Here is a 57,671-nt window from a genome sequence, read left to right as displayed (position 1 = left end):
GCGATTAAGGACAAGACGGGGTTGCGCTGGTCGTATGATCCTGACGGGTGTTGCGATCTGCGGAAAGTCGAACCTTTGCGGCGGGCGTTGGCGCCGTTCGATGCATGGATTTCGGGACGGAAGGGGTTTCAGTCGGGGACCCGTACTGCCTTGCCGCGGTTCGAGGAGGATGAGGGGCGGTTGAAGATCAACCCGCTTGCGGATTGGGACAAGGCCAAGCTCGACGCGTATTTCGCGGAGCATGAGTTGCCGCGGCATCCGTTGGAGGCTCAGGGGTATCTGTCGATCGGCTGCGCGCCGTGCACGACCAAAGTCGCCCCCGGCGAAGACCCACGCGCAGGCCGCTGGCGGAGTTTCGACAAGGTCGAATGCGGCATCCACGCCCCCACCGACTACGACCCGATGATCTGACCACTTTCCCTCGCCCCTCCGGGGAGAGGGAGGGAGGAGCCACTTGGCGACGGAAGGGAGAGGGGCGTTGGGATCCAGGTCCCGAGCCACACTCCCCTCTCCCTTCCCACCGCAAGCGCGGCGGGCCCCTTCCCTCTCCCCGGAGGGGAGAGGGACACGATGGCTTCAATACTCCGCGAGATCCGAGAACTTCGTGATCGTCGGATCGAACTTCATCCGGACCTTGCCGGTCGCACCGTGGCGCTGTTTGGCGATGATCAGCTCCGCTAGGCCGTAGACCCGCTCCATCTCCGCCGCCCACGACGCATGATCCTCGAAGATCTTCGAACTATCCCCTTCCGCCGGCCGCTTGGGCTCCTTCGACGCGACGTAGTAATCCTCGCGGTACACGAACCAGACCATGTCCGCGTCCTGCTCGATCGACCCCGACTCGCGAAGATCCGACAGCATCGGCGTCTTGTCCTCACGCGATTCCACCGCACGCGACAGCTGCGACAGCGCCAGCACCGGCACGTTCAGGTCCTTCGCCAGCGTCTTCAGCCCGCGCGAAATCTCGGAAATTTCCTGGACGCGGTTGCCGTCCTTGCTCTTGCCCGAGCCCGACAGCAGCTGGAGGTAATCGACCACCACCAGCCCGATCTCGTTATTGTGCCGACGCTGCAACCGGCGCACACGCGTATGCAGCGCGCCGATCGAGAGGCCGCCGGTATCATCGATGAACAGCGGCAAATTCTCCAGCTCGGCAGCGGCAGCAGCGAGCTGCGCGAATTCGGTGCGGCTGATCTTGCCCATGCGGAGCGATTCGGAACTGATCTGCGACTGCTCGGCAAGAATACGCGTGGCCAGCTGATCCGCGGACATCTCCAGCGAGAAGAACGCGACCTTGGCGCCGACCGAGTCCTTCGGCGCGATTCCGTCGGCCATGTCGCGCATCCAGCGCCGCGCCGCGTTGAACGCGATGTTGGTGGCGAGCGAGGTCTTGCCCATGCCCGGACGACCGGCGAGGATCATCAGATCGCTGTGATGCATGCCGCCGATCTTCGCGTTGATCGAATCGATGCCGGTGGTGACGCCCGACAGATTGCCGCCCGAATTCAGCGCGCGCTCGGCCATCTTGACCGCGGCGGTGGTCGCCTGTGCGAACGACTTCACCGTGTTCTCGGAGCCGCCATCCGCCGCGACCTTGAACAGCTCCTCCTCGGCGAGTTCGATCTGCGCGCGCGGATTGACCTCCTCGGAGGTGTCCATCGCGCGATCGACCAGCGTGCGGCCGACCGACACGAGCGCACGCAACATCGCGAGGTCATAGATCTGCTGCGCGAACTGGCGTGCGCCGATCAGGCCTGCACCGCTGCCCGTCAGCCCAGCCAGATACGCCGGCCCGCCCAGCTCGCGCATACCCTCGTCCGCATCGAACATCGGCCGCAGCGTCACCGGCGTCACCAGCATGTCGTTGCCGCGCAGCGTCTTGATCGCCGCAAAGATCCGCCCGTGGACGGGCTCGAAGAAATGCCCAGGTTCGAGCTTGTCGACCAGATCGTCCGCGAGGCGGTTGTCGATCATCATCGCGCCGAGCATCGCCGCCTCGGCTTCGACGTTGCGGGGAAGCTGCTGCGGCTCGGCCACGGCGGGAACGGGGAATGCGAGAGTTGCCATCCCCTGCACCTACGCGATGGACGCGCGCACGTCCAAGTAACGTGCGGTGGAATGATGGGGATAAGTCGTTCGCATAACTCCCCTCTGCTTCCCCCCTCCCTGGAAGGGAGGGGTCGGGGGTGGGTCGGTCTCCGGATCGTCGAACGGTTGCGGCCAGAGCTGGCCTACCCACCCCCAGCCCCTCCCTTTCAGGGATGGGAGCGCGTTGTGCTGTTGGCTTCGGTCGCGTTCGGATAAGTGACAGGGCGAATGTCCCCCGCTATCGAACCGGTATGGCCGACCCGCGGATCATCGACGTGCAACTCGACGAGACCAGTCTCGGCTGGCGCTCGCCCGACGTCGAGCAGGAACGCCGGATCGCGATCTTCGACCTGATCGAGGGCAATCACTTCGCCCCGCAGCGAGCCTATGCCGACGGCTATGCGGGGCCGTACAAGATCAAACTCCAGTCGGAGGAAGGACGCCTCGGCATCCATATCCACCGCGAAGACGACACGCATCTTGAGACTTTGGTGCTCGCGCTGGGTCGCTTCCGCCGGCCGATCCGTGATTATTTCGCGATCTGCGACAGCTATTACCAGGCGATCCGGCAATCCTCCCCCGCGCAGATCGAGACGGTCGACATGGCGCGCCGGGGCGTCCACAACGAAGCCGCCGAGCTGCTCAAGGAGCGTCTCGACGGCAAGATCAAGGTCGATTTCGACACCGCGCGACGCCTCTTCACGCTGATCTGCGTCCTCCACATCCGCAACTAGAAGACCCATGGCTCACGCACTTCTGAATTTCGCGGCCGCGCTCGCCGCAACCGGCTTCGTCGGCATCTGCGGCTGGACCGCCGCGACCGGCTGGCACCCCGACGTCAAACACTACCCGTTGCAGGGCATCGACCTCGCCGAAAATCCCGGTCCGGTCGAATGGGGCACGGTGCGCGCGAGCGGTGCCGACTTCGCCTACATCGTCGCGACGTCGGGGACCGACCGCCGCGATCCGGCGTTCGAGGCGAACTGGGCCGCTCTGCCCGACGCCGGCCTGCGACGCGGCGCGGTGCACGTCTATTCGTTGTGCCAGCGTGCGGACGAGCAGGCGAACGCGTTCAACACCTTCGTACCGCGGACGTCGGACGCGTTGCCGACGGCGGTCGACATCGCGTTCCACGACGACTGCACCGCGCGGCCCGACCGCGCGAGGCTGATCGCCGACATCGCGCAGTTCGTGACGATGGTCGAGACGCACACCCGCCAGCCGGTGATGCTGCGGATTAGCAAGGCGGTGGATTCGAAATACACGCTGTCGGACGCCGTGCCGCGGCCGCTCTGGGCGGTGGAGAATATCCTCAAGCCCGACTACACCGCGCGGCCGTGGCGGATGTGGCGCGCAAGCGATTTCCGCCGCATCGACGGGATCGAGGGACCGGTGAACTGGGACGTGGTGGCATCATGAACGAACAAGCAACGCAACTCGTCGCCGCGGCACGTGACGCCTCGCGCAATGCGCACGCGCCCTATTCGCGGTTCGCGGTGGGGGCTGCGGTGCTGCTCGACGACGGGACGGTGATCACCGGCGCAAACTTCGAGAACGCCAGCTACGGCCTGTCGCTGTGTGCGGAGACCGTCGCGATCGCCACCGCGAGCGCCGCAGGTCGGCTCCGCGATATCGTCGCGATCGGCGTGATCGGCGGGGCGATGGATGCGGAGGGCCGCGCGACGGGCACCTCCCCCGTCAGCCCCTGCGGCCGCTGTCGCCAGGTCATCAACGAAGCGGCGCAGATGGGCGGCCGCGACCTGCCGGTGCATTGCGGTGCAGCCGAGGGCGACGCGATCCGCACCTATACCGTCTCGGAACTGCTGCCCGACGCGTTCGGTCCGGCGGATCTCGGAATAGGCTGAGCGATCAGCGTCGTGTGATTGGGCCGGCCAGTGCGCGGCGGCGGATCGCGTGATGCTCGACACGACGGAGCAGTTCGTCGAGGTCTTCCCGACCGACGTCGAGCGTCTCCCCCAGGTCGGTCAGCGCAAGATCAAGATCCGCAGCGGTCAGCATCGTCGCTTCGGGCACGCGCACGGGCTCGCTAGTCGGCACCGGCCGGTGCGGATAGCGCTGCCCGGTGATCCGATGAAACGCGATACCCAGTCCGACCAACGCGACCGAGTTGACGGCGATCGGCACCAGCGCGAACGCGAACCCCGCGTCCCACACCGCCGGCCCGCCGAGCACCGCTGTCAGCGCCACCGCACCCGCCGGAGGATGCAACGACCGCGTCAGCGACATTGCGAGGATCGCGCCGCCCACCGCAAGTCCGGCGGCAACGACCGTGATCGGCACCAACTTCAGAGCAGCGACGCCGACCAGCGCCGAGATCACGTTGCCGCCGATCACCGACCAGGGTTGCGAGAGCGGGCTGGCGGGCACGACGAACACCAGCACCGCCGCGGCGCCCATCGGCGCGACCAGGAGCAGCAACGATCCGTGCGGGTGGATGATGGTCGCGCTGATGGCGCTGGTCAGCGCTATGCCGAGGCACGCACCCAGACATGCGAGCAGCCGACTGCGTAAAGTGACACCGGCGAGTATCGGAACGAACGCGCGCATCTTGACCCCTGCGATTGATCCGCGTGCGTAGGGCCTCGCGGACGGCAAGTCATCCGCGCGACGCGAGTCCCCGTGAGTTTGCGATCCTGCATGACGTCGCGAGCGTGCCCCCTTGCCGTGACGCCGCATCCGGGCGAAAGCGCACCCCGAAGAGGAGCTACCATGTCCGTGATGTCCGACCGCTGGATCCGCGAGCGCGCGCTCGGCGACGCGATGATCGAACCGTTCCATGAGGCGCAGCGCCGCGATGGCTGCATCTCGTACGGTCTGTCCTCCTATGGCTATGACGCGCGCGTTGCCGACGAGTTCAAGATCTTCACCAACGTCGACAGCGCGATCGTCGACCCGAAGGACTTCGCGGCCAACAGCTTCGTCGACCGCAAAACCGACGTGTGCATCATTCCGCCGAACAGCTTCGCACTGGCGCGGACCGTCGAGTATTTTCGCGTGCCGCGCGACGTACTGGTGATCTGCCTCGGCAAGTCGACCTATGCGCGGTGCGGGATCATCGTCAACGTGACCCCGCTCGAGCCTGAATGGGAGGGTCATGTGACGCTGGAGTTCTCGAACACCACCCCGCTACCCGCCAAGATCTACGCCAACGAGGGCGCATGCCAGTTCCTGTTCCTGAAGGGGAACGAGCCTTGCGAAGTCAGCTACGCAGACCGCGCGGGGAAATACATGCGCCAGCGCGGAGTGACGTTGCCGCGGCTCTAGGGTTTAGGGCAAACCGAGTCGGGCGACTGTGGATGGTTTAGGACCCTATCCACCTTTGCTCAGGGTCTGCGGATTGGCCGCTTCTGCCGCAGATTCATTGCCCGCGGCACGCCATCACGTGGTGACAGCGGTTGAACTGTAGCTCCCCGCGCTTTCCCGGCGAAGGCCGTCGATGTGGCAAGATCCTGGTGACGAAACTCACCAAGCGGTCGGCCAGATCGGACACGTATCGTCCCAACTCTAGGGATGCCGCCCAATCGCGGACGATCCCCCTGCTAGGCTACGCGTTCGAGCACCGTAATGCTCATCTGTTCCGCGGCAGGTCCATATCCTCTCAACCGCCGTCCAGCTTGTTTCCCCGCGAAGGCGGGGACCCAGACTGGGCTCCCGCCTTCGCGGGAGAACAAGGTTGGCGCAGCCCTTTACAGGGCGCTGCCCCCGCCATCGGGGCCGCGCCGAGGCCACTCACGCTCTCGTACTAAGAGCCTGCCATCACGACCGCGAGGTCCCGCTTAGCGAGTCGCGATCTGCTGCGTCTGGCGGGCGAGCGCCCGGCTCGCGAGATCGTGCGACGATGCCACTGCGCCCGAGGGCAGGTCCATCGCGACCGCCGGGCGCTCCAGCACCGCCGCATACAGCGCGCGGGCTTCCGAGTCGCGACCGGTCCGATGATACACCGACGCCAGATTGATCATCAGCTCGGGACGCTGCGGGAAGATCTTCCGCTCGGCGACGATGCGCTGTTCCGCCGTCGAAAGGTCGCCCGCCGCGATCGCCGTATAGCCGGTACGATCCACGGTTGCGGACGATCCCGCCAGCGCCGGCGTTGCCGTGCCAAGGATTGCGAGAGCGAACAGAACGGTCTTGCGCATCATCCATCTCCACTGACCTCCGCCGATCCGAAGGTTTCATTTTTGTGACAACGGTGTGTCACTTTGAAGACTGTCGTACAAGTACATCGATCAACTTCTCATGAGGTCCCCCGCGCGCCTGCCCTGTGGCAGACGACAAAAAAAAGGGCGGTCCCGGAGGACCGCCCTTTGGACGTTCGATGCTGTACGCTGACTTAGAAGTCGTTGCGGTACTGCTCGTTGCCGATGAAGCCGAGCTTCGTAATCGCGGACCGCTTGATCACAGCAAGCGTGCGATCGACCACTTCATACTTCGCCTGCGGATCAGGCTGGAAGTGGAGTTCGGGCTCCGGCGTCATGCCAGCGCTCTGATCCAGATACTGGCGCAGCGTGACCTCATCGACCGGCGCCCCGTTCCACGCCACGACACCCGCCGGATCGATCGAGATCTTGTTCTTCTCGGGATTGACCGGGTTCTGCGGCTGGTTAGGGCTGTTGACCGGAAGGTCGACCTTGACCGCATGCGTCTGGATCGGGATCGTGATGATGAACATGATGAGGAGAACGAGCAGGACGTCGATCAACGGCGTCATGTTCATTTCCATCATCGGCGCGCCGTCTTCTTTGCCGCCGCTCATTGCCATTTTATACTACTCCTAAATACGTCCGAGCCACCGTCAGCGGTCGGCATCGGCGTTCCGCATCAACGTTCGGTGGTGACGCCGGGAGGCGGTTCGGAGATGAAGCCGACACGGGCGAACCCGGCCTGCTGCATCGTGTAGATCGTGGCGCCGATGCAGCGATACGGTGCGTTCACGTCGCCGCGGATATGCGCCTCGGGCAATTCGAGGCCAGCGGCATTGGCACCGCCCTGACGCGCGATCTCCGCCTTCAGCTTGTCGACGCCCCGCTGCAGCAACTCTTCGTGAGTCACCGGGGAAAGACCCCAATAGACCTGGCACTGTCCGTTGGCCGACGTCACCGAGAGCGAGACGTTCTCGGGCTTGGTCATCGTCGGATCGAAGCGAACATCCGGCAGCTTCAGCTGCACCGCCTGGACCGCGACCGTGGTCGTCACCAGGAAGATGATCAGGAGCACGAGCATGACGTCGACCAGCGGCGTCGTATTGATGTCCGATATCGAACTCTCGGTGGAATCGCCACCAACACTCATCGCCATGTGCGAACTATCCTATCCATTTGATCGCCACCGGAACTGCCGGCGGCAATGAAGCGGAGCCGCTGCGGACAGCAGCCCCGCCTTTTGCGCATCTTGATTAGCGCGGTACGCCACCGGTCTGGCCGGCAGTCGTGGTCGTCGTGGCAGGCTTCGTGACCGGCTTAGCAGGACCGGCGATCGCCGGGCGAACCGCACCGTTCGAAGCCAGGAAGCCGAGCACGTCGTTCGAGAAGGCCGACAGGTCCTCTGCGATCGACTTGTTGCGGCGCTGCAGCCAGTTGTACGACAGAACGGCAGGAACCGCGACGACCAGACCGAGGGCGGTCATGATCAGTGCTTCACCGACCGGCCCTGCGACCTTGTCGATCGATGCCTGACCCGATGCGCCGATCTTAACCAGTGCGCGGTAGATGCCGATAACCGTACCGAACAGACCGATGAACGGCGAAACCGAACCGACCGTTGCGAGGAAGGCGAGACCGCCACCCAGCTTCGAGTTGATCGCGGCTTCCGAACGCGCCAGCGAGCCGTGCAGCCAGTCATGCGCCTCGACCGGATCGGTCAGCTTCGAATGCTGCTCCTGAGCGGCCAGACCGTCGTCGACGATCTGCTTGTAGGCCGAGTTCTTCTCGAGCTTGGCCGAACCCTCGCGGAGGCTGTTGGACGACCAGAAAGCCTGACGGACGCGCTTGCCCTGGCCGATGATCTTCTGCTGCTCGAACAGCTTCGAGAACAGGATGTAGAACGACACGACCGACATCAGCACGAGGATGCCGAACACGGTCTGCGAAATCAGGCCGCCCTCGCGGAGTGCGGCTTGCAGGCCGTACGGGTTGGCGTCGGCTGCGGCGGGCGCTGCCGCTGCAAGAATGGTGGTGATCATGTTCGGTTAGTCCTCTGACTATAGTCTATGTCTGAAACGAAAGGTGCAGCGTAAACTGACCAGAGTATCAGGCCCAAATCATCAGGCCCGATAATCCCTGGCCCAAATCACTGAGGCGGGATCTTCCACGTCACGCGACGCGAAGAGCTCGACCGGATCGGATTGCCCGCCGTGTCCACTGCCGGCGAATACCGACCACGCCGTGTGATCGCGGCGCAAGCGGCCCGATCCAGCGCGGACGATCCGCTCGACGAGGTGACGCGGCAGTTCTCGACGCGACCCTGGGTGTTGATGTCCCAAGCGATCCCGACGGTGCCTTCTTCCTCGGCACGCAGCGAACTCGGCGGATAATCATCCGTCGAAACCCACTGCGCAGGATCACCCTTCGCACCGGCCGCCTTGCTGACCACCGGAGCGGGCGGCGCTGGTGCCACCGCCGGCGACGGCGGAGCCGGCGGAGCCGTCGGCTGGAACTTCGGGATGATGCTCGACGTCGTCAGCGCGGGCGCTGGCTGCGGCGTTACAACGACCGGCGGCGGCGTCACGACCGTGGTCGGTGGCGGCGGCAGGTTGGGCTGGTCAGGCGGCGGCGGCGGGGGCTCGTCGGGCGGAGGCGGCGGCGGTGGCGGCTCCACGTCGAACGTCGTCATCTTTTCTTGGGCCTTTTTCACGTACTGATACGCGAGGCCCGTGACGAAAGCGTAGCCCAAGGCCGCATGAATCAGCGCGACGATCACGATCGCGACGATTTTGCCTCCGGACATCTTCTGGTCAGTATAGGCCATTCAGAAACGACACTCCCTTAATCTGCCTGCTCCGTACGCACGTGTTCGCACCAAGTGCGCGACGCATACGTCTGCCGTTGGCCGGAATAACCACGGGGCAGTACCCGAGTCCTATCGCCACGTTCCGCGACACGCAAACGCTTTGTCGGACGCAACAAACGTACAACCTCGGGATGGCAGAATTATTTCTGTATCGTTCAGCTCCGATGGCGTAGCGCAAAGCGATGAAAATCTTCTTTCACGTTACGGCTTGCGTCGGCATCATCGCTTTGGCGGCGGGACCGATTTCTGCGACCCAGACCGCCGTTTCCCCCGGTTATCCGACAAATGCGCCATCATCCGGCCCGTCGTCCGCGGCATCGTCCTTCCAATATTCGGACCTTGCCGATCTCGTCCTGTCGGCGCCCGTGATCGCCGACGCGACCGTCCGATCGACCGCCCGGATCAAGCCGTCGGAGGCACCTGGTCTCACTTCGGGACAGGTTAGACTTTATGTCGAGGTCGATGTCGGGACGCTGATCCGGGGCGCAAACGGCCTGCCGCCCCGAATCGGCTACCTGCTCGATGTTGCTCCCGATGCGCGCGGCCGGATCCCCAAATTCAAGAAGGCGCGGGTGTTGCTGTTCGCGCGGCCGGTCGCCGGCTCGGTCAACCAGGTCCAGCTTATTGCGCCGGACGCGCAGATCGACTGGACACCCGCCGCGCAGGCCACCGTCCGCCAGATCGCCGAAGCGGCCCTTGCAGCCGATGCGCCGCCGGTCATCACCGGTGTGGGCAACGCCTTCCACGTAGCCGGCGCGCTGCCCGGCGAGGGCGAAACGCAGATCTTCCTGACGACCGCCGATCAGCGCCCCGTGTCGCTGTCGATCCTGCGTCGCCCCGGCGAGCAGCCGCGCTGGGCGGTGGCGCTGAGCGAGATCGTCGACGAGTCGGCCGCACCGCCGAAACCCGAGACATTGCTGTGGTATCGCCTGACGTGCGCGCTGCCGTCGACACTGCCGGACCACAGCACCACGTCGCTCGAAGCCGCCGACGCGGTCGTCGCGCGCGAGGACTATGCCTTCGTGCTGAAGGCGCTCGGCCCCTGCGGTCGAACGCGCAAACTCTAGCCGAGCGCAGGCGGGCGGACGTCGATGATCTGACCGGTGGTCGATCGGGCGCGATCGAGGAAGTCCGCAGCGGCATCGACGTCAGCGTCGCGCGCGCCCTCCTCGGCGAATACCGCGTTGACCCGGCAGCCCGGTGCGCGCTCGATCGCCAGCGGTGGAATCGCAGCGCGCGCCAACGCCGTCCACAGCGCGTTCGCAGACGGCCGCACGACGACGACGATCGACTCAGCCTCGGCACTCCGGATCAACGAAACGATGTCGCCCTCCGACTCGAGTATCAGCCGCACCATTGGGCTCCGCGGATCAGCGGCGATGGCGGACGAGAGTCACGCCGATCGCTTCGTCCGCCTCGGCGATCGCCAGTTTCACGATCTTGACCTGCACGCGCAGCACCCGCGCATCCTGAAGGAACAGCGTCTCGCAGATATGGTCCGCGACGCCTTCGATCAGCGTGAAATGCACGCCGGGCGGCAGCGCGGTGGTCGCCGCGTTCTTCAGGTCGAGGTAGTTCTTCGACGCGGACAGCGGCGTATCCGGCGCGAAGTGCTTCGGGCAGACCATGTCGACGGTCAGCGAGATCCGCAGCGGCTGCGGCAGGTGCGTCTCCTCCGAATAGATGCCGGTCAGGACCTGCACTTCGAGATCGTGGACTTCGAGTTGAAGACTGTCTTCCATCGCCGCGCCTCTAGCAGACGCACGCCGAGATGAAAGTCGGCTCTTCGACGGGGCGATGCGGTGCGGATCCCCTACGCGAGTCTCACCCCCGGTTATTCTTGCGTTCAGGCTCGCCAAGGCTAAAGCGCGCTGCCCTCGCCGTTCATGCTCGGACGCCTTCGGGGCAGGAGATGCCGGTGATTACGCTCGTCCCCCTCGACACGATCAATCCGACCGCGGTCGAGATGCTGCTCGATGCCGCCTTCGGTCCCGATCGGTTCACGCGCACCGCCTACAAGATCCGGGGCCCCGGCAGGCCGATTGCCGCGCTGAGCTTCGCAGCAGTCGAGGACGGCGCGCTGGTCGGCTCGATCCAGTGCTGGCCGATCGCGCTGATCGACGACCACCGCGAGAGCCCGCTGGTGATGGTCGGTCCGGTCGCCGTCGCCCCCACCCGGCAGGGCGACGGCATCGGCCGCAGCCTCGTCGCGCAGGTCCTCGATGCCGCCACTGCGAACAACCTCGGCGATGCACTTATGCTGATCGGCGATCCCGACTATTACGGCCGCTTCTTCGGCTTCACCGCAGACCGCACCGCCCGTTGGAACGCGCCCGGCCCGGTCGAGCGCCACCGCCTGCTCGCACGCGGCGAAGCGGTCCCGGACGGCACGGGAATGCTGGGTCCACGGATGCCAGTCACCGCATCCGCATAAGCCGCCGCTTTACCTAGCCCCCCTGCCCGCCTAGTCCGCCGCCATGCCCATGGATCCCATTCCCGATATCGCCTCGCTCAGTCTCGCCGAGATCGCCAAGCTCGTCGAGGAGGCCAAGTTGCCCCCCGTCGAGAAATGGAATCCGACGCATTGCGGCGACAGCGAGATGCGGATCGCGCGCGACGGCACCTGGTATCATCAGGGCTCGCCGATCGGCCGCCCGGCGATGGTCCGGCTGTTCTCGACGATCCTCCGGCGCGAACCCGACGGTACGCACGTCCTCGTCACCCCCGTCGAGAAACTCGATATCGAGGTCGAGGACGCGGCCTTTATCGCGGTCGAGATGAAGGCCGAAGGTAGCGGTCGCGATGCGAAACTCGCCTTCCGGCTGAACACCGGCGACCTCGTCACCGCAGGCCCGGAGCATCCGCTGCGCTTCGTCGAGGATACGGACGGCCCGCGCCCCTACCTCGCCGTGCGCGGCGGGATGGAGGCGCTGGTCGTGCGCTCGGTCTATTACGAACTCGCCGAGCGTGCGATCGCCGACGACGTGACGCCCGCCGGGCTGTGGAGCGACGGCGCGTTCTTCCCGCTGGAGCCCGCTGCATGAGCCTCACGGAACGGATGACCGCGGCGCTGGCGAAGGGCGCCGGGTCGCACATGATCCTGCTCACCGGCGACCAGCATGACGGCGATCTCACCGCCGCCGACACGTTGCTTCCCGCCGCGGTGCTGATCGCGGTGACCGACCGCGCCGATCCGGGCGTGATCCTGACGCAGCGCACCGACACGATGAGCCGCCACCCCGGCCAGATCGCGTTCCCCGGCGGTCGGATCGATCCCGGCGAGGACGTCGTAACCGCGGCCCTGCGCGAGGCCGAGGAGGAGATCGCCCTCCCCCGCGACCAGGTCCGCGTGATCGGCGAGGCCGACAGCTACCGCACCGTCACCGGGTTCCAGGTGACGCCGGTGATCGGGATCATCCCGCCCGACCTGATCTTCACGCCGAGCGAAGCGGAAGTCGCCAGCGTCTTCGAAGTCCCGCTCGCGTTCCTGCTCGACGAGGCGAACCATGTCGAGGCGACGCTCGAATGGCAGGGCCACGACCGGCATTATTACGAGATCATGTGGAACGAGCGCCGCATCTGGGGTGCGACCGCGGCGATGATCGTCAACCTCGCGCGCCGCCTGAGGTGGTCTTGATACTCCCGGCTGCGGCGTGGCGCGACCGTGACGGCCTCGAAGCACTGACCAAGGTTCTCGGCGCGGTGGAGGGCAAGTCGCGCTTCGTCGGTGGCGCGGTGCGCGATACGCTGCTCGGGATCGACGTCGCCGATGTCGACATCGCCACCCGCCTGCCCCCGCAGGAGGTGATCGAGCGGCTTCAGGATGCGCGGATCAAGGCGGTCCCGACCGGGCTCGCACACGGCACGATCACCGCGGTCACGCCTGCGGGCCCGGTCGAGGTGACGACGCTCCGCCGCGACGTCTCGACCGACGGCCGTCACGCGATCATCGCCTATACCGACGACTGGCGCGAGGACGCGGCGCGCCGCGACTTCACAATGAACGCGCTCTACGCCGATCCCGCGACCGGCGAGATCTTCGACTATTTCGGGGGGCTGGACGACCTCGCGGCACGGCGCGTGCGCTTCATCGGCGACCCGTTGCAGCGGATCGCCGAAGATCACCTTCGCATCCTCCGCTTCTTCCGCTTCCACGCGCGCTTCGGCACCACGATCGACGAAGCCGGGCTCGACGCCTGTACCGCACGCGCCAACGACCTGATGGCGCTCTCGCGCGAACGGGTCGCGAGCGAAGTGCTGAAACTGCTGGTCGCGGCCAATGCCGTGCCGGTGGTCGCGTTGATGGTCGAACGCGGCATTTTCCGCGCGGTGTTGCCGGAGATCGATGCGGCCGGTGCCGAGCGCCTCGCCCTCCTCTCCGACCGCGAGACGGCGGCAGGCATTGCCCCCGACCCGATCCGCCGGCTCGCGATGACGATCGCGCCCGCCGCGGCCGAAGCCGTCGGCGCGCGTCTGAAGCTCTCCAACACCGACCGCAAACGCCTGATCGCCGCCACCGCCGGGCCGGGCACCGAAGGCCCGCAGGCACTCGCCTACCGCGCCGGCATGACGGTCGCGATCGACCGCCTCCTGATCGCAGGCGAAGACGTCTCGGCCATCAAGGACTGGACGCCGCCCGCCTTCCCGTTCTCCGGCGGGGCGCTCGTGGAACGTGGGCTGCGCAGGGGGCCGGAGGTCGCCGCGATGCTTCGCCAGGTCGAGACGCGCTGGATCGCAGAGGGCTTTCCCGATGCAGCGAGGGTCGCGGTCATCGCCGACGAGATGGTCGCAGCAGCGGTACTTTAGGCGCCGCTTCCCCCGCCCCGGCTCCAGCCTTCACCGAGCCGAGGCTGAGGAGACGACGATGCGTTCGCCTGCTCTAGCCGGCCTCGGCAGGAACGATCATCGCATACGCCGCGTCCGCTTCGAGCGGTCGCGCGTAAAAATATCCCTGCCCATAGGTGCAGCCGAGCGCGGTCAGCGTCTGCGCCAGGTCGAACGTCTCGACGCCTTCCGCGGTCGTCTTCATACCCAGCGCCTGCGCCAGGCTCAGGATCGCGCGGACGATCGAGACCTTGTCGCGGTCCGCGAGCATGCCGGTGACGAAGCTGCGGTCGATCTTGAGCACGTCGATCGGGAGCTTCTGGAGGTAGGCGAGGTTCGAATAGCCGGTCCCGAAATCGTCCATCGCGAGCGTCGTGCCGAGCGCCTTCAGCGCGTGCATCGTCTTCGCGATACGATCCGGATCGGTGACGATCGCGCTCTCGGTCAATTCGAGCGTGAACCGGTCGCCCGCGAGCCCGGTCGACGCGAGCGCGGCCTCCACCACCGGTGCGATCGCGTCGCGCTGGAGCTGGATCGCCGACAGGTTCACCGCCAGCCGGACGCCGCAATCGCCGCCAAACCGCGCATCCCAGGCCGCCAGCGTTCGGGCCGCCTCGTCGATCGCCCAGCGCCCCAGCGGCACGATCAAGCCGGATTCCTCGGCCACCGGGATGAAGGTGGTCGGGCAATGGCGCTGACCGCTCGCGTCGGTCCACCGCGCCAGCGCCTCGAACGAGACGATCCGACCGCTGGAAAGATCGCAGATCGGCTGATACGCAAGCCGCAGCTCGCGGTTCTCGATCGCCCGGCGCAGCGCGGTTTCCATGCTGAACTGCGCGCGCGCGATCGCGAAATCCTGCGGCAGATAACTCTCGGCGAGGCCGCTCGCCTTGGCGCGCTTCACCGCGAACTGGGCGTGACGGATCAGCTCGGCGACATCGCTCGCGTCGTCACCACCATAGGCGATACCCACCGAACACTCGACGCTGATCTCGTAGTCGGTCAGCCGGAACGGCGTGGTCAGCGTCCGCTGGATCCGTTCGGCGAGCGCGTGGGCTTCCTCCCGATCGTCGTCGATGGTCATCAGGATCCCGAACTGATCGCCGCCGATCCGCGCCAGCATGTCGCGTCCGCGCAAAGCACCCTTGATCCGCCGCGCCACGGTGATCAGCAGCTCGTCGCCCGCCAGCGATCCCAAGCACGAGTTCAGCCGACCGAAGCGATCGATATCGACCGCGAGCACCGCGCTGATGCTACGGTCGGGCACGGTCTCGATCAGTTCCTCGAATCCCTCGCGATTCGGCAACCCCGTCAGGCTGTCGGTCGTCATTTCGCGTCGGAGGCTGCGCTCGGTCTGGATCTGCGACGTCTGATCGATGAAGCTCACCGTGCACCGATCGTGCATCCAGGCGAACGTCCGCGCCATCGTCACGCGGTAATAGCGGCAATCGACCGCATCCCCCAGCGTCCAGTCGGTATCGATCCGCAACTGCTGGCTTTCGAGAAACGCCCGAATACGCGGCCCGAGGTCGACGATCATCGGCGATCTCTCGGCAACCACGCCCAGTCCCGCGAGACGGTAGGCCCGGTTCATCGCAAAGAGCTCGAAAGCCCCATCATTGAGATGGATATGCACGGCCGGAATCGGAATGAGTTCCAGCGCGCGCGAAACCAGATCGGTCGCGGTCGTCAGGTGCGTCGTCGCATCCGGGGCTATCGATGCCATACCGATTGCATACACGTCCTTCGTTAAGACGAACTGAAGGAACCGCATCGGTTCATTTCGTCATATCGCGTTAAGTCGTTGGTTTACGGTACGCTAGCCAAAGCGATTATCACGCGGGAACCCGGTCGGTGGCATTCTTCCGGCCGCGCCGCGCGCAGCCCGCCAGGGTCCAAGGTCCGATTCGGTTCTGGTCCGACCGGTACCGCCGCCCATCGCCCAGCTCAGGCCCTCGGCGAACGTGAACGTGATCGCATCCGCCAGCCCTCCGTCGCGATAGCGTTGCAGCTGGAGCCCCTGCCCGCGCGTCATCTCGACCAGTTCAGCGAGAGGGAACACGAGCATCTTCCGGTTGTCGCCGATCGCCGCGACATAGTCGTCATTGGGCCCGATCGGTCGGACGATCTTGAGCTGCGCACCCGGCCGCGGGGTCATCACCGTCTTGCCCTTGCGCGTCTCGGCAACGACTTCCGCCGAACTCACCGAGAACCCACGCCCATCGGTAGCGACTACCAGCAGTTTGGGATGCTTGCTCGCCGGCAGCAACGCGACGATGCCGATGCTGCCATCGAGGTCGATCATTGCGCGCACCGGCTCGCCGAACCCGCGCCCACCCGGCAGCTTGTCAGCCGCCAGCGTGTAGAACCGCCCGTTCTCGGCGGCGAGCAACAGCTTGTCGGTGGTCTGCGCGTGGAACGCATAGGCCGGGCCGTCACCCTCCTTGAACTTAAGCGCCTCCGGGCTCGCCAGATCATTGTGCCCCTTCATCGCCCGGATCCAGCCGCGCTGCGACAGGATCACGGTGATCGGCTCACGCTCGATCATCGCCTCGAGCGGGATGTCGCGTGTCGGCGCGTGCTCCTCGATCGTCGTGCGGCGCTTCCCGAGCGGAGTCTCCAGCCCATAGCGATCGCGGATCTTCGCCATGTCGCGCTTCATCCGCGCGCGCTGCTTCTTCGGATCGGCGAGCAGCGCGGCGAGCGTCGCCTGCTCCTTGTCGAGCTTGTCGCGCTCGGTCTTGATCTCGAACTCTTCGAGCCGCCGCAAGCTGCGCAGCCGCATGTTGAGGATCGCCTCGGCCTGGCGATCGGTCAGCGCGAACTCGGCGATCATCACCTTTTTCGGCTCGTCTTCGGTGCGGATGATCTCGATCACGCGGTCGAGATTGAGATACGCGATCAGATAGCCGTCGAGCAGCTCGACCCGGTCGGCGATCTTGCTCAACCGGTGCTCGGTACGCCTGCGCAGCACGACGAACTGGTGATCGACCCACGCCGCCAGCGCCTCGCGCAAACTCATCACGCGCGGCGTGCGATCCTTGTCGAGCACGTTGAGGTTGAGGCTGATCCGCGTCTCGAGATCGGTCAGCCGGAACAGCCCGTCCATCAGGATCTGCGGATCGACCGTGCGGCTGCGTGGCTCGAGCACGATGCGGATCTCGGTGTCCGATTCGTCGCGCACGTCGGCGAGGATCGGCAGGCGCTTGGCGTTGATCAGATCGGCGATCTGCTCGATCAGCTTGCCTTTCTGCACACCGTACGGAATCTCGGTGACGATCAGCTGCCAGCCGCCGCCCTTCTCGCGCTCGGTCTCCCAGCGCGCGCGGACGCGGAACCCGCCCCGCCCGGTCGCATAGGATTCGCGGATAACCGCGGGCGGGTCGACGACGAGACCGCCGGTCGGGAAGTCTGGGCCCTTCACATGCTCCAGGATCGCCGCATCATCCGCGTCGGGCGTGTCGATCAGGACGATCGCCGCCTCCAGCAGTTCGGCGGCGTTGTGCGGCGGGATGCTCGTCGCCATGCCGACCGCGATCCCGCTTGCGCCGTTCGCCAGCAGGTTCGGGAACAGTCCGGGGAACAGCTCGGGCTCGTGATCCTCGCCGTTGTAGGTCGGGCGATACGCGACCGCGTCCTCGTCGAGCCCATCCATCAGGTCGATCGCGACCTGCGTCAGCCGCGCTTCCGTGTAGCGGTAGGCGGCGGCGTTATCGCCGTCGATGTTGCCGAAATTACCCTGCCCGTCGACCAGCGGATAGCGCATCGCGAACGACTGCGCCAAGCGGACCATCGCGTCATAGACCGACTGGTCGCCGTGCGGATGGTATTTGCCGATGACGTCGCCGACGACACGCGCGCATTTCTTGTACCCCTGGGCCGGATCGAGCTTGAGCAGCCGCATCGCCCATAGCAGCCGCCGATGCACCGGCTTCATCCCGTCGCGCACGTCGGGTAGCGACCGCGCGGTGATCGTCGACAAGGCGTAGACGAGGTACCGCTCGGACAGCGCGCTGTCGAAGGGGGCGTCGACGATGGAGTCGAACGGATCTTTGAAATCGGTGGCCATTGCGCGCAGCGATAGCAGCCGGGAACGAAACGATCAAAGCATGAACGCAACGAACCCTGCGGCATGCCGCGACGCGACGACATGCCCGCATGACGCGGTCGATCGAGCCCGCTACACCTACCCGATGATCCGCCTTGCCTTTCTCGCGCTTGCCGCGATGTCCACGCCCGTCATGGCGCAGACGCCCGCTCCCCCAGCGCCCAAGCTGCTGACGTGGCCCGACCTGACCAAGCGGCACAAACCGATGCCCGATGCTACCGTCGACTATGGCACCGACCAGATGCAGAAGGTCGACGTCTGGCTCCCCAAGGGCAAGACCAGGGGACGATTCCCGGTTGTCGTGATGATCCATGGCGGCTGCTGGACGACGAGCATCGCCGATCGCAGCCTGATGAACTGGATCGCCGACGACCTCCGCAACACCGGCGTCGCGGTCTGGAACATCGACTATCGCGGCGTGGATCGCGCTGGCGGCGGCTATCCCGGCACGTTCGCGGACGCTGCGAAAGCCGCGGACCAACTCACGGTAAATGCAAAGAGGTTTAACCTGGACACGCGCCGCATCCTATCGATCGGACACTCCGCGGGTGGCCACCTTGCACTGTGGCTCGCTGCCCGTCCGAAGCTTCCAACGTCGAGCCCGCTCTACACCGCGCACCCGCTCCGTATCCACCACGTCGTCAGCCTTGGCGGCCTGCCCGATCTCGAAGCGACCGCGATCAACGCCAACAATGGCTGCGGCACCGAAGTCGTCGCGAAACTGGTCGGCGCGCCTACCCCGCAGCACCCCGACGTCTACGCCGACACCTCGGTCCCTCGCCTCCTGCCGCTCGGCGTGAAGCAGGACTTGGTCAACGGCCGCGAGGACCGGATCATCCCCTTCGTCATGGCGACCGCCTACGTCGCCAAGGCAACCGCAGCCGGTGACACCGCCACGCTCCACGCGATGCCCGCGACAGGCCATGTCGAACTGATCGCGCCCGAAACGCCCGCATGGGCCGAAGCCAAACGCCTGATCCTGTCCTATTTCGGAAAGACCCAGTGACTCTCGAACCCGTGACCCTCGAAGACGCCCGCGCACTCGACGCGACCGATCCGCTCGCGGCGTACCGCGACAAGTTCGCGCTGCCGGAAGGCGTGATCTACCTCGACGGCAACTCGCTCGGCGCATTACCAAAGACCACGCCAGCCGGGCTTGCCGACGTCGCAACGCGCCAATGGGGCAACCGCCTCATCCGCAGCTGGAACGAAGGCTGGATCGAGGCCCCCCAGCGGATCGGTGCGAAAATTGCTCCCCTGATCGGCGCTGCACCGGACGAGGTGATCATCGGCGACACCACCTCGACGCACCTCTTTAAGGCCTTGGTCGCAGGTCTTCGCAGCAACCTCGACCGCCACACCGTCATCAGCGAGGCCGGCAACTTCCCCACCGATCTCCACATCGCGGAAGGCGCTGTCGCCTGCGTCCCCGGCGCACGCCTGAAGGTCGTCGCCCGCGAAGATCTTGCCGCCGCGCTCGACGAAGATACCGCGGTCCTCCTCCTCACACACGTGCACTACAAGACCAGCGACCGCTTCGACATGGCCGCCTGGACCGCTCGCGCGCACGACGCCGGGGCGCTCATGCTCTGGGACTTGAGCCACAGCGTCGGCGCGGTCCTGATCGACCTCAACGGCGCGAACGCCGACCTCGCCGTCGGTTGCACCTATAAGTACCTCAATGGCGGCCCCGGCGCGCCCGCGTTCCTCTACGTCGCCAAGCGCTGGCAGGAAGCCCTCGCCAGCCCGCTGTCCGGCTGGATGGGCCACGCCGCGCCCTTCGCGTTCGAGGACGCCTACCGCCCCGCCCCCGGCATGAAGCGCTGGCTGGCCGGCACCCCCGCGATGCTCTCGACCGCAGCCCTCGAAACCGCACTCGATCTCTGGGCTGACATCGACCAGCACGCCATCGCCACCAAAAGCGCGCAACTGTTCGATATTCTCGCTGCTGCTGGCGATGTGCTAAGCCTCGACTGCGTCAGCCCCCGAGAACCCGCCAAACGCGGCAGCCACATCAGCTTCCGCCACCCGCAGGCCTATGAACTCACGCAAGCGCTCGTCGCCCGCGGTGTCATCGGCGACTTCCGGGACCCCGACATCCTGCGCCTTGGGCTCACACCCTTGTACCTCAGCCATGAAGACGTCTGGCGCGCGGGCGAGATATTGCGGGATACGGTGGAGACCGAAAGCTGGCGCGATCCGGCATATTCGCAACGGCTCGTCGTGACCTGAGCACGCTTGACGGCATATCCCAGTTAATTGATAGTGTTTGGATAGATCACGGGAGACTGTCCATGAAGTGGGTCGTTAGTAGCGCTATCGCGTTGTCCCTGGCCGGGTGCAGCAAGGCTCCCGAAAGTAGCGCCGGAGAACCCGATATTGCCGGTAATTCGGTTGCCGGGGTGGCATTCGACTACAGCTATGACCTGACGCTTCCCTCGTCCCGGATCTCGGATCTTCAGGAGGAGCATGCGCGTGCGTGCGAACGGCTTGGCGCAACACGCTGCCGTATAACGGGATTGCGCTACACGGTTGGGCAGCAAGGCGACGTGAGCGCAAGCCTTTCGGTCAAGATCGCGGCCCCCCTTGCGCGTGCCTTTGGTCGGGCTGGGGTGAAGCAGGCGGAGAGCGTCGGCGCGACGTTGACGGGGGCCGATATCAGCGGCACCGATGTCGCCACCGCCGCCGCGGCGACCGCCACCGAACGGACCGACGTCGCGGCCGAACGCGCTCGGATCGACCGCGAACTGGCCCGCGTCAATCTATCCCCGCGCGAACGTGCCGAACTCCGCCAGCAACAGGCGGTCGCGCAGGGCCAAGCCACGGCAGCCGCGGCGACGGCATCCGAGCAGCGCGAAAATCTCGCCAATACGCCAATGTCGTTCGACTATACGACCGGCCGAGGGACCGGCCTGGTCGATCGCCTGCAGGATGCGGGCGACACGGCGCTGGGCTCGATCGGATTGACCGTGACGGCGCTGCTCTGGGTGCTGGCAGCGCTTGGTCCGCCACTGGTAGTGCTCTTGCTCGCCGTGCTGGTTTGGCGGCGTTGGATCCAGCGTTGGTGGACGGAATTGTCAGCACGCGTCGATCGCCGACTCACCGGACCACGCCCGACTGCCCACGACATGCCGTCCCCGCCCCTGCGATGACGTCGGGCAGTTTTCCAAGGGCAGTCATGCGCCGCGATTGCACCCCCCGCACCCTTCGCCTATAGGCGCGGCCTATTCCGGCCTCGGCTTCGCGAACGATCTCGCGTAGGCTGGGGCCGCTCGATTTTCACCGCTCGATTTCCAGGGGACCGCGCATGGCTCGCCGCCGCCAGATCTACGAAGGCAAGGCCAAGATCCTCTACGAGGGTCCCGAGCCAGGCACGCTGATCCAGTATTTCAAGGACGACGCGACCGCGTTCAATGCCCAGAAAAAGGGCACGATCAACGGCAAGGGCGTGCTCAACAATCGGATTTCCGAGCACATCTTCACGCTGCTCGATCATATCGGCGTGCCGACGCACTTCATCCGCCGGCTCAACATGCGCGAGCAGCTGATCCGCCAGGTCGAGATCGTTCCGATCGAAGTCGTCGTGCGCAACGTCGCCGCAGGTTCGATCTCGACGCGCCTCGGGATCGAGGAGGGCACCAAGCTGCCCCGCACGATCATCGAATATTACTACAAGGACGATGCGCTCGGCGATCCGATGATCTCCGACGAACACATCGCCGCGTTCGGCTGGGCAAGCCAGGAGGAGATGCACGACATCGCCGACCTCGCGATCCGCGTGAACGATTTCCTGTGCGGGCTGTTCGCCGGCGTCGGCATCCGCCTGGTCGACTTCAAGCTCGAATTCGGCCGCATCTTCGACAACGACTTCGGTCGCATCATCCTCGCCGACGAGATCAGTCCCGATGGCTGCCGCCTGTGGGACATGGAAACCAACGAGAAGATGGACAAGGATCGCTTCCGTCGCGATCTCGGCGGTGAAGTCGAAGCGTATCAAGAGGTTGCACGCCGTCTCGGCCTGCTGCCCGAGGGTGCGGACAACGCCGTCCTCGACCTCGAAAAGCATCGCAAGAACCGGGGCAAGTAAATGAAACTCAAGGTTTTCGTGACATTGAAGCCCGGCGTGCTCGATCCGCAGGGCCGGGCGATCCATCACGCACTCGGCAGCCTCGGCTTCGACGGCGTGCAGGACGTCCGCCAGGGCAAGCTGATCGAGCTGGAGGTCGCCGACGATACCGACGACGCGACCATCGACGGCATGTGTCGTAAGCTCCTCGCCAACACGGTGATCGAGAATTACCGGGTCGAGCGCGCATGAAAACTGCGGTCATCGTCTTTCCGGGCTCCAACTGCGACCGCGACATCGCCGTCGCGCTGGAGGCGGTGACCGGTGTCAAGCCGCTCATGGTCTGGCACGGTGATGCGGACTTGCCGGCGGATGTCGGCCTGGTCGCGGTCCCCGGTGGCTTCTCGTACGGCGACTACCTCCGCTCGGGCGCGATCGCGGCACGGTCGCCGATCATGCGCGCGGTGGTCGAGCAGGCGGGCAAGGGCCTGCCCGTGCTCGGCATCTGCAACGGCTTCCAGGTACTGACCGAAGCGGGGCTCCTGCCCGGCGCGTTGATGCGCAACGAGGGGCTGAACTTCGTCTGTCGCGATGTCGCGCTGACGGTCGAGACGGCAAGCTCGACGTTCACGTCGGGCTATTCCGCCGGCGAACGCGTGTCCTTCCCGGTCGCGCATCACGACGGCAATTACTTCGCCGACGCCGAAACGCTCGACCGCCTCGAAGGCGAAGGCCGTGTGGCGTTCCGGTATGCGGAGAGCGTCAACGGTTCCGCGCGCAACATCGCGGGGCTGCTGAACGACAAGGGCAACGTGCTTGGCATGATGCCGCATCCGGAGCGTCGTATCGAAGCGGCGCACGGCGGCACGGATGGTCGGCGTTTGTTTGAGGGCCTGCTCGAAGCCGTCAGCGCCTAACCCTTGCTCCCCCGCGAAAGCGGGGGCCCAGGATACCACCGACATCGACCGTGATCCTGGACTCCCGCGTGCGCGGGAGAACAGTCAAGGTCGAGGCGTCAAACCCGGGTCCGGAACGGCGAGAAGTCCGTCCCCCGGTCATACACATCGACCCCTTCGCGCCGCTTCAACCAACCCACCGCCAAATAGGTCAGCGGGGTCAGCAACACCTCCCACGACACCTTCAGCAAGAATTGGCTGAACATCACCATCAGCATCGCCTCCACCGGCCAGTCCGGCGCGCCGTAGAAGGCGAGCGGGTAGAAGATCAGGCTGTCGAACGCCTGCCCGACCACCGTACTTCCGATCGTCCGCGTCCACAGCATCCGCCCTTGCGTCCAGATCTTCATGCGTGCGAGCACGAAGCTGTTGGCGAACTCACCCACCCAGAACGCGCAGATCGACGCGAACACGATCCGCGGCACCTGTCCGAACACCGATTCGTACGCCGCCTGCCCGGTCCAGCCCTTGTCGGGCGGCAGGGCGACGACGACCGCCGACATGAACACCATGAACAGCATCGCGCCGAAGCCCGCCCAGATGCAGCGCCGTGCTCGCGCGTAGCCGTAGACCTCGGTGAGGACGTCGCCGATCACATAGCTGACCGGAAAGAACAGGATTCCCGCGCCGAACGGCCATGCGCCGATGAACGGCAGGTCGATCACCGCGCGCTTGCCTGCGCCGATGACGTTCGACAGCAACAGGATCGTTACGAACGCGGCCATGACGAAGTCGTAATAGCGGAACTGCCCGCCCGACACGTCGCTCGCGGCGACTCCGATGGCGTCCGCCGCGACGCCCCTGCCCTGATCGATATCCATGCGGCGCGTTATGATGACGGTTCCAAGCGCGCGCAATCCACGCTAATCGGTCCTCAGCGCGCGCCCGTAGCTCAGTTGGATAGAGCAAGGAGCTTCTACCTCCTCGGTCGGGGGTTCGACTCCCTCCGGGCGCGCCAATTTCTGTCGCCGGTCCCGTATCTCGCACGGATGATATCGTTACCGTGCGATGTGCGGTCGCGCTCTGAGGCGACTGATCTTACACCTAGCTGGTACGATATATCTCGGAGGTATGCGCAGCGGACGATCCATTGCCCCCCCTGCTATGGCCGTTCAAACATCGGTCACAATCCCGGTCTACGGCAAAGATCGTATAATCGCGGTTGCGTGGGATGGCCCGGAGATAGCATAGCATCCGCAACGGCCAACCGGGACTTGACGACTCCGCCAAGCAGCATACGGTAACGCTAACAACTTCGGAGAGGATGACATCGTGGACATCGCATTCGCATCGGCGCGGGCGTTGCCTGCCGATTGGGAACAGGCTGCCTTGCTCGGTCGGATCGACCTGGGCGACGGACCGACTCCGGTCATCGTCCGCGAGGGACGCGTGTACGACATGTCGTATGTCGCGCCGACCGTCGCGGCGCTGATCGAGGCTGGTAGTTTCGATACGGCGGGCGGCACCGATCTCGGCCATCTCGACGATCTGGCACTCTCGGTCGATGCGGGTGCGACGCCGCGCCTGCTGAGCCCGATCGACCTGCACTGCGTCAAGGCGTCCGGCGTGACGTTCGCGGTCTCGGCGCTCGAACGCGTCATCGAGGAACGCGCCCGCGGCGATGCCTCGGCGGCGGCGGCGGTCCGCACCCGTCTCGAAGAACGCGTCGGTGGCAGCATCCGCTCGGTCGTACCCGGATCGCCCGAAGCGGCGGCGCTGAAAGCGGCGCTGATCGAGGACGGGATGTGGTCGCAATATCTCGAGGTCGCGATCGGCCCGGATGCAGAGATCTTCACCAAGAGCCCGACCTTGTCGACGATCGGCTGGGGCGGCGAGGTCGGTATCCGCTCCGACTCGACCTGGAACAACCCCGAGCCCGAGGTCGTGCTGGTCGTCGACCGCAATGGCAAGACGATCGGTGCGACGCTCGGCAACGACGTCAATCTGCGCGATTTCGAAGGCCGCAGCGCACTGCTGCTCGGCAAGGCGAAGGACAATAACGCGTCCTGCTCGCTCGGGCCGTTCATCCGCCTGTTCGACGACGGCTTCGGGATGGACGACGTCCGCGCATCGGAGATCGCGCTGACGATCGACGGTGCCGACGGCTACCGCCTCGAAGGCAGCAGCTCGATGGACCAGATCAGCCGCGATCCCGAGGACCTCGTCCGCCAGGCGATGAGCGAGCACCAGTATCCCGACGGCTTCGTGCTGTTTCTCGGCACGCTGTTCGCGCCGACGCAGGATCGCGACGAGCCCGGTCGCGGCTTCACGCATGCGGTCGGCGACGTCGTCACGATCTCGAACCCGAAGCTCGGCGCGCTGGTCAATCCGGTGACGACATCGAAGGACGCCGCCCCGTGGAACTACGGGATCGGCGATCTCATGCGCAATCTGGCGGGCCGTGGCCTGCTGGCGCAAACCAAAAACCAGGGAGCGTAACCCCGTGCTGCAGAAGACCCAAGCCGCCGACCAGACGGCGATCTATCCCAGCCTCAAGGGCAAACGCGTCCTGATCACCGGCGGTGCGTCGGGGATCGGTGCCGGGCTGGTCGAGGCATTCGCGCGGCAGGGCGCGCACGTCGCGTTCGTTGACATGGCCGAGGATGCCGCACACGATTTGATCGCGACGCTCACGCCCGACGTCGCGACCGCGCCGGTCTTCCTGCCGCTCGACCTGCGCGATATCGATGCGCTGAAGACCACGGTCGCGACGATCGAAAGCCGGCTGGGCGGGATCGACATCCTGATCAACAACGCCGCCAACGACGATCGCCATACGATCGAGGAAATCACGCCGGAATATTGGGACGAGCGGATGGCGACCAATTTGCGCCATCTGTTCTTCGCAGGCCAGGCGGTGGTGCCGTCGATGAAGCGCGCAGGCGGCGGCGTGATCCTGAACTTCGGCTCGATCTCGTGGCATCTCGCGCTGCCCGAACTGATGCTCTATCAGACCGCCAAGGCCGGTATCGAGGGCATGACGCGAGCGATGGCGCGCGATCTGGGCGGTGACGGTATCCGTGTGAACACGATCGTCCCCGGCAATGTCGAGACGCCGCGCCAGCTGAAATGGTACACCCCCGAGGGCGAGGCCGAGATCATCGCCGCGCAGTGCCTGAAGACCCGCGTCCAGCCCGCCGACGTCGCTGCGCTGGTGCTGTTCCTCGCCTCCGACGATGCGCGCATGTGCACCGGTCACGACTATTTCGTCGATGCGGGGTGGCGCTGAGATGCCGAACGACACGGTCGTAGCGACCAGCATCTGCGACGTCGCGGCAACGCTCGGCGAAGGCCCAATCTGGGTCGCTCGCGACAGCGCGCTCTGGTTCGTCGATATCAAGGCGCCCTGCGTCTACCGCTTCGATCCCGAGACATCATCGCTGAACTCGTGGGAGGCGCCCGATCAGGTCGGCTGGGTGATCCCGGAAACCGGTGGCGGTTTTCTCGCCGGTGTCCGCGGCGGGCTGCACCGGTTCGACCCGGCGACCGGGTCGTTCGATCTGCTCGCACCCGTTCACGTCGAGACGCCCGGCAATCGCCTCAACGACGCGGCACGCGCGCCCGATGGCCGGGTCTGGTTCGGCACGATGGACAATGCCGAGACCGCCATGTCCGGGCATGTCTATCACTGGCAGGACGGCACGCTGACGCAGACCGACGTGCCGCCCGTCGCGATCACCAACGGCCCTGCGATTTCACCCGACGGCCGCACCCTCTACACGGTCGACACGCTCGGCAAGCATATCGACGCGTGGACGGTCGGTGCCGATGGCACGCTCGGCGATCGCCGTCCGTTCATCGTCGTCGGCCCCGACGATGGCCATCCCGACGGTGCGATCTGCGATTCCGAAGGCGGCGTCTGGGTCGGTTTCTTCGGTGGCTGGGCGGCGCGCCGCTATGCGCCGGACGGCACCTGCACGGACGTCGTGCGTTTCCCGGTCGCGAACATCACCAAGATCGCGCTCGGTGGCGCCGACGGCCGGACCGCCTACGCGACGACCGCGGCAAAGGGCCTCGACGCCGCAGCGCTTGCGGAACAGCCGCTCGCCGGCAACCTGTTCACTTTCCGCGTCGCGGTCCCCGGCGTTCCGGTCGAGCCGGTCACACTCTAGAACCCGATACGGCCATCCCGACGAACGGGATGGCCGTAGTGCGCTCAGTGGTTATGCCGCGGCGTTTTCGCCGAAATCCCACGATATTTCACCGCGAAGTCGAGCACGCCGCCCTCGGCGAGCTGCCCGGTCTTTTCGCGGTACAGCTCCTCCCACGGCGTATTGCTCTCGGGCACCGGTGGCAGCCCCTCGCCCTTGCGTCGCGCGATCTCGTCCGGCTCGACCAGCGCGTCGCACGTCCCCGCGACCAGATCGATCCGCACCACGTCGCCCGTCCGGATCCACGACAGTCCGCCGCCGACCGCACTCTCGGGCGAGACGTTCAGGATCGAAGGACTGTCCGACGTACCCGACTGCCGTCCGTCGCCCAATGTCGGCAGCGCGAGCACGCCGCGCTGGATCAGCGCGTCGGGCGGCTGCATGTTGACGACTTCCGCCGAGCCCGGCCAGCCGATCGGTCCCGCGCCGCGGATCACCAGGATGCATCCCTCGTCGATGTCGAGCGCGGGATCGTTGATCCGGTGGTGATAATCGTCCGATCCCTCGAACACGATCGCGCGCGCCTCGAACCGGTCCTCGGCCCCCGGCGTCGAAAGATAGCGTGCGCGGAACGCCGGCGAGATCACCGACGTCTTCATGATCCCGAAGTCGAACAGATTGCCCTTGAGGACCAGGAAGCCGGCGCGCTCCATCATCGGTGCATCGAACGGCTTGATCATCTCGCGGTCGCGCGTCTCGCGCCCGGCGATGTTCTCGCCGATCGACCGGCCGGTGACGGTCAGGCAAGACGTGTCGAGCTTTCCGCCTGCGATCAGCTCGTGGAGCACCGCGGGCACGCCGCCGGCGCGGTGAAAGCGTTCGCCGAGATACTTGCCCGCCGGCTGCATGTTGACCAGCAACGGCAGGTCGTAGCCATGATCCGACCAGTCCTCCGGGTACAGCGTCACGCCAGCATGCTGCGCCATCGCCATGATGTGCGGCTGCGCGTTGCTCGACCCGCCAATCGCGCTGACCACGCGGATCGCGTTGAGGAAGCTGTCGCGCGTGAGGATCTTCGACGGGCGAAGGTCCTCATACGCCATCTCGACGATCCGCCGCCCGGTCTCGTACGCCATCTGCCCGCGCTCGCGGTACGGCGCTGGGATCGCCGCGCACCCGGTCAGCGACAGACCCAACGCCTCGGCCACCGCGTTCATCGTCGAGGCCGTGCCCATCGTGTTGCAATGCCCGGCGGACGGCGCGCTGTCGGTAGCACGGTTGAGGAACTCCTCCTCGTCGATCTCGCCCGCGGCCAGCTTGCGCCGGCTGCGCCAGATCACCGTGCCCGAGCCGACCAGTTCACCGTCATGCCAACCGTCGAGCATCGGCCCGCCCGACAGCACGATCGCCGGGATATCGACGGTCGACGCCGCCATGATTCCGCTCGGCGTGGTCTTGTCGCAGCCGGTGGTCAGCACGACCGCATCGATCGGATAGCCGTACAGCGTCTCGACCAGCCCCAGATACGCAAGGTTGCGATCGAGCGCCGCGGTGGGACGCCGGCAATTCTCGAAGATCGGATGAACCGGAAACTCCATCGCGATCCCGCCTGCGTCGCGGATGCCGTCACGCGTGCGCTTGGCGAGATCCAGATGGATGCGATTGCACGGGCTGAGATCGCTCCCCGATTGGGCGATGCCGATGATCGGCCGGCCCGACCGGAGTTCCGCCGGGGTCAGTCCGTAGTTCATGAACCGTTCGAGATAGAGCGCGGTCATGTCGGAGCGGGCGGGATCGGCGAACCAGTCGCGCGATCGGAACGGCCTTACCGGTACACGGTCCACTGCAAACTCTCCTGAACGCCATTCTTCGATGGGAGCGCTACCGCGACGGCCGCCCTGCGGTCAAGCATGGACGCACCCCGCCCCGATGCGGCATCCGATTGATCCCATACCAGATATTTGTCAGGCAGGACATGGCGGTCAGCCGCGCTGCTCGCAGAACGTCGCTCAGGCACGATGCTCGCGGGAGGCATGCTGGCGCGCGATCAACGAAGCTACGTTCGCCAAGAGCGTAACCGTCATGCGCCCGATCCTCCGTTCGCCGTGCGTATTACCGCGCAATTGCGGACCCCGCCGGCAGTCCTTGGCTTGCGTGTTATCGGTCACACCCTTATTTCGCCTGCGACACCAAGCGATCCGCTACCAAAATGTCGCGACGCGGCCGATGCGCGTTACGACCGACCTGGAGAATTGAAATGGACGGCACCTTCCCGATCGGCGCGCGCGCCGTAAGCAGCGACGTCACCTTCCTCGCGATCGATCCGTCGACCGACGCGAAGATCGAGCCCGCCTTCGCCGTGTCGAGCGAAGCCGACGTCGCCGAAGCCTGCAAGCTCGCCCAAGCCGCCTTCGACGTTTTCCGCGAGATCGATCCCGAAGCTCGCGCGACATTCCTGGAGACGATCGCCGACGAGATCGAGGCGATCCACGAGCCGCTGGTCGCACGTGCGATCCAGGAGAGCGGCCTGCCCCGCCCGCGTCTCGAGGGTGAGCGCGGTCGCACCACCGGCCAGCTCCGCCTGTTCGCCAAGCATCTCCGCGCGGGCACCTGGGCCTCGGTCGTGATCGACGAGGCGCAGCCCGACCGCAAGCCGATGCCACGCTCCGACCTGCGCCAGCGCCGCATCGCGGTCGGCCCGGTCGCGGTGTTCGGCGCGTCGAACTTCCCGCTCGCCTTCTCGGTAGCAGGCGGCGACACCGCGTCCGCACTCGCCGCCGGTTGCCCGGTCGTCGTCAAGGGCCACCCCGCGCACCCCGGCACGTCGGTGATGGTCGGCAAGGCGATCCAGGCCGCTGTCGCCAAGTGCGGCCTGCCCGAGGGCGTGTTCTCGCTGGTCCAGGGTCCGGCGAACGAACTCGGCGCGGCGCTGGTCAAGGACGCGCGGATCAAGGCGGTCGGCTTCACCGGCTCGCGCGGCGGTGGTCTCGCACTGGTCGCGCTCGCCGCAGCGCGTGCCGAGCCGATCCCGGTCTATGCCGAGATGAGCAGCGTCAACCCGGTGATCCTGTTCCCCGCGGCCCTCGCGGCGCGCGGCGAAGCGCTCGGCAAGGCCTATGTCAATTCGCTGACGATGGGCTCGGGCCAGTTCTGCACCAACCCCGGCATCGTCGTCGCGGTCGATGGCCCCGATCTCGACGTGTTCGTCGAGGCAGCGGCCGCTGCGCTTGGCGAGGCCGCGCCGCAGGTCATGCTGACTCCCGGCATCCATGCAAGCTACGACCAGGGCGTTGCGGCGCTCGCCGGGCACGACGCGGTCGAGACGCTCGCTCGTGGCACCGAGGCCGAGGGCGCAAACCGCGGTCGTGCGGCGCTGTTCTCGACCACCGGCAAGGCGTTCGTCGCCGATCCGGCGCTGTCGCACGAAGTGTTCGGGGCAGCCTCGATCATCGTCCGCTGCACCGATCTCGCCGAGGTCCACAGCGTGCTCGAAAAGATCGAGGGCCAGCTGACGATCACGCTCCAGATCGACGAAGGCGATTACGCCGACGCCGCTGCGCTGGTGCCGACTCTCGAGCGCAAGGCTGGTCGCATCCTCGCCAATGGCTGGCCGACCGGCGTCGAGGTTGCGCCGGCGATGGTCCACGGCGGGCCGTTCCCGGCAACGTCCGACCCGCGCACGACCTCGGTCGGCACCGCGGCGATCGAGCGCTTCCTGCGCCCGGTCTGCTACCAGGACCTGCCGGACGCACTGCTGCCCAAGGCGGTCAAGCACGGCAACCCGCTGGGCCTGCCGCGCACCGAGGGCTGATCGAATGAGAGAAGGAAGGGCGCGCTACCGAACGGCAGGGCGCCCTTCCTTGTTCTCCCGCGAAGGCGGGAGCCCAGTCTGGGTCCCCGCCTTCGCGGGGAAACAAGTTCGGTAACCTCCACCAGGCACCACCCCAGCGCAGGCCGGGGCCCAGTTGGAGAGGTGGTCGTAATGGGGGACAGCCCTCAGTTAGCCACGTCCCCCAACTGGACCCCGGCCTCCGCCGGGGCGGTACGTGATAGTATGGCGCGCCGAACCTAACGCCGAACCCAACCATGCGTATTTATTGACACGCGTGCGCCACAAACCCACTAGTCCGGCATGACAACTCCAGACTCGTCGCAAGTCTCGTCGCGCACCGTTATCCTGCCCTCCGACCTCGGCAGCTACATCGACGACCTCGCCGCCGCAGGGCATGGCGACGCCACCGCGATCGTCCGCACCGCGCTCGAACGGATGCGCGAGCGCGACGCCCCGCCAAGTCCTGCCGAAATCCTGATTGGCGGCGGCGAATGCGGCATGCTCGTCCGCCAGCGCGACTGGAGCGCGACCTCGCTCGGGCCGATCGACTCGTGGCCCGCCGAACTCCGCGTCACGCTCGCCAACATCCTCAACTCGCCGGTCGCCAAGGTCGTGATGTGGGGCCCCGAGCACATCATGCTCTACAACGACAGCTATCGCGCGGTCGCGGGCGACCGCCACCCGGTCGCGCTCGGCAGCCCGGTCGCGACCGCATTCCCCGAAGTGTGGGACTGGAACCGCGCCGTCCTCGATGCGGGCTTGCGCGGCGAGATCGTGGCGTACCGCGACCAGCCGATCCTGTTCCAGCGCCCCGACGGCCCCGAGACGCTGACGCTCGACCTGTTCTACACGCCCGTCTACTGCGCCGGCGTCCCCGCTGGTGGCACCGCTGCCAGCACCGTCGGCGGCGTCCTCTGCACGATGGTCGACAACACCGGACGGGCCGAAGCCGAACACCGCCTCGCCGCCAGCGAAGCCGAACTGCGCCGCGTCACCGATGCGGTGCCGATGCTGATTTCGTACGTCGACCGCGATCATGTCTATCGTCTCGCGAACGCGCAATATGACGAATGGCTCGGGATCGACCCCGAGGCGATGATCGGCAAACCGGTTCGCGAGGTCCTCGGCGAAGCAGCCTACGAGAATCGCCGCCCATCGTTCGATCGTGCGTTTGCCGGCGAGAGTTTCACCACCGAAGCGATCTTCCCCCATCTGGACGGCCGCCCGCGCCGGTCCGAATTCCGCTACGTGCCGCATGTCGCGGCGGATGGCTCGATCCCCGGCATCTACATTCTCGGCATCGATGTCGAGGAGCGTGCCGAACGCGAGGCCGCGGTCGGCATCAGCAACGGCCGTTTCCGCACCGCGATGGACGCGGTCCACGGCGTGCTCTGGACCAACAGCCCGGACGGCCGGATGATCGGCGAGCAGCCCGGCTGGGCCGCGCTCACCGGCCAGTCGATCGACGCCTATCAGAATTTCGGCTGGGCCGACGCGATCCATCCCGACGACGTCGCATCGACGATCAAGGCCTGGACCGCCGCTGTCCTCAGCAAGTCGATGTTCGTGTTCGAACACCGTGTCCGCCGCCACTGCGGCACATGGCGCACGTTTGCCGTACGTGGTTTGCCGATCCTAGACGAGGCAGGCGAGGTGCTCGAATGGGTCGGTGTCCATACCGACATCACGCATCAGCGCGCCGCCGAAGCCGCGTTGCGCGAACAGGCCGAGGCGCTCGCGCGGCAAGTCCGTCACCGCGAACGTGCCGAGGACCAGCTCCGCCAGCTCAACGAGACGCTCGAGGCACGCGTCATCCGCGAAATCGACGAACGCCGCCAGGCGGAAGCCAAGCTCGCCCAGTCGCAGAAGATGGAGACGGTCGGCAAGCTTACCGGCGGCGTCGCGCATGACTTCAACAACCTGCTCCAGGTCGTCTCGGGCAATCTCCAGCTGCTCGGCAAGAACCTTGCCGGCAACGCGCGTGCCGAACGCTGGGTAGAGAACGCGATGGCTGGCGTGTCGCGCGGGTCGAAGCTGGCGGCGCAACTGCTCGCGTTCGGTCGGCGCCAGGCGCTCGAACCCAAGGTCGTCAACGTCACGCGGTTCGTGCGTGGGATGGACGACATGCTGCGTCGCGCGATCGGCGAAGGCATCGAGATCGAGACGGTGGTCGGCGGTGGCCTGTGGAACACCTTCATCGACCCCGCGCAGATCGAGAATGCACTCCTGAACCTCGCGATCAACGCGCGCGACGCGATGGAGGGCCAGGGCAAGCTGACGATCGAACTCGGCAACGCGCACCTCGACGACGCCTATGCACAGGGCCATGACGAGGTCGAAGCGGGGCAATATGTGATGCTCGCCGTGTCCGACACCGGCACCGGCATGACTCCGGAAATCATCGAGAAGGTCTTCGAACCGTTCTTCTCGACCAAGAGCGAGGGCAAGGGCTCGGGCCTTGGTCTGTCGATGGTCTACGGTTTCGTCAAACAGTCCGGCGGCCATGTGAAGATCTATTCGGAGGTCGGCGAAGGCACGACGATCAAGCTCTATCTGCCGCGCGCGATGGAGAGCGAGGACGTCGAGGTCGTCGCCGATGCGAGCCCGATCTGCGGCGGCACCGAGACCGTGCTGGTGGTCGAGGATGACGACGAGGTCCGCGGCACCGTCGTCGAGTTGCTCACCGATCTTGGCTACAGCGTGCTGAAGGCGGTCGACGCGGCCAGCGCGCTCAACGTGGTCGAGAGCGGCGTGCCGATCGACATCCTGTTCACCGACGTCGTGATGCCCGGCACGCTGAAAAGTCCCGAACTGGCGCGGAAGGCGAAGGAACGCCTGCCCGATCTCGCGGTGCTGTTCACGTCGGGCTATACCGAGAACTCGATCGTCCATGGCGGCAAGCTCGATGCGGGTGTCGACCTGCTATCGAAGCCGTATACGCGCGAAGCGCTCGCGCGGAAATTCCGTCAGGTGCTTGCCAACCGCCAGCGTTCGGGAAGCCCGGCGGCCAAGGCCGCGCGCGACTCCCGGATCGACGCGGACCGCCGCCTCGACTCGCCCGCCCGCCGCACCGTGCTGCTGGTCGAGGACGATGCGCTGATCCGCGCCAACACCGCCGAGATGTTGCAGGGCAGCGGCTTCGTCGTCGTCGACGCGGCCAGCGCGGAGGACGCGATGACGGCGCTCCAGACCGTGCCGATCGATGCGCTGGTGACCGACGTGAACCTGCCCGGCGTGTCCGGGCCGGACTTTGCACGTACCGCGCGCGCGTTGCGGCCGGGGGTCGGCATCGTCTTCGCGACGGGCGACACGGCGTCGGTTGCGGACGAGACCGATGCTATCATGCTGGAGAAGCCGTACGGGCTCGACGCACTGGCCGCGGCTGTGCTGGCATCGCTCGGCGAAACGGCATTGGCCGATCCGCTCACGTCGCCGGCCAACTCCGACCGGGTTACCAAAGCCGACTGACGGATCCTCCGTCACCCCGGACGTGTTCCGGGGTCCACCGTTCCGCGCGCTTATCGTTGGCGAGCGTGGGGAACGGTGGATGCCGGAACGAGCCCGGCATGACGGGGGGCCTGTAACGTTCTTCACAACCCTACAGATGGCGCACGAGCGCAACCGACACCAACACCCGCCGCTGCGCCGTATTGCCCGGTCAAAGACTGTCAACAACCCTACACGACGATCAACGCAGCAGCGAAGGATCGCCCATGACCTACCAGACTCACATCGCCCAGTTGACCAACCTCATCGCCGACCAGAACGGCACGTGGGACGCGATCTCGCCCGAGTCGGTCGCACGGATGCGGCTCCAGAACCGGTTCACCACCGGCCTCGACATCGCGCGCTACACAGCCGCGATCATGCGCAAGGACATGGCCGCCTACGACGCCGATCCCGCCAACTACACGCAGTCGCTGGGCTGCTGGCATGGGTTCATCGCGCAGCAGAAGATGATCAGCATCAAGAAGCATTTCGGCACCACCGACCGCCGGTATCTGTACCTCTCGGGCTGGATGGTCGCGGCGATGCGCAGCGAGTTCGGCCCGCTGCCCGACCAGTCGATGCACGAGAAGACCAGCGTCCCCGCGCTGATCGAGGAACTATACACCTTCCTCCGCCAGGCCGACGCACGTGAACTCGGCATGATGTTCCGCGACGTCGACGCCGCTCGTGCCGCGGGGAACGCGATCGAGGAACAGCGCCTGCTCAACGCGATCGAGAACCACCAGACGCACGTCGTGCCGATCATCGCCGACATCGACGCGGGCTTCGGCAATGCGGAAGCGACGTATCTGCTCGCGCGGAAGATGATTGAGGCGGGCGCGTGTGCGCTCCAGATCGAGAACCAGGTCAGCGACGAGAAGCAGTGCGGCCACCAGGACGGCAAGGTCACCGTGCCGCACGAGGACTTCCTCGCGAAGGTCCGCGCCTGCCGCTACGCGTTCCTCGAACTCGGCGTCGAGGACGGCATCATCGTCACGCGGACCGACTCGCTCGGCGCCGGCCTGACCAAGCAGATTGCGGTCAGCAAGGAAGCGGGCGACCTCGGCGACCAGTATAACTCGTACCTGGATTGCGAGGAGATCGACCCGGCGACCGCGCAGAACGGCGACGTCATCCTCAACCGCGACGGCAAGCTGCTCCGTCCGAAGCGCCTGCCGTCGAACCTGTTCCAGTTCCGCGTCGGCTCGGGCGAAGATCGCTGCGTGATGGATTGCATCGCGTCGCTTCAGAACGGTGCCGACCTGCTCTGGATCGAAACCGAGAAACCGCACATCGAACAGATCGCCGGCATGGTCGACCGCATCCGCGCAGTCGTGCCGAACGCCAAGCTCGTCTACAACAACTCGCCGAGCTTCAACTGGACGCTGAACTTCCGCCAGCAGGTGTTCGACGCCTGGACGGCCGAGGGGCAGGACGTCTCGGCCTACGATCGCGCTCGCCTGATGAGCGTCGACTATGACGGCACCGCACTGGCCGACGAAGCCGACGAGCGGATCCGGACCTTCCAGGCGGACTCGGCGAAGCGCGCGGGCATCTTCCACCACCTGATCACGCTGCCGACCTATCACACGGCCGCGCTCTCGACCGACAATCTCGCCAAGGAGTATTTCGGCGATGCGGGGATGCTCGGCTATGTGAAGGGCGTCCAGCGCAAGGAAATCCGCGAGGGCATCGCCTGCGTGAAGCACCAGAACATGTCGGGCTCTGACCTAGGCGACGATCATAAGGAGTATTTTGCGGGTGAGGCGGCTCTGAAGGCTGGGGGAGCGCATAATACGATGAACCAGTTCGCGGCGTGATGGCGTGATGCAGCAGGCGGAGCGCAAGCTCCGCCGTGCCCGCATCGCGCCCGGCCGGCGGGGCCCGCAGCCCCGTCCGACGACGCGGCTTTGCCGCGGCCCGCCTTGTCATACTAACCTCAGCCCAATCACCCCGGACTTGTTCCCGGGTCCACCGTTCCGCGCACTCGAACGCTCCAGAGCCCGCGGAACGGTGGATGCCGGAACAAGCTCGGCATGACGGGGTGGGTGGTGGCCCGGTTTTTCAACCCAAGTCTGGCACCCCACACGATCCCCCGCTACGCACGCCCGCATGGACACCGATATCGCCATCGCCCGCAGCGTCGCGCTGCGCCCCATCGCCACCATTGCTGACGGCCTCGGCATCCCCGACGCGGCGATCGAGCCCTACGGCCGCTACAAGGCAAAGATCGCGATCGACTGGCTCGAAACCCGTAAATCAGCCGCGAAAGGCAGGCTGATCCTCGTCACCGCGATCAACCCGACCCCGGCGGGCGAAGGCAAGACCACCACCTCGATCGGCCTCGCCGACGCGCTCCGCCATACCGGGCGCAAAGCCGTGCTCGCGCTGCGCGAACCCTCGCTCGGGCCGTGCTTCGGCACCAAGGGCGGCGCCACCGGCGGCGGCCGTGCGCAGGTCGCGCCGATGGAGGACATCAACCTCCACTTCACCGGCGATTTCCACGCCATCACCGCCGCGCACAATCTGCTCGCGGCGATGATCGACAACCATATCCACTGGGGCAACGCGCTCCAGATCGACGTCCGCCGCGTGGTCTGGCGCCGCGTGCTGGACATGAACGACCGCGCGCTGCGCGACATCGTCCAGTCGATCGGCGGCGTCGCCAACGGCTACCCCCGCGAGTCCGGCTTCGACATCACCGTCGCCTCCGAAGTCATGGCGATCCTGTGCCTCGCGAACGACTTGGCCGACATGGAGCGCCGGCTCGGCGATATCGTCGTCGCATACACACGCGACCGCACGCCGATCACCGCACGCGACCTGAAGGCCGACGGCGCGATGGCGGTGCTGCTGGCGGAGGCGATCAAGCCCAACCTCGTCCAGTCGCTCGAAGGCACGCCCGCGTTCCTCCACGGTGGCCCGTTCGCCAACATCGCGCACGGCTGCAACTCCGTGATCGCGACGCGAGCCGCCCTGTCGCTGGGCGATTACGTCGTTACCGAAGCCGGCTTCGGCGCGGATCTGGGCGCAGAGAAGTTCTTCGACATCAAATGCCGCCAGGCGGGTCTCGCCCCCGACGCGGTCGTGATCGTCGCCACCGCCCGCGCGCTGAAGATGAATGGCGGCGTCGCCAAGGCCGACCTCGCGCACGAGAATGTCGAGGCGGTCCGCAAGGGCGCGGTCAACCTCGTCCGTCACATCGAGAACGTCCGCCAGTTCGGCGTCCCCGCGATCGTCGCGATCAACCATTTCTACACCGACAGCGACGCCGAGATCGCTGCCATTCAGGAGGCCGCCGCACAGCACGGCTCGCGCGCGATCCTGTGCCGGCATTGGGCGGAGGGCGGCGCGGGCGCAGTCGAGCTGGCCGATGCGGTCGCCGAGATCTGCGAGACGCATGGTGGCGGATTCGCACCGATCTATGGCGACGAACTGTCGCTGTTCGACAAGATCGATACGGTCGCGCGGCGGATCTACCGCGCGGAGCATGCCGTCGCCGAGCCGAGCGTGTTAGGGCAACTCAAGCGCTGGGAGGACGCTGGGTACGGCCATCTCCCCGTGTGCCTCGCCAAGACGCAGTATAGCTTCTCGACCGATCCCGCTCTGTTGGGCGCGCCAACCGGCCACATCGTGCCGGTCCGCGAAGTCCGCCTTGCGGCGGGTGCGGGTTTCGTCGTCGCGATCTGCGGGGAGATCATGACGATGCCGGGCTTGCCGCGCGTGCCGGCGGCGGAAGCGATCCACCTGAACGACGAAGGGCTGATCGAGGGGCTGTTCTGAGGCGTTCTGTCCGCGCTCCCGACCTACGCCCGTCATCCTGACGAAAGTCAGGATCCAGAGTAACAGTCCGCATCGTTCGTGGCTCTGGATCCTGACTTTCGTCAGGATGACGGATGGGGCGTATCAAACGTGGGTTAAGGTAAGCCCGTCCGCCCCGATCACCACCGCCACGCTGCGATAATCGACGATCGTAGGGTGCGACATCGCGACACCATGCGAGTGCGTGGCCGTGATCACGAGAACATCCGCCCCCGCCGCTTCGCCCGCCGCGATCCCGGCGGCGGCATCCTCGAAAACCAGACAATCCGCCGCCGTGACGCCGAGCCGCTCGGCTGCGACTAGAAAGCAGTCCGGTGCGGGTTTGCCGTTGGGGATGTCGTCAGCAGCGATCATCGTTGCAGGCATCGGCAGGCCGGCGGCCTTCAACCGCACTTCGGCGAGCGCGCGCGGGGCGGACGTGACGATCGTCCAGCGTTCGGGGGGCAGGCTTGCCAGAAACGCGGCTGCGCCGGCGATCGGTTCGATGTCGCCGACGTCCAGCATCTCCGCCGCGGTGATCGCTGCGGCTTCCGCGACCGGGTCGACGCCGGGAAGGTTCAGCCGTCGGACCGTCTCGACCGATTGAACGCCGTGGATCGTCGGTACGAACGTCGCGGCGTCTAGGCCATGCGCGATCGCCCATTTGGTCCAGGTGCGCTCGGCGGACGCGATCGAGGTGAGGATCGTGCCGTCCATGTCGAACAGGAAGGCGGCGTAGGTGCGGGTCGGGAGAGTCATGCGGGTGCTCGTGGGGGAGGTTTGTGGGTTGGGCAAGGCGGTTTGGTTCAGCTCTCTGCACCACCCCGGCGAAGGCCGGGGCCCAATTGGCATGTCCGAGGTAACGGCGCGCCGCCCTTAACCAGAACCGTCCCCCAATTGGGCCCCGGCCTTCGCCGGGGTGGTGGTAGTTCTGATAGTGGCGGCAGCAAAAACCTGCCACACAAAGAAAAGGCCGCTCCGGTTTCCCGAAGCGGCCTGTATTCCTGTACCAAGCCGAAGCTTAGATGTCGTCGCCGAGTGCGCCCTTGACGCTGCCCTTGACGTTCTGCGCAGTGCCCTTGGCCTGCTGCGCTTCGCCTTCGGCTACCAGCTTCTCGTTGTCGGTTGCCTTGCCGACGGCTTCCTTGACGTTGCCTGCAACCTTGTTGCCTGCTGCTGCGACCTTGTCGGTGAACTCGCCCATCAGAGCCTCCACTTGCTATGCGAACCCGCCAACCGGGCCGCTTGAACTTGCAGAGGTATAACGGCCGTCTTTACCGTGGGTTCCGTGACGTTTGCGTCATGACCTATGTTTCAAATCAATCCCGCCAATGGACTCGAAGGATCGGCATAACGACGCTGCCCCATCCGCCCGGCAAGGTATGCCAGACGCCCCGATTCGACCGCGGCCTTCATCGCCGCCGCCATCATCAACGGGTCCTTCGCCTCGGCAATGGCCGTGTTCATCAGCACGCCGTCGCAGCCGAGCTCCATCGCCACTGCGGCATCGGAGGCGGTGCCGACTCCGGCGTCGACCAGCACGGGCACCCCTGCCCCCTCGACGATCAGGCGGATCGTCACGCGGTTCTGGATGCCGAGCCCCGAACCGATCGGTGCGCCGAGCGGCATGATCGCGACCGCGCCCGCGTTCTCGAGGCGCTTGGTGGCGATCGGATCGTCGACGCAATAGACCATCGGCTTGAAGCCTTCGTTGGCGAGGATCTCGGTCGCGCGCAGCGTCTCGACCATGTCAGGATAGAGCGTCTTCGCCTCGCCGAGCACTTCGAGCTTCACCAGTTCCCAGCCGCCCGCCTCGCGCGCCAGTCGCAGCGTGCGAATCGCCGATTCGGCATCGAAGCAGCCCGCGGTATTGGGGAGGTAGGTGATCTTCTTCGGGTCGATGAAGTCGGTCAACATCGGCGCGTTGCGATCGGACACGTTGACGCGGCGGACGGCGACGGTGACGATTTCCGCGCCAGAAGCCTCGACGGCCGCGGCGTTCTGCGCGAAATCCTTGTACTTGCCGGTGCCGACGATCAGTCGCGACTTGAAGGTCTGACCTGCGACGGTCCAGCTGTCCTCATGGTCGCCGCCGCCGACGAAGTGGACGATCTCCAGGTCGTCGCCGTCCTCGACCATCACGTCCGCCAAGGTCGAGCGAGGCACAACCTCCATGTTCCGCTCGACCGCGATCTTCTCCGGTACGAGCCCCAGTTCGGTCGCGAGTCCCGCGAGGCTCAACCCGGCAGTCACGCGCTTGTGTTCGCCGTTGACGGTAATGGAGGCGGTACCATCGGAGTGGGGCATGCAAAACTTTCCGTTCGTTGCGAGCCCCTCGACATGGCTCGGGACAGGCTGATCGAGAAACCACCCGTCCGCTGCCGGTCTCATGTCTCGACTTCGCTCGACACGAACGGGTAAGGGTGGGACGACGCATATAGGGGGTCGTTCGCAGCCCCCGCAACTAGGAGCTGCCCTTGCCCGATACCGTCACTGCGACAGTGTTCGTCCTGAACGGCCCCAACCTCAATCTGCTGGGAACGCGCGAGCCGGAAATCTATGGCGACGAGACGCTCGACGACATCGCCGGGATGCTGGAGGACCGCGCCCGCGAGCTCGACTTGGAGATCGACATGCGCCAGTCGAATCACGAGGGGCACCTCGTCGACTGGATCCAGGAGGCGCAGGCGCGCGGTGCCAAGGCCGTGATCCTCAACGCGGGTGCGTTCACGCATACCTCGGTCGCGGTGCACGACGCGATCAAGGGCGTTAAGACGCCGGTGATTGAAGTGCATCTTTCCAATCCCCACAAGCGTGAATCGTTCAGGCATGTGAGCCTGGTCGGGCAAGCGGCGAAGGGGACGATCGCGGGTTTCGGCGCGCTTTCGTATCTGCTCGCGCTTGAAGCCGTCGCACGGTTCTGACAGGAGGCCCCGCCATGAACGATACACCAGATACAACAGGCGCAATGCAGGTCGATGTGACCCTGGTGCGCCAGCTCGCCGAACTGCTCGACACCACGCAACTGACCGAGATCGAGGTCGAGGACGGCTCGCGCCGGATACGCGTCGCGCGCAAGGCCGCCCAAGCGGCACCCGTCGCGCATTACGCGCAGGCCCCAGCCGCTGCCCAAGTGGCACCGCCGCTTGCGATCCCGCAGGCCGAGGTCGGCGCGTCCGCCCCCGCGATCAGCGCGAGCGCGGTCAAGTCGCCGATGGTCGGCACCGTCTATCTCGCCGCCAATCCCGAAGCGAAGCCGTTCTCGACGGTCGGCCAGAAGGTCAATGCGGGCGACACGCTGCTGATCATCGAGGCGATGAAGGTGATGAACACGATCGTCGCGCCGTCGGCCGGCACCGTGACCGCGATCCTGGTCGAGAACGGCCAGCCGGTCGAGTTCGACCAGCCGCTGGTCGTGGTGGAATAATGCCGCAGATCAAGAAGCTGCTCATTGCGAATCGCGGCGAGATCGCGCTTCGGATCCACCGTGCCTGCCACGAGATGGGTATCAAGACGGTCGCGGTGCACTCGACCGCCGACGCCGACGCGATGCACGTCCGGCTCGCGGACGAGGCGATCTGCATCGGACCGCCGTCCGCCGCGGACAGCTATCTGAATATCCCGAACATCATCTCGGCCGCCGAAATCTCGGGCGCGGACGCGATCCATCCGGGTTACGGCTTCCTCAGCGAGAACGCGCAGTTCGCCGAGATCGTCGAGCTGCACAACATCCTGTTCGTCGGGCCGAAGCCCGAACACATCCGGACGATGGGCGACAAGGTCCAGGCAAAGCGCACCGCGGGCGCACTCGGGCTGCCGCTCGTCCCCGGGTCTGACGGCGCGATCAGCGACATCGCCGAGGCCAAGCGCATCGCCGAGGACATCGGCTATCCGGTGATCATCAAGGCGGCGTCCGGCGGCGGTGGTCGCGGGATGAAGGTCGTCAACGATCCCGACGATCTCGAAACGCAGATGCAGCAGGCCGGCAGCGAGGCGAAGGCCGCGTTCGGCGACGCCACCGTCTACATGGAAAAGTACCTCGGCAATCCGCGGCATATCGAATTCCAGATCTTCGGCGACGGTGAGGGTAACGCGATCCACCTGGGCGAGCGCGACTGCTCGTTGCAGCGCCGCCACCAGAAGGTGCTCGAGGAAGCGCCCTCGCCGATCATCACCGCCGAAGAGCGCGAGCGGATGGGCGGGATCGTCGCCAAGGCGATGGCCGACATGGGCTATCGCGGCGCGGGGACGATCGAGTTCCTGTGGGAAGCGGGCGAATTCTACTTCATCGAGATGAACACCCGGCTCCAGGTCGAGCATCCGGTCACAGAGATGATCACCGGGCTGGATCTCGTGCGCGAGCAGATCCGCGTGGCCGAGGGGCATCCGCTGACGCTCCGCCAGGAAGACGTCCAGTTCCGCGGGCATGCGATCGAATGCCGCATCAACGCCGAGGACCCGCGCACGTTCGCGCCGTCGCCGGGGCTGGTGAAGGTGTATCACGCGCCGGGCGGGATGCATGTGCGCGTCGATAGCGGGCTGTATGCGGGGTATCGCGTGCCGCCTTACTACGATTCGATGATCGCCAAGCTGATCGTCTATGGGACGACCCGGCAGGGTGCGCTGCGGCGACTGCGGCGTGCGCTCGAGGAGATGGTGATCGAAGGCGTCACGACGACGATCCCGCTGCACCGTGCGTTGCTCGACGATCCTGAGTTCCAGGAAGGCGCGTACACGATCAAGTGGCTGGAAGAGTGGTTGGCCAAGCAGGGGGCGTAGGTACGATGTCGCGGTGGATGTTGCTTGCCGTTCCGGTCCTGCTGGCTGCGGGACCGGCATCCCCCGATCCGGTCGAGGGATTGGCCGGGCGCTATTACGCCCAGTTTGCCAACGGCACGGTGACCGGCGAAAAATACACCGGCGAGAATGTCGTCGAGATCGTGCCCGTAGCTGCGAACGCAGCCTATGTCCGCGCGCATCTCGATTTCTTCAACGGTCATCAGTGCGACATCTCTGGCATCGCGACGTCCCGCGGGGCGACACTCGTCTATCGCGACCTCGAAACGCCGTTACCCGGAGAACCGGCGTGCGTGCTCACCGTCTCGCATGTCGAGTCGTCGCTCAAGCTCGATGACGGCAATCGGGGGTGCAGCACCTATTGCGGCGCACGGGGAAGCCTGACGGACATGAGCGTGCCGTTCGCGAGCCGCCGCCCGATCCGGTACATGCCGCGTCTCAAGGCATCCGAGCAATATCGGCGTGCTATGACGGAATGGCGGACGCGGAAGCCGACATCGTGAAGGCGACGATCTACCACAACCCGCGCTGCTCGAAGTCCCGCGAGGCGCTTGCGCTGCTGCAAGAGGCAGGAGCGGACGTCACGATCGTCGAATACCTCAAGAACCCGCCCTCCCGCGCGGAACTTGTCCGCCTTTACGACCGGGCCGGCATGACGCCGCGCCAGGGCCTTCGCATGGCGGAGGACGGCGCCAAGGCGGTCAAGCATGGTGAGGCCGAGGCGATCCTCGATGCGATGATGATCGATCCGCTGTTGATCGAGCGCCCACTGGTCGAGACCGACAAGGGCGTCCGGCTCGGCCGCCCGATCGCGCGGCTGCACGAAATCCTGTGATCGGCTCCCCTGCCCTTACATTGCGCACGCACCGGCCAGGTGCCGCAATTTCGGGCAGTGAAATCAACGATATTCCGCGGTTGCCCGAGGGCGCCGCGGCTGGCACGCTTGGTGCAAGGCGCCCTTCAGGGCGTAAACTGGACCCGCAAGGGCGTACAGCTCGTCCGAAAGGGCGAGGGTTTCAACAATCGGGGGCGTACCTGTGAAAAAGATCGAAGCCATCATCAAGCCGTTCAAGCTGGATGAGGTGAAGGAAGCGCTGCACGAGATCGGCGTGAGCGGCATCACCGTCACCGAAGCCAAGGGCTTCGGCCGGCAGAAGGGCCACACCGAACTGTACCGCGGCGCGGAATATGTCGTCGATTTCCTGCCCAAGGTGAAGCTCGAGGTCGTCGTCGAGGACGGACTCGCGCAACGCGTTGTCGAAGCGATCGCCGCGGCGGCGCAGACCGGCCGGATCGGCGACGGCAAGATCTTCGTCATCCCGGTCGAGAGCGCGCTTCGCATCCGCACCGGCGAGCGTGACGACGACGCAATCTAGGTCTTACCCACGCATAGGGCGTTGACGACGAGTGACGACATCGTCATTTGACGCAGCGCAACATTGTGTGGAAATCCCGTTCCATACCGCAATTAGATTCCCCGCATGATGCGGCGGAAGTCTCAAAAACGAAGGGCAAGCATCATGGCGAATTCGGCCTCCGACGTTCTACAGATGATCAAGGACCAGGAGATCGAGTGGGTCGATCTGCGGTTCACCGATCCCAAGGGCAAGTGGCAGCATCTGACGATGGTCGCGAGCCTGATCGGCGAAGACGAGCTGACCGACGGCCTGATGTTCGACGGCTCGTCGATCGAGGGCTGGAAGGCGATCAACGAGAGCGACATGACGCTCAAGCCCGATCTCGACGCGGTCTATGTCGATCCGTTCTCGGCGACGCCGATGATGATCCTGATCTGCGACATCGCCGATCCGTCGACCGGCGAGCTGTACGCGCGCGATCCGCGCTCGACCGCCAAGCGCGCCGAGGCGTATCTGCTGACCACCGGCGTCGGCGACACCGTGTATGTCGGCCCCGAAGCCGAATTCTTCATGTTCGACGACGTCCGCTTCGAGAACAGCTATTCGACGAGCTACTACAAGATCGACGACATCGAGTTGCCGGGCAATTCGGGTCGCGAGTACGAGGGCGGCAACCTGGGGCATCGTCCACGCGCCAAGGGCGGGTACTTCCCGGTCGCACCGGTCGACAGCGCCGTCGACATCCGCGGCGAGATGGTCTCGACGATGATCGAGATGGGCCTTCCCTGCGACAAGCATCACCACGAAGTCGCGGCCGCACAGCATGAGCTGGGCCTGACCTTCGGCACGCTGACGCAGACCGCGGATCGCATGCAGATCTACAAGTACGTCGTCCATCAGGTCGCGCATGCGTACGGCAAGACCGCGACGTTCATGCCGAAGCCGATCAAGGAGGACAACGGTTCTGGGATGCACACGCATTTCTCGATCTGGGAAGGCAAGACCCCGCTGTTCGCCGGCAACGGCTATGCGGGCCTGAGCGACATGTGCCTGTATTTCATCGGCGGCATCATCAAGCACGCCAAGGCGGTCAACGCGTTCACCAACCCGTCGACCAACAGCTACAAGCGCCTCGTCCCCGGCTACGAAGCACCCGTGCTGCTCGCCTATTCGGCACGTAATCGCTCGGCATCGTGCCGCATTCCGTACGGCACCGGCCCCAAGGCGAAGCGCGTCGAAGTGCGTTTCCCGGATGCGTTGGCAAACCCGTATCTCGCTTACGCGGCGCTGATGATGGCCGGCATGGACGGCATCCTCAACAAGATCCATCCGGGCGAAGCGATGGACAAGAACCTGTACGACCTGCCGCCGGCAGAGCTCGCCCAGGTCCCGACCGTCGCGGGTTCGCTCCGCGAGGCGCTCGAATGCCTGCTCGCCGATCACGACTTCCTGCTGAAGGGCGACGTGTTCTCGAAGGACCAGATCGAGAGCTATGTCGAGATCAAGTACGCTGAGGTCGCGCGTTGGGAGATGACGCCTAGCCCGGTTGAATATGACATGTACTACAGCGGCTGAGCCGTGCGGGCCGCACGGCGGTGCGCAAAAGCGCACAGCCGCTGTCGGCCGGCGTCGCGGGTAGCGACGACCGACGGCGTGGCTTTGCCACGTCGCTGAATGAGAATAGGGCGCGCGGGCCAATCCGGGCGCCCTTTTTCTGTCAGGCCTAACGAACCCTCTTCCCGGTGCGTTCAATGGGAGGAGAGATCAGGCCGGCGCCCCTTCCGTCATTCCCGCGAAGGCGGGAACCCATACTGGCTGACGGCGCGATCGAAGCGCGAGTGCTCGAGTTTATGGATCCCCGCCTGCGCGGGGATGACGATGGGGTGTAGGCCGAAGTGCGCCCGCGCCAAGCTTGTTTCCCCGCGAAGGCGGGGACCCAGTCTGGGCTCCCGCCTTCGCAGGAGAACAAGAGGAGGTAGCCTCGATTAACTTCGTGCGTCGGGTTCGATTGATCGACTGCTTTCGCCACCCATATCTCATCGGCGACGCACAGCCCCAAAACCCCAAGGAACACCCGTGACCGAAGACAGCGGCAACAGCGCCGGACGCGCGATCCCCAGCGGCCGCCTCGCCCGTCTCGGAGTCTTCGGCAAACTCGCGGGCGGTGTCGCCGGCGGAGTCGTCGCCGAAGGCGCCCGCCGCCTCGCCAACGGAGAACGCCCCAAGATCGGCGACCTCCTCCTGACCCCCGCCAACGCCACGCGCGTCGCCGACCAGCTGTCCCACCTCCGCGGCGCCGCGATGAAGCTGGGGCAGATGATCTCGATGGACGCGGGCGACATGCTCCCGCCCGAGCTCGCCACCATCCTCGCCCGCCTGCGCAACAACGCGAACCACATGCCGCCGCAGCAGCTCGACCGCGTGCTTGCCGCCGAATGGGGCAAGGACTGGCGCCGCAAATTCGCGCATTTCCAGGCGCACCCGGTCGCCGCCGCCTCGATCGGCCAGGTCCACCGCGCGCGCTTGCCCGACGGCACCGAACTGGCGATCAAGGTCCAGTATCCCGGCGTGAAGGAGAGCATCGACGCGGACGTCGACAACGTCGCGACGCTGCTGCGTGTGTCGGGCATGCTCCCCAAGTCGCTCGACATCGCGCCGTTGCTCGACGAGGCGAAGAAGCAGCTCCACGAAGAGGCCGATTACCTCCGCGAGGCGCAGATGCTCGCGCGCTACGGCGAGTTGCTGGCCGACCAGCCGCAGTTCGTCGTCCCCACGCTCTACTCCGAGCTCACCATGCCACGCGTCCTTGCAATGAGCTTCGTCACCGGCGTGCCCGTCGAGACGCTGGAGACCGCGCCGCAGGACGTCCGCGACCGCGTGATGCACGACCTGATCTCGCTCGTGTTGCGCGAACTGTTCGACTGGCGGCTGATGCAGACCGATCCGAACTTCGCCAACTATCGCTGGCAACCCGAGACCCAAAAGCTCGTCCTGCTCGATTTCGGCGCCGCCCGCCCCCTCCCCGTCGAAACCGGCGAAGGCTATCGCCGCTTGCTCACTGCAGCCCTGGCCGGCGACCGCGACGCAGTCCGCGAAGCTGCGATCGCCGCGGGTTTCCTCGGCGAAGCGGCCGTGCTCCAGCACCGCGCACTGGTCGACCGGATGATCGACGTCATCCTCGTCGAACTCGCCAATCCCGGCCCGTTCGACTTCGGCGACCGCGCCTTCGTCGGCGTGCTCCGCGAACAGGGCACCGAGATCGCGCGCGACCGCGATACCTGGCACCTGCCCCCGATCGACACGCTGTTCGTCCAGCGCAAGATCAGCGGCACCGCGCTGCTCGCCGCCCGCCTCAAGGCCCAAGTCGACGTCCGCGCGTTGATCCAGCATTCCTTCGGCGAAGCAACGCTCTAGGCCGCCACCGATCCTCCCGTATAAGGTGGGGATGACCAGTCCGACCGCGCCCGTGCCGCTGCAATCCATCGTCATCGTCGGCGGCGGCACCGCGGGCTGGATCGCCGCCGCGATGCTCGCACGGTTCGTGCCCCGCACGACGACAATCCGGCTGGTCGAATCCGACGCGATCGGCACGGTCGGCGTCGGCGAGGCGACGATCCCGCAGATCCGCCTGCTCACCGCCGCGCTCGGGATCGATGAGAACGCGATGCTCGCCGCCACACAAGGCACGTTCAAGCTCGGCATCGAGTTCGTCGACTGGACCGGCTGCGGCAGCCGCTACATGCACGCGTTCGGCGCGGTCGGGCGCGGCCTGGGCGTCGTCCCGTTCCATCATCACTGGCTCCGCGCTCGCAGCGAAGGCCAAGCCGCACCGCTTGGCGACTATGTCGCCAGCGCGCGGGCGGCGGCGGACGCGCGGTTCGATCGCCATCCGGACCTCGCCTACGCCTATCACTTCGACGCAACATTGCTGGCGCGCTGGCTGCGCGGCTTGGCCGAAGCTAGCGGCGTCGACCGGATCGAAGGGCGGATAGTCACCGCACAGCGCGGTGGCGAAACTGGGGATCTGACAAGCGTCACGCTGGACGACGGCCGCACAGCCGAGGGCGACTTCTTCCTCGACTGCTCGGGCTTTCGCTCGCTCCTCCTCGGTGAGGCGCTGGGTGTCGCGTTCGAGGACTGGTCGCACTGGCTGCCCTGCGACCGTGCGATGGCGGTGGCCTGCGAGGCGACCACGCCGCTGCTTCCCTATACGCGAGCCACCGCCCAGCCGGTCGGCTGGCAGTGGCGGATCCCGCTCCAGCACCGCACCGGCAACGGCCTGGTCTATGCCGCCGCGCATCTGTCCGACGACGAGGCGACGGCGCGGCTGCTGGCCAACCTCGACGGCGCGGCGATCGGCGAACCCCGCCCGTTGCGTTTCGCCACCGGCAAGCGCGCGACCTTCTGGGAACGCAACGTCGTCGCGCTAGGCCTTGCCTCGGGGTTCATGGAGCCGCTCGAATCGACCAGCATCCACATGGTGCAGTCAGCGGTGGCGCGGCTGTTGTCGCTGTTCCCGTCGACCGGCGACAATGCCGCCGCGCGGACCGCGTACAACCACCAGACGCATGTCGAATATGACACCGTCCGCGACTTCCTGATCCTCCATTACCACGCCAATCGCCGCCCGGAACCGTTCTGGCAGCGGTGCCGCGACATGGCGCTGCCCGACCGCCTGGCCGAGAAGATCGCGCAGTTCCGCGCCGCCGCGATTCTGACGCAGGACGTCGCGGATTTGTTCACCGAACCGGCCTGGCTCCAGGTCATGATCGGTCAGGGGATAAATCCCGTCACATGGTCGCCACTCGCCGAGGCGCTGTCGCCGGACCAGCTCGCCGGGTTCCTCGCCGATATCCGTGACCGGCATGCCGCTACGGCCCGCGCGCTTCCGGCGCATGCTGACACCGTCGCGCGGCACTGCACAGCGAAACGCTAGCAAGCGGCCTCCTCATCGCCGCGCCACAACATTAAACCAGCATTAGAAGTGCCCTACACGCGATTCTTAAATCCGTAACCGGCGCGCCACGACTGCCCCTTATCGCGCCCATCAAGGCAAAGGTGTCTGAAAAGGGAAATCTCGATGTTGAATGCAGCAAGCCTGCGCGTGCGGTTGCTGGCCGGCGCCGCGCTGACGATGGCGATCGCCTCGCCAGCTCTCGCGCATGCCGACCCGGCAATCGCCAAGGACGCCGCCGCGACCGCGCCTGCCGCGACGCCGACCGATCCAGCCGATCCGGCAGCTGCGCCCGCCGCCGATCCCGCCGACCAGACAGGTCTGGGCGAGATCGTCGTCACCGCGACCAAGCGCGAGACGAACCTGCAGAAAACGCCGATCGCGATCAACGTGCTCAACAGCCAGGCGCTGACCGATCGTCACGTCCAGAGCCTCTACGACCTCGCCGACGGCGCGGTGCCGTCGTTGCGCGTCGCAACGTTCGAGGCGCGCCAGTCCGCGCTGACGATCGGCATCCGCGGCATCGTGCCGCTCGACGCCAACCAGCCCGCGCGCGAGCAGGGCGTCGGCATCTATATCGACGGCGTGTATCTGGGTCGCCAGCACGGCCTGAACGCCGCGCTGTTCGACGTCGACCGGATCGAGGTCCTGAAGGGCCCGCAGGGCACGCTGTTCGGTCGCAACACCGAAGGCGGCGCGCTGAGCATCGTCACCAAGGGCCCGAGCGGCAAATGGGGCGGAAGTGCGACCGCAGGCATCGCCAATTACGGCGGCTATAACGGCGCGTTGCGACTCGACCTTCCCGAAGTCTACGGCGTGTCGCTGAAGCTCGACGGCGTCGTCCAGTATCAGGGTGCGACCACCAAGAACCCGCTCGTCGGCCAGACCGGCTTCAACTATTACGATCGCCGCGGCTTCAAGGCGACCGCGCGGGTCCATCCGATCTCCGGCATGACCGCCGACTTCAGCTATGACAACGGCTACGACTCGAACAGCCCGTTCTACAGCCAGCTGCTGAACTTCAATCCGAACGCGTGCAAAGCGGGCGCACAGGCGGCGTCCTCCGCCTGTGCCCTGCCCGGCACGAACTACGCGACGCTCACCGGCAGCGTGAAGCCGTTGCCAAGCCAGGTCGTCATCAACGGCAACAGCCGCGCGAAGGTCGCCGACATCGGCGTGCCGCAGCAGCCGAGCATCGACAAGACGCACGGCTTCACGTCGAACATCCGCTGGGATGTCGCGCCCGAAATCGAACTCCGCTCGATCACCGCATGGCGCGGCGTGAACGCGACGCAGTACGATAACAGCGGCGGCTATCACCGCGTCCCCGTCGTCGCCGCGGGCTGCACCGGCACCGCGTGCAACTTCAGCCGCTACAGCCTTGCCGATCTCCACCAGAACCAGTTCAGCCAGGAATTCCAGGCTGTCGGCACGGTCGGCCAGTTCGACTATGTCGCGGGACTGTACTATTTCAACGAACACATCAGCGACGACGCCGCCACGCCGAACTCGCTGGCGTTCAATTCGACGCTGTCGACGATTTCGGTTCTCGATCCCTGCACCGGCTCGGGCGGTTTCGGATCGCAGCCGGGTTGCCGCTCGATCGATCGCGCGTCGGAAGTCTTCTCCAAGAGCTATGCAGGCTACGGCCAGGTGACGTGGAACGCGACCGACGCGATCCACCTGACCGCCGGCGGTCGCTATACGCGCGACGAAAAGCAGGGCGTGCTGCATTATTCGCGCAACCTGAACTATGACACGGCGTCCGCGGCACAGCTGACCGCGGCGGGCTACAAGCCGCTCGACGCCACCTGGAACCGCTTCAATCCGATGGCGACGCTCGCCTATGACGCCAGCGACTCGGTGCACCTCTATGCGAAATACGCGACCGGCTACCGTGCCGGCGGTGCCAGCTCGCGCACGTCGAACTACCAGACGTTCAATCCCGAGGACGTGAAGTCGTACGAGATCGGCGCCAAGACCGATTTCTGGAACCATCGCGCGCGCCTGAACCTTGCTGGCTACATCATGGACCGCAAGAACAGCCAGGTCGACATCAGCTCGATCCAGACGACCGCATCGGGCAGCTTCAACAACCTCGTGACGATCAATGCGCCCGGCATCACCAAGATCCGCGGAATCGAGGCGGACCTCACCGTGCAGCCGGTCACCGGCCTGACGCTGACCGCGGGCTATGCGTACACCTACACCAAGATCCCGCCCGTGCTGATCGCGTCGACCGGCGTGTACCAGAACTTCTACATCGTGTTCACGCCGCGCAACGCCGCCAACGGCTCGATCGACTACACGATGCCCGTTGGCGACATGGACCTGAAGTTCCACCTCGACGGCAACTATTCGCAGGCGACGCAGACCTTCGATCAGTTCGCCACCAAGAACGATCCGGCGTTCATCGCCAACGCCCGCCTCGCCCTGGCGAACATCCAGGTCGGCGGCAGCAACGCGGTGACGATCTCGGCCTGGGTCCGCAACCTGTTCGACAAGCAGTATGTGTTCCGCCGCGATCCGTCGAACAGCCTGCCGGGCGCCCCGACGACGAACACCGCCTCGGGCAGCATCAGCAACGTCCTTGGCGACTACGGCAACTTCAACGCGCCGCGCACCTACGGCATGGAGGCTTCGGTCAAGTTCTGATCGGGCTTGCCGCGTAGAACTGGAAACCCGGGCAGGCGCTGAGCCTGTCCGGGTTTCGTCGTTTCAGCCCTCGGGCAGCGCAATGACGACGCGCAATCCGGGGGCCGCGTCTTCGAGTGCGATCGTGCCACGATGAAGCCGGACGATCGCCTGGATCAACGGCAGGCCGAGGCCATGACCTTCGTCGTGGCGGCTGGCGTCGAGCCGTCCGAACCGCCGCAACGCCAGCTTGCGCTGATCCACCGGGATGCCGGGGCCGGTATCGGTCACCGTCAGCATGGCGGTCCTGCCGGTGGTCGCGATGCCGATCTCGATGCGTGTGCCGGGCGGCGTATGGCGAAGCGCGTTCTCGATGAGGTTCACGAGCATCTGGCCGAGCAGGTGCCGATCGCCGAGGATTTCGGCCGGCCCGGCAGTATCCAGAGTCATCGTCCGATCGCCATCGGCGACCACCGGCTGCATCATCGTCGCGACCTCGTCGGCCAGCGCCGCCAGATCCAGCGCTGCGAACGCCGCACGGCGATCGCCACCCTCGACCTCCGCGATCCGCAGCATCGCCGCGAACATCTCGAGCAGCTCGTCGCTCATCGCGACCGCCGCTTCGAGATCGTCGCGCTGCGCGTCCGTCTCGGCGCGACGCAACGACAGCGCCAGCTGGCTCTTCAGCCGGGCGAGCGGCGTGCGCAGGTCATGCGCGATGTCGTTGGAGACGTTGCTGATGCTCGCCATCAGCTCCGATATCCGGTCGAGCATCCGGTTGAACGCCATCGCCTGCTGCGCGAACTCGCCGCCCGACGGGTGGATCGGCACGCGGCGTGCCATGTCGCCGTCGATGATCGCCTCGACCGTCCGCCGCATCTCGCCGATCCGTCGCCGGATCGTGACGACGAAGACCAGCATGCCGGCGATCACGATCAGCACGATCGATCCGAATCCCAGAAGATAGATTCGCACGCGCGCCGCGTTATAGTCGTCGAACGGTTCCGTTTCGGCGATCGTCGTGAGCGTCATGCCGCGGCCGACATCACGGACCAACGCACGCCCCGCCGAAAGACCGGCGATCCGATCCTTCACCGCGACCGTCGAGAAACCGAGCGGCAGGCGGCGCAGCTTGGCGATGTTGCCACCCAGCCGCCGGCCGTCCGTGTCGAGCAGCAGGAAGCCGATATCGCCGGTATCGCGCTCCTGCGTCGCCGCGTTGATCCGGCGGACGAGTTCCTCGGGACTGCGATCGCCGAACGTGCCGGCGACCTCGTCGCTCACGGCTTCGATCCGACGATCGACCAGCCGTTCGATCGTCTGCTGCGTTACCGTATGGATCGCGAACCCGGTACCGATCGTCGCGACGAGGAACGCCAGCACGAACGCCAGCGTCAACGCGCGCAGCGACCGGAACCGCATCATCCGCGCAGCATATATCCGACGCCGCGTACCGTGAGGATCGGGTCGCTGCCCCCTGCCGCGGTCAGCTTGACGCGCAGGTGGCGGACATAGACGTCGACGATGTTGGTGGTCGGCGCGAAGTCGTATCCCCAGACCCGCTCGACCAGCATCGCCCGGGTCAGCACGGCATCGGCGTTGGCGACGAACTCGCTCAGCAGCTTGAACTCGAGCTTGCCGAGATCGAGTGCGATCCCGTCGCGCCATGCGCGGAACTTGGTCGGGCTAACGACGATATCGCCCGCTCGGATCGTATCGGCACTTCCCCCGGTCCAGCCGCGCCCGCGGACGACCGCGGCAAGACGGGCGCTGAGTTCGGCAGCGGCGACCGGCTTCACCACGTAATCGTCGGCGCCCGCCTCGAGACCCTCGACCTTCTCGACCGAGCGGCCGAGTGCGGTGAGCATGATCACCGGCAGCGTCATGTTGCCGCCGCGCAACCGCTCGAGCACCGCCATGCCGTCGACCTTGGGCAGCATCCGATCGAGCACCACCGCGTCGAACGGCGCGCTGTCGACCGCCGCCAGCGCCTCGCGGCCATCGACCGCGACCGTCACGCAGTGATCGAGCCCACGCAATTCCTCCGCCAAAGTCTGCGCGAACACCGCATCGTCCTCGACCAGCAACAGATTCAAGCTCATCGTCATCTCGCCGAAAGGGGGCGTTCGCCGTACCGCGATTCGCCCCCGAGGCAAACCACCGGCTTATTCGGGGAGCAAGAGCGTGCTGCCCCAGGTCTTGCCGCTCTCGACCGCGCGGTGCGCGTCGGCGGCATCTTCGAGCGCGAAGGTCTGGCCGATCTCGGGTGTGACCGCGCCGCTGTCGAGCATCGCGAACAGGCGCGCGATGCCGGCCTGCTTCTCCTCCGGCGTGGCGTAATAGTCGAACAACGTCGGGCGGGTTACGAACAGCGAGCCTTTCCGTGCGAGCAAACCGATGTTGACGCCATCGACCACCCCGCCGGCATTGCCGTAACTTACGATCAGTCCGCGCTTGGCCGCGCTGTCGAGCGAGGCGTTCCACGTCGCGCCTCCGACGCCGTCGAGCACGATCGGGACGCCCTCACCGTCGGTGATCTCGCGAACGCGCGCGGCGATGTCCTCGGATTTATGGAGGATGACGTGATCGGCGCCGGCCTTCCGCGTCCGCGCCGCCTTGTCCTCGCTGCCGACGCTGGCAATGACCGTCGCGCCGATCGCCTTCAGCCAGCCAACGAGGATATGACCGACCCCGCCTGCTGCGGCGTGGACGAGGACGGTCTGGCCCGCCTGCACCCTGGCGCAACGCTCGACCAGGAACTCGGCAGTGGTACCCTTGAGCAGGATCGCCGCAGCCGTCTGATCGTCGAGCGTGTCGGGCAATTTGAACAGCTGGTTCGCGGGCAAGTTGCGCTCGGTCGCGTAGGCGCCGCGCGACGGGCCGAACGTGCCAACGCGGTCGCCCGGCGCGAAGTCGGTGACGCCCTCTCCGACCGCCATAACCACGCCCGCCGCTTCGCTGCCAAGACCCGAGGGCAGGTCGATCGGGTACACGCCGCTGCGGTGGTACGTGTCGATATAGTTCAACCCGACCGCGGTGTTGCGCATCCACACCTCGCCCCTGCTAGGCGGGGGCAACTCGACGTCGCGCCACTGGATGACCTCGGGACCGCCGGCCTTCTCGATGAATGCCACTCTCGCCATGCCGGCCTCCTGATGAATTTCCCGGTCAACCTACGGCATGCGTTTCGGGTTGCAACCGATCTCCGGCGAGCCCATTCCTGCGCAAGACAAGATGCGGAGAGGCACGATGAAGAGCTATTTGCAGCAATATATCAACGGCGCTTGGGTCGATAGCGCGGGCGGCACCGTCTATCAGGTGATCGACCCGTCGACAGAGCAGCCCTGCACCGAGATCACGCTGGGCACCGCCGCCGATGTCGACAAGGCCGTGGCTGCGGCGCGCTTGGCGTTCGAGAGCTGGAGCCAGACCAGCGTGCAGGAGCGCCTCGACGTGCTCGGCCGCATCATGACCGAGTACAAGGCGCGGATGCCCGATCTGGCGAAGGCCATGTCGCAGGAGATGGGCGCACCGATGGCGCTCGCCTCGATGGCGCAGGCCCCCACCGGGCTCGCGCATTTCGCGGCGACCGCGAAGGCGCTGGCGGCGTTCGAGTTCTCCGAGACGATCGGCAAGGCGACCGTCGTGCACGAGCCGCTCGGCGTCGTCGCGATGATCACGCCGTGGAACTGGCCGCTGAACCAGATTTGCGCGAAGGTCGCCCCTGCCCTCGCGGCGGGTGACACGATGATCCTGAAGCCGTCCGAGGAAGCGCCGTCGTGCGCGGTGATCCTGGCTGAGATCATGGACGCGGCGGGCGTGCCGGCGGGGGTGTTCAACCTCGTCAACGGCGACGGACCGGGCGTCGGCGCGGCGCTGTGCGCACACCGGGATGTCGACATGGTGAGCTTTACCGGCTCGACGCGCGCCGGAATCGCGGTCGCACTGGCCGCGGCACCAACCGTGAAGCGCGTGCATCAGGAGCTTGGTGGCAAGGCGGCCAACCTCGTGCTGGAAGGCTCTGATCTCGCTGCGGTATTGCCGCCGACGGTCGCAGGGGTGCTCGCCAATTCGGGGCAGAGCTGCATCGCGCCGACGCGCCTGCTCGTCCATGCAAGCCAGGTTGCCGAGGCAACTGCGATCGTGAAGTCCATGATGGAGCAGACCAAGGTCGGCGATCCCGCCGAGATGGGCCAGCACATCGGCCCGGTCGTCAACAAGGCGCAGTTCGACAAGATCCAGGGGCTGATCCAGTCGGCGATCGACGAAGGCGCGACGCTGGTGACGGGCGGTGTCGGGCGTCCGGATGGGCGTAATGCGGGGTATTACATCCAGCCTACGCTGTTTACCGACGTGCGTCCGGACATGCGGATCGCGCAGGAGGAGACGTTCGGGCCGGTCGCGACGATCACGTCGTATGCCGATCAGGACGAGGGCATCCGCATCGCCAACGCGACCGAATACGGGCTGTCGGCGACGATCTCGGGCGATCCGGCAGCGGCAGCGAAGGTCGCACCGAAGCTGCGCGCGGGGCTGGTGACGATCAACTCGTGGAGCCCGGACATCGGCGCGCCGTTCGGGGGGTACAAGCAATCGGGCAACGGTCGTGAGAACGGGCGCTATGGGCTGACCGACTTCATGGAGGTGAAGACGATCACCGGCCTTCCCGGTGACACGCGTCAAGGAAAGCCGGCCGAAGCCGGGGCTTAAGGTTTACGCCAGCTTCTTGTGGGGGGCTCGTCAGGCACGAACCCCCGTCATCCTGACGAAAGTCAGGATTCAGAGCCACGAAGGCTGCCTGTAGTAACCCTGGATCCTGACTTTCGTCAGGATGACGGGCGGGGTGACGGGTGCGCCAGCCTAGTCGAGGTTTGGACGAAGCCAGCGTTCTGCGGTCTTCAGGTCTGCGCCACGGCGTGTGGCGTAGTCCTCGAGCTGGTCGCGGCCGACGCGGGCTACCCCGAAATACTCCGCCTGCGGATGACCGAAATAGAAGCCTGATACGGCGGCGGTCGGGAACATCGCGAAACTCTCCGTCAGTTCCAGCCCGGTCGCGGTCGGCGCGTCGAGCAGGTCGAACAGGATCGGCTTGAGGCTGTGGTCCGGGCAGGCGGGATAGCCCGGTGCGGGGCGGATGCCGCGATACTGCTCCTTGATCATCGCCTCGTTGGTGAGCTGTTCGTCGGGTGCGTAACCCCAGAGATCGGTGCGGACATGCTTGTGCAACCGTTCGGCGAAGGCTTCGGCGAAGCGGTCGGCGAGTGCCTTCAGCAGGATGTCGTTGTAATCGTCATTGTCCGACTTGAAGCGGGCGATGTGGTCGTCGATGCCGTGGATACCGACTGCGAAACCGCCGAACCAGTCGTCCTGCGTGTCGACGAAATCGGCGAGGCACATGTTGGCGCGGCCTTCGCGCTTGGCGATCTGCTGACGGAGCATGGGGAGACGCACCTCTGCCTGCTCCCTCTCCCCTGCGGGGAGAGGGTCGGGGTGAGGGGCTGTTCCGGGCGCTGCACTGCTTGGCAGCCCCTCACCCCTACCCTCTCCCCGCAGGGGAGAGGAAGCAGAAGGCGCTTCCTTCTTCAGGATATTGGCGGCGCGCTTGTAGCCGGCGAGCAGGTTCGTGCCGTCCTCGGTGGTCACGAAC

General features: G+C 66.0%; 54 protein-coding genes and 1 tRNA gene (1 of these 55 running past the window's edge). 35 read left to right on the top strand and 20 right to left on the bottom strand.

All coding sequences use genetic code 11. The features are described 5' to 3' along the window. A protein-coding gene (locus C8J47_RS17220) for a phosphoadenylyl-sulfate reductase (RefSeq protein ID WP_121886698.1) crosses the window boundary here: on the top strand, positions 1–411 show its 3' portion. Its footprint begins 342 nt before the window's first position; the window shows 411 of its 753 coding nt (coding positions 343–753); its start codon lies beyond the left edge, outside the window; it ends in the stop codon at positions 409–411. A gap of 165 nt (positions 412–576) precedes the next feature. On the opposite strand, the gene C8J47_RS17215 is transcribed toward C8J47_RS17220, so the two are convergent. Next, positions 577–2,067: a replicative DNA helicase gene (locus C8J47_RS17215; RefSeq protein ID WP_056063049.1), complete on the bottom strand. Its 1,491-nt coding sequence runs from the start codon at positions 2,065–2,067 to the stop codon at positions 577–579. 272 nt (positions 2,068–2,339) lie between these two features. Between C8J47_RS17215 and C8J47_RS17210 the strand changes: the two genes are divergently transcribed. Genes C8J47_RS17210 through C8J47_RS17200 form a run of 3 tightly spaced genes read left to right on the top strand, consistent with a single transcriptional unit; the run spans position 2,340 to position 3,953 of the window. Beyond that, positions 2,340–2,822: a UPF0262 family protein gene (locus tag C8J47_RS17210; protein WP_121886697.1), complete on the top strand. Its 483-nt coding sequence runs from the start codon at positions 2,340–2,342 to the stop codon at positions 2,820–2,822. Between the two features lie 7 nt (positions 2,823–2,829). Further along, positions 2,830–3,507 (top strand): glycoside hydrolase family 25 protein, encoded by a 678-nt coding sequence (locus tag C8J47_RS17205; RefSeq protein WP_121886696.1) that lies wholly within the window; start codon positions 2,830–2,832, stop codon positions 3,505–3,507. Next, positions 3,504–3,953 (top strand): cytidine deaminase, encoded by a 450-nt coding sequence (locus tag C8J47_RS17200; RefSeq protein WP_121886695.1) that lies wholly within the window; start codon positions 3,504–3,506, stop codon positions 3,951–3,953. The genes C8J47_RS17205 and C8J47_RS17200 overlap by 4 nt, the downstream gene beginning before the upstream one ends. 4 nt (positions 3,954–3,957) lie before the next feature. Here the strand turns inward: C8J47_RS17200 and C8J47_RS17195 are convergent, their stop codons facing one another. Continuing rightward, positions 3,958–4,656, bottom strand: coding sequence for an HPP family protein (locus C8J47_RS17195; RefSeq protein ID WP_121886694.1), 699 nt, complete (start codon positions 4,654–4,656; stop codon positions 3,958–3,960). 162 nt (positions 4,657–4,818) lie between these two features. Here C8J47_RS17195 and dcd point away from each other — a divergent pair, with 162 nt between their 5' ends. Next, entirely contained in the window at positions 4,819–5,373 is a 555-nt protein-coding gene (dcd, locus tag C8J47_RS17190) for a dCTP deaminase (protein WP_060527027.1), read from the top strand. A gap of 512 nt (positions 5,374–5,885) precedes the next feature. Here dcd and C8J47_RS17185 read toward each other — a convergent pair. The 5 genes from C8J47_RS17185 to C8J47_RS17165 all read right to left on the bottom strand — a co-directional run bounded on the left by C8J47_RS17185 (position 5,886) and on the right by C8J47_RS17165 (position 9,072). Beyond that, on the bottom strand, positions 5,886–6,248 hold the full coding sequence (locus C8J47_RS17185; protein ID WP_259467622.1) for a tetratricopeptide repeat protein: 363 nt from the start codon (positions 6,246–6,248) through the stop codon (positions 5,886–5,888). 191 nt (positions 6,249–6,439) lie between these two features. Beyond that, complete coding sequence (locus C8J47_RS17180) at positions 6,440–6,868, bottom strand: biopolymer transporter ExbD (RefSeq protein ID WP_056050684.1); 429 nt, start codon at positions 6,866–6,868, stop codon at positions 6,440–6,442. Between the two features lie 59 nt (positions 6,869–6,927). After that, a complete protein-coding gene (locus C8J47_RS17175; protein ID WP_056050686.1) occupies positions 6,928–7,404 on the bottom strand; it encodes a biopolymer transporter ExbD in 477 nt (158 codons plus the stop codon). Positions 7,405–7,501: 97 nt separating this feature from the next. Beyond that, positions 7,502–8,287, bottom strand: coding sequence for a MotA/TolQ/ExbB proton channel family protein (locus C8J47_RS17170; protein ID WP_056050688.1), 786 nt, complete (start codon positions 8,285–8,287; stop codon positions 7,502–7,504). A gap of 107 nt (positions 8,288–8,394) precedes the next feature. After that, a complete protein-coding gene (locus tag C8J47_RS17165; RefSeq protein WP_056050690.1) occupies positions 8,395–9,072 on the bottom strand; it encodes an energy transducer TonB in 678 nt (225 codons plus the stop codon). Positions 9,073–9,296: 224 nt separating this feature from the next. Between C8J47_RS17165 and C8J47_RS17160 the strand changes: the two genes are divergently transcribed. Beyond that, complete coding sequence (locus C8J47_RS17160; protein ID WP_183129157.1) at positions 9,297–10,181, top strand: hypothetical protein; 885 nt, start codon at positions 9,297–9,299, stop codon at positions 10,179–10,181. Here C8J47_RS17160 and C8J47_RS17155 read toward each other — a convergent pair. Both C8J47_RS17155 and C8J47_RS17150 read right to left on the bottom strand, forming a co-directional pair. Next, a complete protein-coding gene (locus tag C8J47_RS17155; protein WP_121886693.1) occupies positions 10,178–10,471 on the bottom strand; it encodes a Rossmann fold domain-containing protein in 294 nt (97 codons plus the stop codon). The two genes, C8J47_RS17160 and C8J47_RS17155, sit on opposite strands and share 4 nt — an antisense overlap. A gap of 13 nt (positions 10,472–10,484) precedes the next feature. After that, complete coding sequence (locus tag C8J47_RS17150; protein WP_056050696.1) at positions 10,485–10,856, bottom strand: dihydroneopterin aldolase; 372 nt, start codon at positions 10,854–10,856, stop codon at positions 10,485–10,487. Between the two features lie 176 nt (positions 10,857–11,032). Between C8J47_RS17150 and C8J47_RS17145 the strand changes: the two genes are divergently transcribed. From C8J47_RS17145 to C8J47_RS17130, 4 genes are read left to right on the top strand one after another with little or no spacing between them, the layout of a single operon-like run. Continuing rightward, positions 11,033–11,548: a GNAT family N-acetyltransferase gene (locus C8J47_RS17145; RefSeq protein WP_121886791.1), complete on the top strand. Its 516-nt coding sequence runs from the start codon at positions 11,033–11,035 to the stop codon at positions 11,546–11,548. A 43-nt stretch (positions 11,549–11,591) separates the two neighbouring features. Continuing rightward, positions 11,592–12,158, top strand: a complete 567-nt coding sequence (locus C8J47_RS17140; RefSeq protein WP_121886692.1) for a DUF1285 domain-containing protein — start codon at positions 11,592–11,594, stop codon at positions 12,156–12,158. Further along, positions 12,155–12,751, top strand: coding sequence for a CoA pyrophosphatase (locus C8J47_RS17135; RefSeq protein WP_107961973.1), 597 nt, complete (start codon positions 12,155–12,157; stop codon positions 12,749–12,751). Before C8J47_RS17140 ends, C8J47_RS17135 begins: the two co-directional genes overlap by 4 nt. Further along, positions 12,742–13,920: a CCA tRNA nucleotidyltransferase gene (locus tag C8J47_RS17130; RefSeq protein ID WP_259467621.1), complete on the top strand. Its 1,179-nt coding sequence runs from the start codon at positions 12,742–12,744 to the stop codon at positions 13,918–13,920. Before C8J47_RS17135 ends, C8J47_RS17130 begins: the two co-directional genes overlap by 10 nt. 73 nt (positions 13,921–13,993) lie before the next feature. Here the strand turns inward: C8J47_RS17130 and C8J47_RS17125 are convergent, their stop codons facing one another. Continuing rightward, positions 13,994–15,664: a bifunctional diguanylate cyclase/phosphodiesterase gene (locus tag C8J47_RS17125; RefSeq protein WP_121886790.1), complete on the bottom strand. Its 1,671-nt coding sequence runs from the start codon at positions 15,662–15,664 to the stop codon at positions 13,994–13,996. Between the two features lie 93 nt (positions 15,665–15,757). Further along, positions 15,758–18,007: a DNA topoisomerase IV subunit A gene (gene parC, locus C8J47_RS17120; protein WP_121886690.1), complete on the bottom strand. Its 2,250-nt coding sequence runs from the start codon at positions 18,005–18,007 to the stop codon at positions 15,758–15,760. A gap of 40 nt (positions 18,008–18,047) precedes the next feature. On the opposite strand from parC, the gene C8J47_RS17115 reads away from it, so the two are divergent. The 6 genes from C8J47_RS17115 (at position 18,048) to purQ (ending at position 23,029) form a co-directional block, all read left to right on the top strand. Further along, a complete protein-coding gene (locus tag C8J47_RS17115; RefSeq protein ID WP_259467620.1) occupies positions 18,048–19,052 on the top strand; it encodes a S9 family peptidase in 1,005 nt (334 codons plus the stop codon). Between the two features lie 11 nt (positions 19,053–19,063). Next, positions 19,064–20,278: a kynureninase gene (kynU, locus tag C8J47_RS17110; protein ID WP_121886789.1), complete on the top strand. Its 1,215-nt coding sequence runs from the start codon at positions 19,064–19,066 to the stop codon at positions 20,276–20,278. 317 nt (positions 20,279–20,595) lie between these two features. Further along, positions 20,596–21,198, top strand: coding sequence for a hypothetical protein (locus C8J47_RS17105; protein ID WP_147454355.1), 603 nt, complete (start codon positions 20,596–20,598; stop codon positions 21,196–21,198). Positions 21,199–21,353: 155 nt separating this feature from the next. Next, positions 21,354–22,133 (top strand): phosphoribosylaminoimidazolesuccinocarboxamide synthase, encoded by a 780-nt coding sequence (gene purC, locus C8J47_RS17100; protein ID WP_056050712.1) that lies wholly within the window; start codon positions 21,354–21,356, stop codon positions 22,131–22,133. Next, positions 22,134–22,364, top strand: coding sequence for a phosphoribosylformylglycinamidine synthase subunit PurS (purS, locus tag C8J47_RS17095; protein ID WP_056050714.1), 231 nt, complete (start codon positions 22,134–22,136; stop codon positions 22,362–22,364). After that, positions 22,361–23,029 carry a phosphoribosylformylglycinamidine synthase subunit PurQ gene (gene purQ / locus C8J47_RS17090; RefSeq protein ID WP_121886688.1) on the top strand — a complete coding sequence of 223 codons (669 nt, stop codon included), beginning with the start codon at positions 22,361–22,363 and terminating at the stop codon, positions 23,027–23,029. The genes purS and purQ overlap by 4 nt, the downstream gene beginning before the upstream one ends. A gap of 98 nt (positions 23,030–23,127) precedes the next feature. On the opposite strand, the gene C8J47_RS17085 is transcribed toward purQ, so the two are convergent. Beyond that, positions 23,128–23,889 (bottom strand): queuosine precursor transporter, encoded by a 762-nt coding sequence (locus C8J47_RS17085; RefSeq protein ID WP_121886687.1) that lies wholly within the window; start codon positions 23,887–23,889, stop codon positions 23,128–23,130. A 60-nt stretch (positions 23,890–23,949) separates the two neighbouring features. Here C8J47_RS17085 and C8J47_RS17080 point away from each other — a divergent pair. From C8J47_RS17080 to C8J47_RS17065, 4 genes are all read left to right on the top strand, one after another. After that, positions 23,950–24,026 (top strand) — tRNA-Arg (locus tag C8J47_RS17080). Between the two features lie 314 nt (positions 24,027–24,340). Then, positions 24,341–25,507 carry a fumarylacetoacetate hydrolase family protein gene (locus C8J47_RS17075; protein ID WP_259467619.1) on the top strand — a complete coding sequence of 389 codons (1,167 nt, stop codon included), beginning with the start codon at positions 24,341–24,343 and terminating at the stop codon, positions 25,505–25,507. A gap of 4 nt (positions 25,508–25,511) precedes the next feature. Beyond that, on the top strand, positions 25,512–26,297 hold the full coding sequence (locus C8J47_RS17070) for an SDR family NAD(P)-dependent oxidoreductase (RefSeq protein ID WP_121886685.1): 786 nt from the start codon (positions 25,512–25,514) through the stop codon (positions 26,295–26,297). A gap of 1 nt (position 26,298) precedes the next feature. After that, positions 26,299–27,180: an SMP-30/gluconolactonase/LRE family protein gene (locus tag C8J47_RS17065; RefSeq protein ID WP_259467618.1), complete on the top strand. Its 882-nt coding sequence runs from the start codon at positions 26,299–26,301 to the stop codon at positions 27,178–27,180. A 44-nt stretch (positions 27,181–27,224) separates the two neighbouring features. On the opposite strand, the gene C8J47_RS17060 is transcribed toward C8J47_RS17065, so the two are convergent. Then, positions 27,225–29,003, bottom strand: a complete 1,779-nt coding sequence (locus C8J47_RS17060) for an IlvD/Edd family dehydratase (RefSeq protein WP_121886683.1) — start codon at positions 29,001–29,003, stop codon at positions 27,225–27,227. A gap of 413 nt (positions 29,004–29,416) precedes the next feature. Between C8J47_RS17060 and C8J47_RS17055 the strand changes: the two genes are divergently transcribed. The 4 genes from C8J47_RS17055 to C8J47_RS17040 all read left to right on the top strand — a co-directional run bounded on the left by C8J47_RS17055 (position 29,417) and on the right by C8J47_RS17040 (position 38,263). Next, on the top strand, positions 29,417–30,970 hold the full coding sequence (locus tag C8J47_RS17055; protein WP_121886682.1) for an aldehyde dehydrogenase (NADP(+)): 1,554 nt from the start codon (positions 29,417–29,419) through the stop codon (positions 30,968–30,970). A gap of 321 nt (positions 30,971–31,291) precedes the next feature. Next, positions 31,292–34,459 carry a response regulator gene (locus C8J47_RS17050; RefSeq protein ID WP_121886681.1) on the top strand — a complete coding sequence of 1,056 codons (3,168 nt, stop codon included), beginning with the start codon at positions 31,292–31,294 and terminating at the stop codon, positions 34,457–34,459. Between the two features lie 245 nt (positions 34,460–34,704). Further along, a complete protein-coding gene (locus C8J47_RS17045; RefSeq protein WP_121886680.1) occupies positions 34,705–36,300 on the top strand; it encodes an isocitrate lyase in 1,596 nt (531 codons plus the stop codon). A gap of 292 nt (positions 36,301–36,592) precedes the next feature. Beyond that, positions 36,593–38,263, top strand: coding sequence for a formate--tetrahydrofolate ligase (locus C8J47_RS17040; protein ID WP_121886679.1), 1,671 nt, complete (start codon positions 36,593–36,595; stop codon positions 38,261–38,263). 123 nt (positions 38,264–38,386) lie between these two features. Here C8J47_RS17040 and C8J47_RS17035 read toward each other — a convergent pair whose 3' ends face one another. The 3 genes from C8J47_RS17035 to thiS all read right to left on the bottom strand — a co-directional run bounded on the left by C8J47_RS17035 (position 38,387) and on the right by thiS (position 40,588). Then, positions 38,387–39,040, bottom strand: coding sequence for an HAD-IA family hydrolase (locus C8J47_RS17035; protein WP_121886678.1), 654 nt, complete (start codon positions 39,038–39,040; stop codon positions 38,387–38,389). 262 nt (positions 39,041–39,302) lie between these two features. Continuing rightward, complete coding sequence (locus C8J47_RS17030) at positions 39,303–39,485, bottom strand: CsbD family protein (protein WP_056050734.1); 183 nt, start codon at positions 39,483–39,485, stop codon at positions 39,303–39,305. Positions 39,486–39,595: 110 nt separating this feature from the next. Further along, complete coding sequence (gene thiS / locus C8J47_RS17025) at positions 39,596–40,588, bottom strand: sulfur carrier protein ThiS (RefSeq protein ID WP_121886677.1); 993 nt, start codon at positions 40,586–40,588, stop codon at positions 39,596–39,598. Between the two features lie 170 nt (positions 40,589–40,758). Here thiS and aroQ point away from each other — a divergent pair, with 170 nt between their 5' ends. The 10 genes from aroQ (at position 40,759) to C8J47_RS16975 (ending at position 52,045) form a co-directional block, all read left to right on the top strand. Continuing rightward, positions 40,759–41,205, top strand: a complete 447-nt coding sequence (gene aroQ / locus C8J47_RS17020; RefSeq protein WP_121886676.1) for a type II 3-dehydroquinate dehydratase — start codon at positions 40,759–40,761, stop codon at positions 41,203–41,205. A 14-nt stretch (positions 41,206–41,219) separates the two neighbouring features. Next, complete coding sequence (gene accB / locus C8J47_RS17015) at positions 41,220–41,708, top strand: acetyl-CoA carboxylase biotin carboxyl carrier protein (RefSeq protein ID WP_121886675.1); 489 nt, start codon at positions 41,220–41,222, stop codon at positions 41,706–41,708. Then, a complete protein-coding gene (gene accC / locus C8J47_RS17010) occupies positions 41,708–43,060 on the top strand; it encodes an acetyl-CoA carboxylase biotin carboxylase subunit (RefSeq protein WP_056050740.1) in 1,353 nt (450 codons plus the stop codon). Before accB ends, accC begins: the two co-directional genes overlap by 1 nt. A gap of 17 nt (positions 43,061–43,077) precedes the next feature. Beyond that, positions 43,078–43,581 carry a hypothetical protein gene (locus tag C8J47_RS17005; protein WP_147454354.1) on the top strand — a complete coding sequence of 168 codons (504 nt, stop codon included), beginning with the start codon at positions 43,078–43,080 and terminating at the stop codon, positions 43,579–43,581. Then, positions 43,578–43,913, top strand: a complete 336-nt coding sequence (locus C8J47_RS17000) for an arsenate reductase family protein (RefSeq protein WP_121886787.1) — start codon at positions 43,578–43,580, stop codon at positions 43,911–43,913. Before C8J47_RS17005 ends, C8J47_RS17000 begins: the two co-directional genes overlap by 4 nt. 202 nt (positions 43,914–44,115) lie before the next feature. Beyond that, positions 44,116–44,454 carry a P-II family nitrogen regulator gene (locus tag C8J47_RS16995; protein ID WP_055875939.1) on the top strand — a complete coding sequence of 113 codons (339 nt, stop codon included), beginning with the start codon at positions 44,116–44,118 and terminating at the stop codon, positions 44,452–44,454. A gap of 144 nt (positions 44,455–44,598) precedes the next feature. Continuing rightward, positions 44,599–46,011: a type I glutamate--ammonia ligase gene (glnA, locus tag C8J47_RS16990; RefSeq protein WP_056050744.1), complete on the top strand. Its 1,413-nt coding sequence runs from the start codon at positions 44,599–44,601 to the stop codon at positions 46,009–46,011. A gap of 501 nt (positions 46,012–46,512) precedes the next feature. Continuing rightward, the gene (locus C8J47_RS16985) at positions 46,513–47,850 is read left to right on the top strand and encodes an AarF/ABC1/UbiB kinase family protein (RefSeq protein ID WP_121886673.1); all 1,338 of its coding nucleotides are present in this window, start codon (positions 46,513–46,515) and stop codon (positions 47,848–47,850) included. A 31-nt stretch (positions 47,851–47,881) separates the two neighbouring features. Continuing rightward, positions 47,882–49,372 carry a tryptophan halogenase family protein gene (locus C8J47_RS16980; RefSeq protein ID WP_121886672.1) on the top strand — a complete coding sequence of 497 codons (1,491 nt, stop codon included), beginning with the start codon at positions 47,882–47,884 and terminating at the stop codon, positions 49,370–49,372. 144 nt (positions 49,373–49,516) lie between these two features. After that, the gene (locus tag C8J47_RS16975; protein ID WP_121886671.1) at positions 49,517–52,045 is read left to right on the top strand and encodes a TonB-dependent receptor; all 2,529 of its coding nucleotides are present in this window, start codon (positions 49,517–49,519) and stop codon (positions 52,043–52,045) included. Between the two features lie 63 nt (positions 52,046–52,108). Here the strand turns inward: C8J47_RS16975 and C8J47_RS16970 are convergent, their stop codons facing one another. From C8J47_RS16970 to C8J47_RS16960, 3 genes are all read right to left on the bottom strand, one after another. Continuing rightward, positions 52,109–53,449 carry a HAMP domain-containing sensor histidine kinase gene (locus tag C8J47_RS16970; protein ID WP_310886141.1) on the bottom strand — a complete coding sequence of 447 codons (1,341 nt, stop codon included), beginning with the start codon at positions 53,447–53,449 and terminating at the stop codon, positions 52,109–52,111. Further along, a complete protein-coding gene (locus tag C8J47_RS16965) occupies positions 53,446–54,126 on the bottom strand; it encodes a response regulator transcription factor (protein WP_183129156.1) in 681 nt (226 codons plus the stop codon). The genes C8J47_RS16970 and C8J47_RS16965 overlap by 4 nt, the downstream gene beginning before the upstream one ends. Before the next feature lie 63 nt (positions 54,127–54,189). Next, complete coding sequence (locus C8J47_RS16960) at positions 54,190–55,167, bottom strand: quinone oxidoreductase (protein WP_121886670.1); 978 nt, start codon at positions 55,165–55,167, stop codon at positions 54,190–54,192. Positions 55,168–55,273: 106 nt separating this feature from the next. On the opposite strand from C8J47_RS16960, the gene C8J47_RS16955 reads away from it, so the two are divergent. Then, positions 55,274–56,734 (top strand): aldehyde dehydrogenase family protein, encoded by a 1,461-nt coding sequence (locus C8J47_RS16955; RefSeq protein WP_121886669.1) that lies wholly within the window; start codon positions 55,274–55,276, stop codon positions 56,732–56,734. 150 nt (positions 56,735–56,884) lie between these two features. Here the strand turns inward: C8J47_RS16955 and C8J47_RS16950 are convergent. After that, the coding region (locus tag C8J47_RS16950) for a vitamin B12 dependent-methionine synthase activation domain-containing protein (protein ID WP_310886140.1) at positions 56,885–57,671 on the bottom strand (787 nt) is incomplete at its 5' end.

The sequence above is a fragment of the Sphingomonas sp. PP-F2F-G114-C0414 genome (assembly GCF_003688595.1).
Taxonomy (GTDB): Bacteria; Pseudomonadota; Alphaproteobacteria; order Sphingomonadales; family Sphingomonadaceae; genus Sphingomonas.
This window is presented reverse-complemented; position numbering and strand designations above follow the sequence as displayed.

Coding starts and splice junctions, on each gene's coding strand:
- C8J47_RS17215 (WP_056063049.1), bottom strand. CDS start 2,067: ATGGCAACTCTCGCATTCCCCGTTCCCGCCGTGGCCGAGCCGCAGCAG.
- C8J47_RS17210 (WP_121886697.1), top strand. CDS start 2,340: ATGGCCGACCCGCGGATCATCGACGTGCAACTCGACGAGACCAGTCTC.
- C8J47_RS17205 (WP_121886696.1), top strand. CDS start 2,830: ATGGCTCACGCACTTCTGAATTTCGCGGCCGCGCTCGCCGCAACCGGC.
- C8J47_RS17200 (WP_121886695.1), top strand. CDS start 3,504: ATGAACGAACAAGCAACGCAACTCGTCGCCGCGGCACGTGACGCCTCG.
- C8J47_RS17195 (WP_121886694.1), bottom strand. CDS start 4,656: ATGCGCGCGTTCGTTCCGATACTCGCCGGTGTCACTTTACGCAGTCGG.
- dcd (WP_060527027.1), top strand. CDS start 4,819: ATGTCCGTGATGTCCGACCGCTGGATCCGCGAGCGCGCGCTCGGCGAC.
- C8J47_RS17185 (WP_259467622.1), bottom strand. CDS start 6,248: ATGATGCGCAAGACCGTTCTGTTCGCTCTCGCAATCCTTGGCACGGCA.
- C8J47_RS17180 (WP_056050684.1), bottom strand. CDS start 6,868: ATGGCAATGAGCGGCGGCAAAGAAGACGGCGCGCCGATGATGGAAATG.
- C8J47_RS17175 (WP_056050686.1), bottom strand. CDS start 7,404: ATGGCGATGAGTGTTGGTGGCGATTCCACCGAGAGTTCGATATCGGAC.
- C8J47_RS17170 (WP_056050688.1), bottom strand. CDS start 8,287: ATGATCACCACCATTCTTGCAGCGGCAGCGCCCGCCGCAGCCGACGCC.
- C8J47_RS17165 (WP_056050690.1), bottom strand. CDS start 9,072: ATGGCCTATACTGACCAGAAGATGTCCGGAGGCAAAATCGTCGCGATC.
- C8J47_RS17160 (WP_183129157.1), top strand. CDS start 9,297: ATGAAAATCTTCTTTCACGTTACGGCTTGCGTCGGCATCATCGCTTTG.
- C8J47_RS17155 (WP_121886693.1), bottom strand. CDS start 10,471: ATGGTGCGGCTGATACTCGAGTCGGAGGGCGACATCGTTTCGTTGATC.
- C8J47_RS17150 (WP_056050696.1), bottom strand. CDS start 10,856: ATGGAAGACAGTCTTCAACTCGAAGTCCACGATCTCGAAGTGCAGGTC.
- C8J47_RS17140 (WP_121886692.1), top strand. CDS start 11,592: ATGCCCATGGATCCCATTCCCGATATCGCCTCGCTCAGTCTCGCCGAG.
- C8J47_RS17135 (WP_107961973.1), top strand. CDS start 12,155: ATGAGCCTCACGGAACGGATGACCGCGGCGCTGGCGAAGGGCGCCGGG.
- C8J47_RS17125 (WP_121886790.1), bottom strand. CDS start 15,664: ATGGCATCGATAGCCCCGGATGCGACGACGCACCTGACGACCGCGACC.
- parC (WP_121886690.1), bottom strand. CDS start 18,007: ATGGCCACCGATTTCAAAGATCCGTTCGACTCCATCGTCGACGCCCCC.
- C8J47_RS17115 (WP_259467620.1), top strand. CDS start 18,048: ATGAACGCAACGAACCCTGCGGCATGCCGCGACGCGACGACATGCCCG.
- purC (WP_056050712.1), top strand. CDS start 21,354: ATGGCTCGCCGCCGCCAGATCTACGAAGGCAAGGCCAAGATCCTCTAC.
- purS (WP_056050714.1), top strand. CDS start 22,134: ATGAAACTCAAGGTTTTCGTGACATTGAAGCCCGGCGTGCTCGATCCG.
- purQ (WP_121886688.1), top strand. CDS start 22,361: ATGAAAACTGCGGTCATCGTCTTTCCGGGCTCCAACTGCGACCGCGAC.
- C8J47_RS17085 (WP_121886687.1), bottom strand. CDS start 23,889: ATGGATATCGATCAGGGCAGGGGCGTCGCGGCGGACGCCATCGGAGTC.
- C8J47_RS17065 (WP_259467618.1), top strand. CDS start 26,299: ATGCCGAACGACACGGTCGTAGCGACCAGCATCTGCGACGTCGCGGCA.
- C8J47_RS17055 (WP_121886682.1), top strand. CDS start 29,417: ATGGACGGCACCTTCCCGATCGGCGCGCGCGCCGTAAGCAGCGACGTC.
- C8J47_RS17050 (WP_121886681.1), top strand. CDS start 31,292: ATGACAACTCCAGACTCGTCGCAAGTCTCGTCGCGCACCGTTATCCTG.
- C8J47_RS17045 (WP_121886680.1), top strand. CDS start 34,705: ATGACCTACCAGACTCACATCGCCCAGTTGACCAACCTCATCGCCGAC.
- C8J47_RS17040 (WP_121886679.1), top strand. CDS start 36,593: ATGGACACCGATATCGCCATCGCCCGCAGCGTCGCGCTGCGCCCCATC.
- C8J47_RS17035 (WP_121886678.1), bottom strand. CDS start 39,040: ATGACTCTCCCGACCCGCACCTACGCCGCCTTCCTGTTCGACATGGAC.
- C8J47_RS17030 (WP_056050734.1), bottom strand. CDS start 39,485: ATGGGCGAGTTCACCGACAAGGTCGCAGCAGCAGGCAACAAGGTTGCA.
- thiS (WP_121886677.1), bottom strand. CDS start 40,588: ATGCCCCACTCCGATGGTACCGCCTCCATTACCGTCAACGGCGAACAC.
- accB (WP_121886675.1), top strand. CDS start 41,220: ATGAACGATACACCAGATACAACAGGCGCAATGCAGGTCGATGTGACC.
- accC (WP_056050740.1), top strand. CDS start 41,708: ATGCCGCAGATCAAGAAGCTGCTCATTGCGAATCGCGGCGAGATCGCG.
- C8J47_RS17005 (WP_147454354.1), top strand. CDS start 43,078: ATGTTGCTTGCCGTTCCGGTCCTGCTGGCTGCGGGACCGGCATCCCCC.
- glnA (WP_056050744.1), top strand. CDS start 44,599: ATGGCGAATTCGGCCTCCGACGTTCTACAGATGATCAAGGACCAGGAG.
- C8J47_RS16980 (WP_121886672.1), top strand. CDS start 47,882: ATGACCAGTCCGACCGCGCCCGTGCCGCTGCAATCCATCGTCATCGTC.
- C8J47_RS16975 (WP_121886671.1), top strand. CDS start 49,517: ATGTTGAATGCAGCAAGCCTGCGCGTGCGGTTGCTGGCCGGCGCCGCG.
- C8J47_RS16970 (WP_310886141.1), bottom strand. CDS start 53,449: ATGATGCGGTTCCGGTCGCTGCGCGCGTTGACGCTGGCGTTCGTGCTG.
- C8J47_RS16965 (WP_183129156.1), bottom strand. CDS start 54,126: ATGAGCTTGAATCTGTTGCTGGTCGAGGACGATGCGGTGTTCGCGCAG.
- C8J47_RS16960 (WP_121886670.1), bottom strand. CDS start 55,167: ATGGCGAGAGTGGCATTCATCGAGAAGGCCGGCGGTCCCGAGGTCATC.
- C8J47_RS16955 (WP_121886669.1), top strand. CDS start 55,274: ATGAAGAGCTATTTGCAGCAATATATCAACGGCGCTTGGGTCGATAGC.